This is a genomic window from Vibrio sp. R11-SG3-ISO9, from assembly GCF_059834255.1.
Genome location: NZ_JCBDGU010000009.1, coordinates 1 through 57,671, shown reverse-complemented (window position 1 = coordinate 57,671; position 57,671 = coordinate 1). Strand labels below are relative to the sequence as shown.

The window sequence follows — 57,671 nt, the reverse complement described above, 5'->3', positions numbered from 1 at the left end:
CAACTGCGTAAGTAAAGAACGCGTTCAGACCCATACCTGGTGCTTGAGCGATCGGGTAGTTGGCTACAAAGCCCATGATGAAACAGCCAATAGCCGCAGCTAGACAGGTTGCTACAAATACAGCGCCGTGATCCATACCTGCATCAGCTAAGATCATTGGGTTTACAAAAATGATGTAAGCCATAGTTAGGAAGGTCGTTAGACCGGCGATGATTTCAGTGCGCACATTGGTGCCGTTTTCACTGAGTTTGAATAGCTTTTCGAACATTATCGAATCCTATAAGGGTAGAAAGTAAACGGTTGCGTAATCGATTGGCTCAGGATTATAAAGTCATCAAATAACAAATTCCAGATAGAATTAAGACTCTAACCAATATTAATAGAGAAAACGTATGAAACAGGGCGATTAAAGTAGGCTATTCTTATTCACTAAACTCATTGAAAACAGATACTTAAAATCATCAAAAAAATGCAAAACAAGTGGTGTTTTTTTCTACCACCTTGAAAATTCACCAAGAAAAGACAGCAAAGACCGTACGATAAAAGTCATTAAAGCACCGCTTTTTTCAACAGATCTGGTAATAATAGAAGTTCTGCTCAGTTGTGGTGCAAAATTTAACCAGCTCCTATTCCCATCTGAATAGAGTAGTACCAAAAGCCCTGATATCAATAATGCATTGGAGTGTCTATGAAGCCTTGGGATAACAAATCGTGGAATTAGAAAAATGGTGGGAAAACAGCAGGCAAAAAAAACGCCACTCAAATATGAGTGGCGGTAGAATCAGTCAACCAAGAGGGTTGTAAAAAAATTCCAATATATAGGGGTGAACAAACTGTTCAAGTCACACGCTCAGATTACTTGTTGTAACCAAAGCTAGTTGGGTATGCAAAGTTGCTAGTGTAAACAGAGCTGTTAAGCCAGAACATTGCAGATGGTAAACCTTTCATAACTATCACCTTAATAAATCAATTAAAAACAATTTTGATTTCTCAGTTCCTTGGAGGCGATAAACGGACTCATCCTTTGAGCATTTACTCTTCGTCTCAGAAGTTGGTTATTAATATACCCCAACGAAAAAAGATTACAAGTATTTTTTGCACCAAATCACATTTTTAGCTTAAAAAGACTAAATAACAAACTCAACATGTAATTAAATTACAAAACAGACCAATAAAAACGTTTGCACGGCAACTTATTAAGCAACTGGGCACCTATTTTTGATCGAAGCAACAAATCTATTTTCAAACTTTGCAACAATTGCCTGTTACAACACCTACTCGTTGCCTCACTCAAATGGTATGCTGTCGGCATCAAAACAGACCCATATTTTAGATAATTGTCCTTTATACCAAGCCACTTTTACCTAAAGATATGGTTATTAAATAAAAAAGGAGTCATCCGTGTCTGAATTCCATTCTGAGATCAGTAAATTATCCCCTGCCCCACTTTGGCAGTTTTTCGATAAGATTTGCTCAATCCCACACCCATCAAAGCACGAAGAAGAGCTTGCTCAATACATTATTGCTTGGGCAACAGAACAAGGCCTAGATGTACGCCGTGACCCAACGGGTAACGTATTCATCAAGAAGCCAGCAACGCCGGGTATGGAAAACAAAAAAGGTGTGGTACTACAAGCTCACATCGATATGGTTCCACAAAAGAACGAAGATACGGTTCACGACTTCACTAAAGACCCAATCCAACCGTACATCGACGGCGAGTGGGTAACAGCGAAAGGCACAACACTTGGCGCAGACAACGGTATGGGCATGGCATCATGTCTTGCGGTTCTTGCATCAAACGAAATCAAGCACGGCCCAATCGAAGTTCTACTAACGGTAGATGAAGAAGCTGGTATGACTGGTGCGTTCGGTCTTGAAGCGGGTTGGTTAGAGGGTGACATCCTTCTTAACACCGATTCAGAGCAAGAAGGCGAAGTGTACATGGGTTGTGCTGGCGGCATCGACGGCGCAATGACATTTGACGTTGCTCGTACTGCAATCCCAGCAGATTTCGTGACTCGTAAGCTAACGCTTAAAGGTCTTAAAGGCGGCCACTCTGGTTGTGATATTCACACAGGTCGTGCAAACGCAAACAAACTGCTTGCTCGTTTCCTAGCGGGTCACGCAAAAGAGCTAGACCTACGCATCGTAGAATTCAAAGGCGGTAGCCTACGTAACGCGATTCCTCGTGAAGGTTTCGTAACAGTTGCTGTACCAGCGGCAAACCAAGAGAAACTGGCTTCGCTATACAACTACTACACGGAGCTTCTTTCAACAGAGCTAGGTAAAGTAGAAGACAGCATTGTGACTTTCAACGAAGAAGCTTCAGTTGAAATGGGCGCACTTGCAGCGGCTGACCAAGCTCGCTTCATCGCAGCACTTAACGCAGCGCCAAATGGCGTGATCCGTATGAGTGACGAGATTGAAGGCGTTGTAGAAACCTCTCTAAACGTTGGCGTTATCACAACTGAAGAGAACTCGATCACTGTACTTTGCTTGATCCGTTCTCTTATCGACTCTGGCCGTAGCCAAGTTGAAAGCATGCTTCACTCTGTAGCAGAGCTTGCGGGTGCAACTATCGAATTCTCTGGTGCTTACCCAGGTTGGAAGCCAGATGCGGACTCAGAAATCATGCACATCTTCCGCGACATGTACGAAGGCATCTACGGTCACAAGCCAAACATCATGGTTATCCATGCTGGTCTTGAGTGTGGTCTATTCAAAGAACCTTACCCGAACATGGACATGGTTTCTTTCGGCCCTACTATCAAGTTCCCTCACTCTCCAGATGAGAAAGTGAAGATTGATACGGTTGAGCTATTCTGGAACCAAATGGTTGCACTACTTGAAGCAATCCCAGAAAAAGCATAATTCGCTTTTCTAGCTGAAACAAAAACAGGTACTCATTGAGTACCTGTTTTTTTAACTAGCGAGCTTGTTATATCTTTATTTACAACAAACGTTACGCGCGCTCTGCTGCGTAAGCCGCTAACTCATCCATTGAGGTTTGAGCGACAATCTCACCATCAATAGAATACGTCACCACTTCGCCATCACGCACACCAATCAAAGTCGCTTCTTCACCATTTTGGTAAGTGATGCTCATTTGAATCGTGTTTTCATCCAACTGCATCATTTCGCCACGCTCAATCACACGATTTTGAGTTAGAGGTGCGATTGGCGCTTCAGTGAGAGACTTATCAAGCTGGTGGTTGATGTCGATGTAAGTATCAGTTTTGCTATCGAAGATATGCGGGGTACCAGTAATCGGGTTTTTACCCGTCCAAAACTCTAGAGAGTTGAAGACTAAGTAGTCCGCTGCCACAGTTAGACCGTAAACAGGTGCGAGCAACATGTTCAACCCACCACGCGCGTAACGGTTATCGACCGCTTTAAGGTTAAATTGCATTAGGTAACCAGTAACAGCATTACTGCCCACACAGCCTGAAAGAGCTACCGACGCCACTGCCAGAGCTACGATCTTAGTGATTGTTTTTTTCATAACGATCTCAGTTAATTAATATGTCGCCCAAAAAAAGGCGCTGGATAGTAGCAGTCGATTTCCTCCCAATTATCAGCGAATTGTCAGAAATAAAACGCTAAGCAATTAACTTGATTAAGATTAAATCAACGTCGATTCCATTCTCAAACACACCTCATTAAAAATTTTTGTCGTCACCGTAAAGTGATTGATTCGTACTAAAAATCAACGATTGGTACATTCCGATTTAATCCATTATCCATTCGTTGAGAAACCTAAATGGCAAGACTAAAACCTAACCAACCATTCGAACTCCTTGGTCAAACTGTACAACCAGGCCAACGAATGGAGATTGAGCTGCAAGCGGCTCAGCTATATACCCACTCGCCACTATCGATCCCTATCGAGGTGATTCATGGTCGTCAGGCGGGACCAACGTTGATGGTGAACGCAGCGATTCACGGTGACGAGCTCAATGGTGTTGAGATTGCACGTCAACTGACCAACGCTATCGAACCGAAAAAGCTAAAAGGTACCCTGATTGTCGTGCCTATCGTTAACGTGTTTGGCTTTATTCATAAATCTCGCTACCTACCTGATCGCCGCGACTTAAACCGCTGCTTCCCAGGAAGCGAGAAAGGCTCACTAACGTCTCGTATCGCGTACACCTTCTTTGAGAACGTCGCGAAGCGTTGTGACTATATTTTGGATTTGCATACAGGTGCCATTCACCGTACCAATCTGCCTCAGATTCGTGCAAACCTGTCGAATCCTGAGACATTAAGAATCGCTAACGCGTTTGCGACACCAGTGATCATCGACTCACCACTTCGCGACGGTTCACTGCGCAGTGAAGCCGAGAAGCTTGGTATTCCGGTACTGACGTACGAAGGCGGTGAAGCTCTGCGCTTTGATCACCTAGCAATCCGTGCTGGTTACTTGGGAATCCATCAGGTAATGAAAGCTATCGGGATGCTTAGACCAAACCGTAAAAAGCTACCAGAGCCTGTGATCAGTCGATCTACCAGTTGGATCCGTGCAGAGTCAGACGGCATCTTACGCAACATGGTGAGACTCGGTGAAAAGGTTGAGGCGGGACAAACTCTAGCGTATGTCAGCTCACCACTGGGTCACCAAGAGAGCCAAATCATCACCAAGAAAGGCGGTATTGTGATTGGTCAACAAACACTACCATTGGTGAATGAGGGTGACGCGGTGTTCCACATTGCTTACTTCAAACAAGATGATGAAGATGTAGAACAGTCAGTAGAGAACTACATTGAAGAAGTGGCAGAAGAAGATTGGCTGACGACTCTAAATAACTGATCGCTTGCCCAGCAGTAAAACAAACTCCACAAAAAAGGCCCCAGTCGCTCAATACGATTGGGGCCTTTCTTTAATAGGTGAGTAAACTCAACCTCGTAGAATCTTATTCAGCGTCAAGCTCAGCTGCTGCTGCACGAGCTTTTGCACGTGCTTCACGCGCTTGCTCAGCTTTTAGCTCTTTAGCGTGGCGCAGTTCATCACGCTCTTTACGCTGCTCTGCTTTACGCTCGTTACGCTCAGCTTGGTTAGCAACGAAAGAAGCCAGCTCTTTCTCTGCCCACTCTTGTGCTTGAGCTTCAGTTTCAAAACCCGTTTCACGCTTAGAAACGCGAGTTGAGCGAGAAGTTACTTGACGAGTAATCTCTGCACACCAGCCATTGCGTTTTTCTGAAAGGCGGATATCAAATTTTTTGGTCTTAGACATGTTCTGTATTTTCCTAAGGGAGATCATTAAGGGATCGGTCAACTTTGATAACTCCATCTATGTGAGCATCTTTTAACACCATCCCTTGGTAAGCGCGGTATTAGAGCACAAATCCATAAACATTGCTGCAAATATTTGCAGCGGATCACACTCCAATTGTGCAAATCGTTTGCGACTCAGTGTTCTCGATTTCATTCCTCCTTTCTTCCCCTTCATTTTGCAGAGAATAAAGCGTTCATGATGAAATGAACTATGCTCAAACATAGGCAAGTGAACCCACTAATCGACTCGATTACCCATCAATGTTCAATGTCTTAACTACTCCGCCCATAATTAAAATAGCTAAGGAGTCGCTATGGATAGCTTCATCAAAAATCTACCGAAAGTTGAGCTGCATCTACATATAGAAGGAACACTCGAACCAGAACTGATGTTTGATTTGGCAAAACGCAACAACATCAACATCCCATTCGACAATCCAGATCAAGTGCGTCAAGCGTACCAATTTCACAACCTACAATCGTTTCTCGATATCTATTATCAAGGTGCCAATGTCCTGATTCACGAGCAAGATTTCTACGACCTGACATTGGCTTACCTGCTCAAATGCCAACAAGACAATGTGATTCATACCGAGATCTTTTTTGACCCTCAAACCCACACTGAGCGAGGGATTGAATTTGAAACAGTGATCGCTGGCATCACTCGCGCCCTCAAACAGGCCGATCAAGAGCTCGGAATCAGCAGTCAACTGATCATGTGTTTCTTACGCCACCTTAATGAAGAAAGCGCCTTCGCCACTCTCAGTAAAGCCCTTCCCTACAAAGAGCACATTATTGGCGTCGGGCTCGATTCATCTGAAATGGGCCACCCACCAGAAAAGTTTCAACGTGTATTTCAAGAGGCGCTCAACCACGGCTTCCTCAGTGTGGCGCACGCGGGTGAAGAAGGGCCGGCTCAGAACATTCGAGATGCCATCGAGATGTTAGGTGTTACTCGTATCGACCACGGTGTGCGCTGCAGTGAAGATCCTGAGCTCGTAGCAGAGCTTGCCGCGCATCGTATGCCTTTAACGGTGTGCCCTTTGTCGAACACCAAACTAAAAGTGTTTGAGACTATGCAGCAGCACAACATCGTTGAGCTTTTAAGAAAAGGGGTATGTGTAACCATAAACTCGGATGACCCAGCCTACTTCGGTGGCTACATGAACGATAACTTCTTAGCCGTTGCCCACGCTCACGAGATCACCAAACAAGAGCTCGCACAATTTAGCATCAACGCCATCGAAGCGAGTTTCATCTCCCCTCATGCCAAGGAAGATATGATCACCCAAGTTCGACACTACCTCGCCAATCACTAGAATCGACTACATGGGCTAACACGAAAAAAGGAAGCACACTGCTTCCTTTTTCACTATTCATAGACCTAATCAGTTAACCCGGATGGCCATCAACTCTTGGCGTCAGCAACATCATGCCAAATTTAAGCACATACATACCAAACGCGAGTACCCATAAACCCGCACTAATATTTACGATAGGCATCATGTAAGCAGGGAACAAACTCACTCCAACACTGCGCAATAACGCGGCCAGAATTAAGGCTGTAAATGCCACAGCCATGTTCGGTCCTTTGTAGATAGCGCGTCCTGTATGCCCCATAGTGACACGAGCAATCATCGCCAAGATCAAGCCACTTAAACCACCAATTGCGAATAGGTGAATCATATTATGTCCTGCAAACGGGTTATCCAGTAAACCACGTAGCAACAGACTCAATGGAATACAAAGGTATGCTGCATGCAGTGACCACACCAACGGCTCAGATAACGTCGCCCAAGGTTTCCAGCGAATCACACGCACCAACTGAGCAATACCTGCGAACAGCATCAGAGGCTTACCGACTTCGACAAAAGTGAGTGGGAAGAAGCTCAACACAAACAGTCCGACCAAAGGCAGATTGGATAACCACTCAAGCCATAGCAAGGGTTGTGGCTTATCAAAGTTAAAGCGACGTGCGGTGAAGAATGGGATGACTCTCCCTCCCATCACAGATAGCAGCAGCGTAAACCACCACAGCATCGCATGCCAAACCGCTGAAGGAGGAAATGGCGGCATCCCCTTAATGGTTGCATAGCTGGCAAAATTCGCCACGATTGCCAAAACAAACAGCGGAACGAAGAATAGATTTTTCCACCCTTTGGCATGTACTACTCGAAAGCCAATTTCGTAAGCAGCAAAAGCCAAAAACAGCGCCTCAATCGACGAAATTAGCCACAATGGTGCTGGTGTCCAAAACAGAATTCGAGGTGCGAGCCATAAACCAACCAAAGCTGCGAGGCGATAGTGTTTAGTACCATTGACGCCCGTCCATGTCTGTACCGCGGTTAACACAAACCCGACAACAATCGCCATCGAGAAACCAAACAGCATCTCATGAACATGCCACCACAAGGCTGGCACTTGTAAGATTTCGGGTTGACCGTTTTGGAACATGTATACCCAAAGAACAATGGCGAGCACCGCATAGATGCTACCGAGGAAGAAGAAGGGTCTAAAGCCCAAGCGTAGATAAGCGGGAATCGCATCCTCGACACTTTTGTCTGTGATATTTAACAAAGTCGCTCCTAAATTAATAAGCGTATCGCCAAAATGGATTCGAGAGTGGTTCGGCGATAGATTCACATATAACTAGGTCAATGCATGAAGCATTCCAACATACTAAACCACTGTATTTATTGCCTTTAAGCAGACTCATTCGCTGATATAGTGTCAATTAAACACACCATAAGAAGTCAATATGACACAATAAAGTCTTTCAGTTATATGCTGACTTTTATTGGCATCCCCCATATAGTAGGTGAGGCTTTCAACAATAAACAGACAAGGATAGCGATGTATATTTTTGGCTACGGCAGTTTAATCAACTCCTCTTCACGACAACTCACCGGACAGACCGGAAAAGCAATCCCAGCGATAGTCGATGGTCTAGTAAGACACTGGAGTAAAATCGATGACAGCTATGTGATCTCTCCTTTGATCGTGAATCAAGGGCAAGGTCAGGTAAATGGAGTATTACTTGAGGTCGATGAAGTGGCGCTGGCCGAGTTTGATCGTCGCGAGCGCGGCTATCACCGAATTGAGTTAGATCCCGATCAGATCGAAGCGCATCAAGGCTTTGATCCTTCACAAACAATCTGGGTTTACATTAAAGATGAGATTGAAGCGCCCTGCATCAATAGCCCGATTGTTCAGACTTATGTGGATACTGTCATTGCAGGCTGCCTAGAAATATCAGAAAGTTTCGCTTCTCACTTTGTGCAACATACGCAGGGCTGGCAACACCCTATGATTAATGATCGCCACCAGCCTAAATATGGCAATTTGGCAGGCGTGTCTGAGCACCACCACAGCATCATTGATGACCTACTTCTAGTGGTGCGCAGCTCGTAAGTTACTAAACGATGCGAACCCCTGCTGGCATCACACGCTCTGGTGTCAGCAGTACACTCTCTGACTCATCGTCTGTTTCAGCACACAGCAACATGCATTCCGATGTATGCCCGCGCATCTTGGCCTTCGCCAGATTACACAGCACCACCACTTGCTTGCCCATCAACTCTTCCTTTGTGTAATACGGCACTAGACTGGTGACTGTCTGCAAGGTTTTCTCACCGACATCAATCTGAACAATATAGAGCTTGTCTGCATTCTCATGACGAGCAACCTCAATGATCTTACCTACACGCATCTCTAGCTTAGCGAAATCGCCGTACGCAATCGTATCCATATCTACTCCCTTGTTATTGATGAAATTAACTTTTACTTAATTTTAGTAAAGTGTAAACATTTACACTAGCACTAAAGCTAATAATTACAAGCGGTAAAGATCTCAATATTGGAAGTAAAAGTTAAGTTTGATTGCCATACTATCAGCGACGGTGTTAAATAGGAGCGGTACTGAGTAGAGGTTAAAAATGGCAACAATAAAAGATGTGGCAAAGGAAGCAGGCGTATCTGTCGCAACCGTTTCCCGTGTAATTAACAAGTCCCCTAAGGCAAGTGCAAGCTCTATCGAGTCGGTCACACAGGCCATGAAAAAGCTGGGTTACCGCCCTAACGCCAATGCTCGTGCATTAGTCAGCCAAAGCACCAATACTGTCGGTGTTTTGGTTGGTGATATCTCAGACCCCTTCTTCGGTACGCTGGTAAAGTCGGTAGACAATGTGGCGCGTGAAAACGGCAAACACATTCTGGTCGGTAATGGTTCTCACGATCGCGAAGAAGAGAAGCAAGCTATCGAACTCTTAATCAACAACCGTTGCGAGTCTTTAGTGATTCACTCCAAAGGTCTTACCGATGAAGAGCTGATCGCTTATGCGAAAGAAGTGAAGGGCTTGGTCGTTATCAACCGCTATATCGAAGAGATTGGCGAGCGCTGTATCTTCCTCGATAACCAAAAAGGCGCCTACCTCGCTACTGAATACCTTATCCGTCATGGTCATCGCAATATCGCCTGCATCGCCTCATCAATTAACATTGAAGATGCTGACGAACGTGTTCAGGGCTATCGAGCAGCACTGAGTGACTACAACATCGAGTTGCCAGAGAGCTACATCGAAAGCTCACAACCAAGCAGCGAAGGCGGTGAATACGCCATGACTAACCTGCTCACCAAATCGCTACCGATTACAGGCATCGTCGCTTACAACGATTATATGGCAGCTGGCGCGCTTTCAGTCCTCGATGAGAATGGTATTCAAGCACCCGATCAAATGTCGATTGTCGGCTTTGATGACGGTTTAATCGCTCGCTACGTCTCACCAAAGCTGACCACCATTCGTTACCCAATTCAGATCATGGCAGAGAAAGCAACACGTCTAGCTTTGCAGCTTGCCAAACAGGAAGTGACCAGTTCAGAAACCATGAGGTTCTCACCGACTCTGGTACGCCGAAACTCAGTATCTAAAGTGAGTTAAAAAGATAAAAAAAACCCTAGCGAAAACCGTTCGCTAGGGCTTTGTTACCATACTCTCACTAATGTATCTTTAGTCATTCCCTCGTCAGTAATCTCCCCATAACGAGGTTCACCAAATCCTTTGAGCTGAATGGTTCAGTCTGATTAATCCCCCGAAAATTCAAACTGATAGCAAGTTTGGTAGCGATACTCTTGTTCAGGTCTAAGAATACAACTCTCTTGCTTCCACTCTGGATGGTTTGGCGAGTCTGGTAAAAACTGAGTTTCCAACGCGACACCTGCGTAGTCTTGGTAGACTGTACCAGAGCGGTTTGGCGTTCCTGCTAACCAGTTTCCGGTGTAAAGCTGCATTGCAGGCTTAGTCGTAAACACTTTTAAAGTGACAAGTGCGTCAGGCGAAGTCACCGTCGCTGCACATTTTCCGGCGCGGCACTCTTCTGCTAACAAAAACGAATGGTCATAACCTTTGGCATTTTTTTGCTGTTCATCGCCCATCAAACGCTCTGAGATCATCGTAGGCCGATTGAAGTCAAAACTGGTCGACTTCACCGACTTAAGTCCGCTCAAAGGTATGCCAGATTTGTCGGTCGGTAAAAATTGAGACGCGTTAATGCTGACAATGTGCGACAAGCAGTCTTGTTCTAGCTCAGCACCTAACAGGTTAAAGTAGGCATGATTGGTGAGGTTAACCACCGTCTCTTTATCGGTCGTGGCAAAGTAGTCGATGGACACACGGTTGTCTTCCGTCAGCTGGTAACTCACCGATACCTTGAGTGTGCCCGGGAATCCTTGATCACCATCTGGAGACGTTAACGTATAGGTTACTGAGCTTTCGGTTTGCTCCTGAATCTGCCAACGCCTCTTATCAAAACCGTTAGGACCGCCATGCAGAGTATTCCCTGCTTGATTCACATCGACCTTGTGGTTGGTACCGTCGATCTTAAAGCGCCCTTTCGCAATGCGATTAGCGTAGCGACCGACAGTAGTTCCCATATAACTGGCTTGTTTGTTGAAGTTTTCCATTGAGTTAACACCCAGTAGCACTTCTCTCTTATTCCCTTTCAGTGGCAGGATACAGCTCAACCAGGTCGCGCCAATATCCATCAATGTCACTTCCATGCCGTGTTGGTTGGTCAGTGTCACCAACTTGGCAGGTTGCCCATCATAGGCTGCCGTTTGAGTCATTGACTGATGCAAACTTTGCGCTTGTGTCATCCTACATTCCTTCCTAGTGCCAGCAAAAAGCCTCTACAAAAGTGCAAAGGCTTTACTATTTGGCCTACCATGATCTTTTTACTTCTGTAGGCCTATAATCAGAGGGTTAGATTACTTCAACTAAGCCCGCACCGTCTTTCGCTTGGCACACATAAATGGATTCTTTTAGGCCCGTCGCCGCTTGATATTTCTGTTCTACCGTCGCTTTGATGTCATCAACCAAGGTTGGTGGAACTAAAGCTACGATACAGCCACCAAAGCCACCGCCTGTCATACGTACGCCGCCCTGCTCGCCAATCACCTCTTTAACCATCTCAACCAAAACGTCGATCTCTTTCACTGTGATTTCAAAGTCATCGCGCATTGAAGCATGAGATTCCGCCATCAACTCACCCATGCGTTTCATGTCGTGGTTGCGCAGTGCGACCGCCGCTTCTTCAGTACGATCGTTCTCAGTGATTACGTGGCGAGCGCGCTTAGCAACCATCTCATCCAACTCGTCGACTTTGGCATTGAATTGTTCAATGGAGACATCACGCAGTGCAGTTACGCCAAAAATACGCGCCGCTTCTTCACACTGTTCGCGACGAGTGTTGTATTCACTGTCGACCAACCCACGCTTCTTGTTGGAGTTGATGATCACTACTGCCATATCCTCTGGCATCGAAACTGGTGTCGTCTCTAGACTACGACAATCCAACAGCATCGCATGATTCGCTTGGCCTTCTGCTGAGATCATTTGGTCCATGATGCCGCAGTTACAACCAACAAACTCGTTCTCAGCTTGCTGGCCGTTCAATGCGATCTCTGCTTGGGTGATCTCTAGGTTGTAAAGCACCTTAAAGGTTTGACCAATAACCACTTCTAAAGCCGCCGAAGAGCTTAACCCTGCGCCTTGAGGTACATTACCTGTTACTGAGATGTCGGCACCATTGAACTCATAGCCACGCGCTTTCAGACATTTCACCACGCCTCGAATATAGTTCGCCCACATCTTGTCTTGTTGAAAAGTGATCTCTTGAGTCAAGTCGAACTCGTCCACTGCATCACCGTAATCAACCGATACTACTCGTACGATATTGTCGTCACGTTTTGCTGCCGCCACTACGGTTTGGTAGTTAATGGCACACGGTAGGACAAAACCATCATTGTAGTCGGTATGTTCACCAATTAGGTTTACACGACCCGGAGCTTGGATGATGTGAGTCGGAGCGTAATTGAGTACCGCATTGAAAGACGCTTTTGCGTTTTGGATTAGATCAGACATAGGAGACTCTCTGGTTAAACTTTAATTCAATTGATTGTGGCCCCTTATTGGCACCACTTTAATTCTGTTCGATTCCCTATCACGTTCGTCCCTCTCAGTTGGGAATGACAACATCAGCTCTATTCTCCACGACTTGTCGTCATTCCAGAATCGAGAGACGAGATATTTGGAATCTCTTTTTATGGATTAACTACTGCTCTTTGTAATGCACGTCACTCAAGTCACGTAGACGCTGCGCCGCTTGCTCTGCCGTCAGATCACGTTGCGATTCAGCCAGCATTTCATAACCCACCATGAACTTGCGTATCGATGCGCTACGCAATAGTGGTGGATAGAACAGTGCGTGTAGCTGCCAATGATCAATGTCGGTCCCCTCTTCGAAGAATGGCGCATAGTGCCAGCCCATCGAGTATGGGAATGAACATTGGAACAGATTGTCGTAGCGGCTTGTTAGCTTCTTAATCGCAACCGCCAAATCATCACGTTGCTCGTCAGTCAGTTCGCTCATACGACGAATGTGTGTCTTTGGCAGCAACATGGTTTCGAACGGCCACGCTGCCCAGTAAGGTACAACGGCAATCCAATGTTCCGTTTCAACCACAGTGCGAGAGCCGTCTTTCATTTCAGCTTCAACGTAGTCTACTAATAGGTTTGAACCTTGTTGTTCGAAGTACTCTTTTAGAAGCTTCTCTTTACGCTCGATCTCATTTGGCAGAAAGCTGTTCGCCCAGATCTGACCATGTGGGTGAGGCTGAGAACAGCCCATAGTCTCGCCTTTGTTTTCAAACGCTTGAACCCATAGGTAATCTTTACCTAACTCTTCAATCTGCTCATTCCAGGTATCAATCACACCACGGATTTTATTGACCGGTAACTCTGGCAGTGTTTTGCTGTGGTCTGGCGAGAAGCAGATAACACGGCTCAACCCTCGAACACCTTGAGTCTTAAATAGAGGGTTTTCAGACTCTGGAGCGTCAGGCGAATCAGGCATCAGCGCCGCGAAATCATTACTAAATACATAAGTTCCGTCGTAGTCTGGGTTTACATCACCCGAGATACGTGTGTTGGTTGGACAAAGAAAACACTCTTTGTCGTAGGCTGGCAGTTGCTCAGTGGATGGCTTTTCATCTTGGCCACTCCACGGACGTTTCGCACGGTGTGGTGATACCAAAATCCACTGACCCGTTAGTGGGTTATAACGGCGGTGCGGGTGGTCTACTGGGTTAAATTCAACTTTTGACATACTTACATTGCTCTTAATTTTTGTGTTCTTGGCACATCCACCAAGATAAATAATTCTTCCACAAGGAGATTCCCTATCACGCTCGTCCCTCGCTGTAGGGAATGACGTTTGAGTTCGTCGTTTTAATATTCAACGGCCTTTAACTCATTCGTCATTCCAGAGTCGAGGCACGAGATATCTGGAATCTCTCTTTTCTCATCTCTTACCTCTGCATTCCCCAATGAAATTGGAGTTGCAGCTAGGCAGCAAGCTTTCCAATATCCATGAGCATAGATCTTCTATGTGATTGGAATTGGTGAGCGCAGCTAACAACGCTGCGGCTTCAATTACGAAGGGGAATAACCATTAGGGTTGTTCGACTGCCAATTCCACGTATCCGCTGTCATTTCATCAACGCTGCGAGTCGCCTTCCAACCTAGATCTCGCTCGGCTTTTTCAGTACTTGCCCAGCACTCAGCAATATCACCCGGGCGACGTGGACAAATCTCATAAGGGACTGGCTTACCAGAGGCTTTTGCAAAGGCTTCTACCATCTCTAGAACACTTGAGCCTTTACCTGTGCCTAGGTTGTAGATATGCAAACCCGCTTTCTCGCCTACTGCTTTTAGTGCTGCAACGTGGCCATCGGCTAAGTCCGTTACGTGGATGTAATCACGAACGCCTGTACCATCTGGAGTTGGGTAATCGTTACCAAATACCGCTAACTTCTCACGGCGACCGACGGCCACTTGAGCGATAAATGGCATTAAGTTGTTTGGAATGCCTTGCGGGTCTTCACCCATAGTGCCTGATGGGTGTGCGCCAACCGGGTTGAAGTAGCGAAGCAGCGTTACGCTCCAATCGTTTTCGGCGTTAAACAGATCGCTCAAACACTCTTCAACCATGTATTTACTGCGCCCGTAAGGGTTAGTTGTTGCACCTGTAGGAGAATCTTCAGTAATTGGCACAACCTCTGGGTCGCCATAAACCGTAGCTGAAGAGCTGAATACGATGCTTTTTACGCCCGCTTTTTTCATGCAACGAGCCAAAACCAAAGAGCCATTTACGTTGTTGTCGTAGTATTCAAGAGGCTTAGCCACTGATTCACCCACGGCTTTTAAGCCCGCAAAATGAATCACAGCCTGAATGTTGTTTTCTGAAAACACGTTATCGAGGAAAGATTCGTCGCGAATATCGCCAAGGTAAAAGGTTGGACGTTGACCCGTTAATGCTTCGATTCTCTCAAGCACCAACTCTTTGCTGTTACACAAGTTATCAACGATGATCGGCTCCATACCTGCCTGCATCATTTGAATGCAAGTATGACTTCCGATGTACCCCATGCCGCCTGTAACCAGTACTTTCACAATCAACCTCTCTCTTAATCTTGATGACACTCAAGTGGAATATCCAAACTCAATAGCGTCGCGTTAATTAAATACTAGCAGTCAATTTGGAACTAATTCTGTGATCAAAACCACGAAGTGTAAACGTTTACACAAAGTTTCACAGATAGGTCACAGAGCGAAAGGCGTGATAAATGAATGATTGGCAACCTAATCCATTGAATTTAAATAAGATAATTATGAATAGTAAAATTTGCGATATGCACTAAGAGTTCTGAACTTATTTTACTAAAAGTTAATGCAATGACTTCCAGTTTCATTACAATAGACATTGCAGAATTAGAGAGGTGCACTGGTTTTTTCGCTCATCTATGTTTAGAGCAGCCCAGTGTTCCAATAACAGGAAGTGAGTATGGCAACGTTAAAAGATATCGCAACTGAAGCAAATGTATCATTGGCGACGGTTTCAAGGGTCCTTAATGAAGATCCAACATTGAGTGTTAAGGAAGAGACCAAAAGGCGTATCTTTGAAATTGCAGAAAAGCTGGAGTACAAAACCAGCAGCTCACGTAAAACAGTTAGCAGTAAGAAGCAGCACCATCACTTTCTTGCGCTGTACAATTACAAGCAAGAAGCTGAGGTAAACGATCCATACTACCTATCTATTCGCCACGGAATTGAAACCCAATGTGAGAAGATGGATATAGAGCTAACCAACTGTTATGAAAGTAAAATACAGTCTAGCACTAGCCCTATTACAGGTATTCTTCTTGTTGGTAGAATGTCTCCAGAAGTCATTGAGCAAGCGAAAAAACTCACTGATAACATCTGTTATGTGGACTTTACTGATCACTCAGAACCATACGACTCCGTTGATATCGACTTAGCTCGAATCAGTAAAGAGATCACCAACTTCTTTATTAACCAAGGCTACGACCGCATCGGCTTTATCGGTGGCCAAGATGACGTAAACACACCGGATATTCGTGAAGTCGCTTTCGCAGAGTACGGCCTTTTGAAACAAGTAGTGAGTGAACAAGATATCTATCGTGGAGATTTCTCAAGCTTGTCAGGCTATAAGTTAGCGAAGCAGATGTTAGAAACTGGCGACTACCCAAAAGCGATGTTTATTGCATCAGATTCCATCGCAATTGGCGTATTACGTGCTATTCATGAGCATGGATTGAACATTCCTGAAGACATCGCTCTGATCAGCGTCAATGATATCCCTACGGCTAAGTTTACTTTCCCATCTTTATCAACGGTTCGTATTCACTCTGAACTGATGGGAATTCAAGGCGTTAACCTACTGATCGAGAAAGCTCGTGATGGGCGCACCATCCCACTTCGTGTTTACGTCCCAAGCAAGCTGAAGCTAAGAGACACCACAAAATAATCTTTTAATTTCATACAGATAGATAAAGCCACCTTCTCTAGAGGTGGCTTTTTTGTATCAAGAAAACTATCTAAACCTCTTCCTAAAATCGCCTAAATTTGCCCACCTTTCCACCACACAGCATTCTTTTAAGTCGATCACACCACGTTGTAAAAAGCCCTTAAAAAATGTGATGCAGTTAAAGTAAAACGTTTTCACTAATTTCATTTAGTAAAACTTTTACTAATAATTACCTCAGTCCAAAAAATACTCGTATTCACTACGACCCAATTACGCATAAGAACGTCGGCTAGCATTCAAATAGGCCGAGAGAGAGGCAACGTGAACAACTGGGAAAACTTCCTGAACTTACATGAGAACCGTATGGCACCACGTGCTTACTTCTTCTCATACGCATCAGAAAAAACAGCTAAGACATTTCAACGTGAACTAAGCAGTCACTTCCAACTACTGAGTGGTCAATGGAATTTCAGCTACTTCACTAACCCGCTCTTGGTTCCTGAAGAGTTTTACTCTCAAGAGATGAGCGATTGGGGCCATATTACGGTACCAAACATGTGGCAAATGGAAGGCCACGGCGATCTTCAATACACAGATGAAGGTTTCCCATTCCCAATTGATGTACCTTTCGTACCGTCAGATAACCCAACGGGCGCATACCAACGCTCTTTCTTCCTTGGCGACAGCTGGAACGACAAACAGACCATCATCAAGTTTGATGGTGTAGAGACTTACTTTGAAGTTTACGTAAACGGTGACTATGTCGGTTTCAGCAAGGGCAGCCGTCTGACTGCTGAATTCGATATCTCTAGCCACGTAAAAGCGGGCAACAACCTGCTATCTATTCGCGTGATGCAGTGGGCCGACTCCACCTACATTGAAGACCAAGATATGTGGTGGACAGGCGGTATCTTCCGTGATGTTTACCTTGTTGGTAAAGAACAACTTCATGTTCAAGACTTAACGATTCGCACTGATTTTGACGACGCTTACCAAAGCGCTACTCTTTCGTGCAACGTTGCTCTAGAAAACCTAGCAGCAGCGACAAACGCAACTCTTGAGTACGCATTGCTTGATGGAAGCCAAGTTATCTCCCAAGGCTCTGTAGATAACTTAACGGTTCCTAACCAGCAGACTGGCGGCAATGCGAACACTCAATTCTCTATCGATGTCGTGAACCCTGTTCAATGGAACGCTGAAAACCCATACCTTTACCAATTGCTGCTGACGCTAAAAGATGCAGACGGCAAAGTGCTAGAAGTGATTCCACAACGCGTTGGTTTCCGTGACATTAAAGTTCTCGATGGTCTGTTCTACATCAACAACAAATACGTGATGCTGCATGGCGTAAACCGTCATGACAACGACCACCTAAAAGGTCGTGCAGTTGGCATGGATCGCGTAGAAAAAGACTTGGTGTTGATGAAACAACACAACATCAACTCAGTACGTACCGCACACTACCCGAACGACCCACGCTTCTACGAGCTATGCGATATCTACGGCCTATTTGTCATGGGCGAAACCGATGTCGAAACACACGGCTTTGCTAACGTTGGCGACCTAAGCCGCATCACTAACGATCCAGCATGGGAAGCTGTGTTTGTTGAACGTATCGAACGTCATATTCACGCTCAGAAGAACCACCCTTCTATCATCATGTGGTCGCTAGGTAACGAATCAGGCTACGGCTGCAACATCCGTGCTATGTACGATGCAGCAAAAGCGATTGATGACACACGTCTGGTTCACTACGAAGAAGACCGTGATGCTGAAGTGGTTGATGTTATCTCTACCATGTACTCACGTGCTCAACTAATGAATGCCTTCGGCGAGTACCCACACGAAAAACCACGCATTATCTGTGAATACGCACACGCAATGGGTAACGGCCCAGGCGGCTTAACTGAATACCAAAACGTGTTCTACAAGCATGATGCAATTCAAGGTCACTACGTTTGGGAATGGTGTGATCACGGCATCTTAGCTCGTGATGAAGCGGGTACCGAGTTCTACAAGTACGGCGGTGACTACGGTGACTACCCGAACAACTACAACTTCTGCATGGACGGTTTGATCTACCCAGACCAAACACCGGGCCCAGGCTTAAAAGAGTACAAGCAGGTTATCGCACCAGTGAAGATCCGCGACTTCAATTCTGAAGACGGCACCTTCACCGTTGATAACAAGCTGTGGTTCTCAAACATTGATGACTACACCATCACTGCAGAAGTTCGTGCTGAAGGCGAAACCATTGCAGTACAACACATCAAGGTTGAAGAGTTGGCTGAAAACTCTAGCCGTGAACTGGCACTTAACTTGCCAGAGCTTGATGAGCGCGAAGTGTTTGTGAACTTTACTGTGCGTAAAGATTCTCGCACGCCTTACAGCGAAGCGAACCACGACATTGCGGTGTACCAGTTCCAAGTGAAAGAGAATACAGCACAGCTAGAAGCCTTCACCAACAACAATGCAACGGCACTGAATGTTGAAGAGTCTCGTCTCGCTTATCTAATCAAAGGTCATAACTTTACACTGAACTTCTCGAAAGTGAACGGCAAGCTGACGTCATGGTTGGTCAATGGCGAAGAGATGATTAAGTCAGAACCACGAATCAACTTCTTCAAGCCAATGATCGATAACCATAAGCAAGAGCACGATGGTTACTGGGAACCTGCACACCTACAGATCATGCAAGAGCACTTCCGCACGCTTAACGTGGAAGAGAATAATGGCAAGGTTGAAATCACGACCACCAGCATCATTGCTCCACCAGTATTCGACTTCGGTATGCGTTGTGAATACCGCTACCAAGTTAATGCTGAAGGCCAATTGAACGTTGAGCTAAGCGGCGAGCGTTACGGTGAATACCCTCATGTGATTCCAGTGATTGGTTTCGATATGGGCATCAATGGCGACTTCGACCAAGTTCAATACTACGGTCGTGGCCCTGAAGAGAACTACCAAGACAGCCAGCAAGCCAACATGATTGATGTGTACCAATCAACGGTTGCAGACATGTTCGAGAACTACCCGTTCCCACAGAACAACGGCAACCGCCAACATGTTCGTTGGGCTGCGCTTTCAAGCCGCGCGGGTAATGGTATTGCAGTAAAACCACAGCAAGAAATCAACTTCAGTGCATGGTTCTACACCAATCAAAACCTGCACCAAGCACAACACACCATTGAGCTAGAGAAAAGCGGTTACATCACGCTAAACCTAGATCACCAAGTAATGGGCTTAGGATCCAACTCTTGGGGCAGCGAAGTGCTCGACTCTTACCGCGTGTATATGGATGAGTTCCGCTACGGCTTAACTCTGATTCCATTCCAAGCAGGCGATTGCGACGCGCAGCACCTAATCAATCACAACTTTGGCGATGAGTTTTTTACGGTCAATGCGCCAAAAGCTCAACCACAACTGAACGAGGCATAAACGATGATCGTTTTAGAGAACTTAGAACAATTTAAAGTCGTCTACCGTGATGGTCGTAAATGGCAACGCTGTGTAGAAGCGATTGAAAACATCGGCAACATCAAAGATGGCGTGATGTATTCAATTGGTGACTCACTGGCCTACATGATTGAAGACGGCGTGGCTCGCAGCACAGAAAACTTCACCGGTAATCGTCGTTACTTCGATGTGCACTACTACCTAGAAGGCCGTGAAACGGTTGAGTTCGCAGCGAAGTCAGAGCTAGAGCAAACCCAAGCTTACAGCGATGAGACCGACCGTGAACACTTAGTGGGCAACGGCGAAACTCGTGAGCTGGCAGAAGGCCAAGTGGCCATTTTTGACAACAACCAGGCTTACCGTTTCCACGGTGATAGCCGAGTTCGCAAAGTGGTATTGAAAGTGACCATTGAAGACGGTTACTTCCTCAACAAATAACAACAACCCTATCTATTCGCAGAGTGAGCCTTGCCGTTCAAGGCTCACTGAATAATTAACTCTCTAAGTCACCGAATAAAGACTTAGTACCATAACTACTATAATTACGTGATTCCCGGAGGACACTACTATGTCTGAATCTGTACGCGGAAAGTTAGGCAAATTTGCCCTACTCTCCATGACATTTGCAGCGGTATTTAACGTTCGCAACATCGTAAACAACAATATCGAATTGGGACTAAGTTCTGCCCCTATCTTTTTGCTTGCGACCCTTATCTACTTCATCCCGTTCGTGTTCATCATTGCCGAATTCGTTTCAGCAAATAAGAACTCTGAGTCAGGTATGTATGACTGGCTGAAAAAGCCACTCGGAACTAAAGCGGCTTACCTAGGTTCATTCCTATACTGGTTCGTAAACCTATTCTGGTTTGTATCTCTGCTACCAAACGTCATTGCTTACGCCTCTTACGCGATGCTGGGCTACGAATACGCCTTCTCTCCACTAGTGACTTCGGTGATCTCTATTGTTCTATTTGCCGCAGCAACGCACATTTCGACTAAGGGTGCGAGCTGGCTGGGTAAGATCTCTGAAATCGTGGCTTACGGTGTATTCGCACTATTCGCAATCTACGTTATCGGTGCACTAATGGCGCTAGGCGGCGACCATGTACCAGCTGAGCCAATCACGCTTCAAGCAATGTCTCCGACCATTAACTGGGCAACGTTAGGCATTATGTGTTGGATATTCCAAGCAGCTGGCGGTGCTGAAACTGCGGCAGCTTACCTAAACGATGTAAAAGGTGGCCATAAGTCATTCATCAAGGTGATCATTGGTGCAGGTATCGCTATCGGTTCAATGTACGCTGTCGGCTCACTGCTAGTAAACGTGTTCGTTGCTCGTGAAGACCTAACCTATGCGGGTGGTATGGTTGAAATCTTCACAGGCATGGCTCAGTTCTTCAACATCTCAGAATCTCTAGTAGGTCGCTTCGTTGGTATCGTTCTATTCGTTGCTATGTTTGGCTCAATGATGATGTGGACAGCAGCACCGGTGAAAATCCACTTCTCTGAAATTCCAAAAGGCGTTTACGGTGAGAAAACGACAGAGCTAAACGAACATGGTGTTCCAGTCCGTGCAGCATGGTGGCAGTTTGCGTTCGTATTCGTGATGCTTGTGGTTAACGGCTTCGGCTCGGAATCAGTACAAGACATGATGAACACTGCAATCAACCTAACAGCTGGTACCGCAATGCTACCGCCTATCTTCATCATGGTGGCGTACTTTGTGTTCCGCTTGAAGCATGACGACACACCGCGTGATTTCCGTATGGGTACTCGCACTCAAGGTATGGCTGTGGTTTCAGTTCTGATTACTATCTTCGTTGTGAGCATGACAGCGTCAGCCTTCCCAACAGGTGTAGACCTAGTTCAAGCCTTCTTCATCAACGTATTTATGACAGCGGTATTCTCTGGCATTGCATGGTGGTGGATCTCTCGCTTTGAAAAGAAGCAAGCAGGTAAAGAAGCTAAGCTAGAAACGGCTAAGCAGTCGTAACCTGAGTTAACCTTCAGTATTTATAAAAAAGCGCCTAATACGGCGCTTTTTCTATTTAAATCAACATATTAAAATCCAATCACCAATAATAAAAACGCCATTCCGTCAAGTGTAAACCTCTCATAAACACCGATAAATCGCTAAATAAAACAGCTACAAAAACCAAGGTAAAACATTAACTAAATATATTTACTCAAGCTCACATATTTGACTAATTTCAGTTAACTTATTGGCGTCTAATCTTTAATCTTCTTGTTGAAGAGATAGCCGATTCTACACAATAAAAAACGACACAAAGTCCCTACAAGCCTTTAAATAGTCGAAGTGTAGATGCTCAAGTCTTCCATCCTCTTCTTTGTTAAATATAGTCTCCACCAAGTAATAAATTTACTTAAAGAGCCATAAACGCAGAGAAGACCGATCGTAAAAATAACAACAATAATCGCTCTCCCCCTCTTTAAGAAAGGGAGTTAGCAAACCAACACAATAATAAAAACGCGGTCTAGATTTTCCTCTCTAGAACCAAGTACTAACGATCATCAACGTGATTCACCGGAGAACATCATGTCCGATAATAAACGCAGTACGATAGGCAAGTTTGCCCTACTGTCTATGACCTTCGCGGCGGTATATAGCTTCAATAACATCATTAACAACAACATCGAAATCGGCCTCTCTTCAGCTCCGATGTTCTTTTTAGCAACCATCTTTTATTTTGTTCCTTTCTGTCTGATTGTTGCTGAGTTCGTATCCCTGAATAAAGACTCAGAAGCGGGTGTTTACTCATGGGTTAAAAGCTCTCTAGGCGGCCGCTGGGCGTTTATTTCAGCTTACACATACTGGTTTGTTAACCTATTCTTTTTCACGTCCCTGCTGCCTAGAATCATCGCTTACGCGTCTTATGCGTTCTTAGGTTTCGAGTACATCTTCACGCCAATGACCACCGCGATATTGAGTACCATTTTGTTTGCGGTCGCGACGCACATCTCTAACAACGGCGCGAAACTATTAGGCCCTATCACCTCATTAACTTCGTCACTAATGCTGCTTCTGACCATGTCTTACATTTTGTTGTCAGGCGGTGCGTTGATCGGTGGTATCGAGCCAGCAGACCCAATCACCATTGAAGCAATGACGCCAAACTTTAACTGGGCATTCCTAGGTGTAATCACCTGGATCTTCATGGCCGCTGGCGGTGCAGAGTCGGTCGCGGTTTACGTAAACGACATCAAAGGCGGTCACAAGTCTTTCGTTAAAGTAATCATCATTGCGGGTATTTTTATTGGTGCGCTGTACTCGGTGGGTTCTATCCTGGCTAACGTATTCGTATCTCGCGAAGAGCTTAAATTCACTGGTGGTTCAGTACAGGTTTTTGAAGGCTTAGCACTCTACTTCGGCTTACCTGAAATTCTTATGAATCGCTTTGTGGGCATCGTTTCTTTCACTGCGATGTTAGGCTCGCTACTGATGTGGACAGCAACACCGGTTAAGATTTTCTTCTCTGAAATTCCTAAAGGTATTTTTGGTGAGAAGACAGTCGCTCTTAACAAACAAGGCGTACCGGAGCGTGCTGCTTGGGTTCAGTTCTTCATCGTGATTCCGTTGATGTTCATCCCAACACTCGCGTCTGACACGGTGCAAGATTTGATGAGCACCATCATCAACATGACTGCAGCAGCTTCTATGCTACCGCCACTGTTCATCATGATCGCGTACCTACATTTGCGCCTGAAACTCGATCACCTACCACGTGATTTCCGCATGGGTTCTCGCCCTGTTGGTATCGCTGCGGTATCGATTCTTATCAGCATCTTTACCGTGGGTTTCTTTGCATCGACCTTCCCAACGGGTGCTGACATCATGACCATCATCTTCTATAACGTCGGCGGCATCGTGATCTTCTTGGGTTACGCATGGTGGAAATACGGTCAATACGAGAAAAGCTTGTCTGCAGAAGAGAAAAAGCTAGAAGCACGACCAGAACCAGTAAACGCCTAAGCCAATCCTACATCCTTGTTAAAAATTCTAAGGCACTCCTCATTTGGTGAGTGCCTTTTTATTTCCCTTGTTCTATTCCTTAATTTTCATTCAATTATCAGATACTTCCCACACTAACTATTTGCCTATAAATTCAACTAAACCTCAAAATAAAATGCAGGTAAATATTTTACTAAAATAGATCACACTTTTAGAGTGATTTAATTTTAAACACGAAAATAATCATTAATATCGGTTTTGCGATCGTAAGTGAGCTGACCGTATACGCCTTGAAGAGCAACCCATATTAGAAGTCAGAACAACCTACGAAGCTTCATTTATCAACCCGAAACAGAAGTGAATAAAATGAAACCTAGTTTTACTAAAATTACTCTTATTACTAGTTGTATTCTTGCTGCTCTAACGGCGAATGCCCACGCTAATGAAACCGCTGCTAACCACAGCGACACTCAGCCCCCTAAAACAGAATCTGAAACACTTTTTGACTTCTATGGTGAGCTTGGCCTTGGTGGTCATGTTGCCCTAGAAGGTGATGACAAAGGCCGCTACGCAGACGGCACTTACATTGAAGCAGGCTTGGCTATCGAGCATGGCAATTGGTTTGGTCTTGCTTACATGGAAGGCTGGACAGTTCAAGCCGATGACGAAGGCAATGCATGGGCGACTGGCCACGGTTGGGGCGGCTTCGAAGGTGGTTTTAACCGCTTTTACGCAGGTTACCGCACTGATGCAAAAACAGAATTTATTGTCGGTCGTATGGACTCATCTCTTGATGACGTTCAATGGTGGGGTGACCCAACGGTAGAGTACGGCTACGCGATCTCAAACACTCGTGACGTACACGTGGGTGTGAAGATCCAAAACCTAGAAGGCAAGCTGCGCTACAGCGTTTCCTTCGCTCCAGAATCTGACTTTTCAGAAGACGATGCGTTGATTCACTTCGGTAAATACGACAACTTTGCAGACCAATGGAAAGACAAAAACGCCATGGTCAACGGTTATGTCCAATACGACCTGACTGACGACCTAACGCTAATGGGTGGCGGTGAAGTTCGTAACAACGACGGTGGCGAACTTCTACTATTAGGTGCCGAGTACAAAAACTTTGCTACTCGTGTTTGGCACGACACTGACAAAGGCAACCAAGAATCGTTTGGTAGCGAGTCTGGTATTCAAACCAGCGCTTGGTACGAAGCCGCACAAGGTGTTTACCTATCTGCTGCCTACAACTACGTCAACTTTGATGGTGATAACGGCGAAAAAGAGATCACTTCTTACATCAACGCAGGTGTTTGGTACGAATACGGAAACGGCGCGTTTGCGACTGCTTTCGATAGCCGCTTTGGCGTAGGTAGCGACACTGAAATTGGCGACGCACAAGTGTTCGCAATGCAATACTTCTACTGGTAATAACAGGAAATCACTATGAAACTGAACAAATCATTCGCAGCTATCGCTATTGGCGCAGCACTTGTTGTTACTGGTTGCGCATCAAATACAGGCTCTGAAGAGCTTCAAGCAAACCAATTTAAGAACGTTATCGACCGCACTGGCTCACCAGAATACATGCGAGACTACGACTTCGATGACCATCAACGTTTTAACCCGTTCTTCGACCTAGGAGCATGGCACGGTCATTTGCTACCAGACACAGCTGAAGGCATGGGTGGCTTCCCTGGAACGGCGCTACTTACTGAAGAATACATTAACTTCATGGCGGATAACTTTGACCGCCTAAGCGTGTTCAAAGATGGCAAAAAAGTTGAATTCACGATGGAAGCTTACAGCCTACCGGGCGCATTGATTCAGACCCTAAAATCTGACGATGTAACGGTCGAGATGACAATGCGTTTCGCTTCTAACCGTACCTCTCTACTGGAGACTAAAATCACCACTGACTCGCCAGTTGAGTTGGTGTGGGACGGTGAACTGCTTGAAAAAACACACGCGAAAGAAGGCGTCGCGCAAACCGATAAAACCATTGCCGAGACTTACCCTGATTACAATCGCCAAATCGTTGCAACCGACGACGGTCTAAAGGTCACTTTCGGTAAAGTGCGTTCAACGTGGGATCTGCTGACTTCAGGCGAGTCTGAGTACCAAGTTCATAAATCGATTCCAACCCAAACCAAGGTCGATGGCTTAACGTTTACTTCAACTGCAAGTATTGAAGAATCAACCACCATCTACACCACATACTCACACGTGTTAACGGCAGAAGAAGCAAAAGCGGAACAGCCTGAGATCAAAAAGATCATGGCAAACCCTACCGATTTCTTAGCGGCATCGGAAGCGCGCTGGGAAGGTTACCTAGAGATGGGGTTAACCAACCCGAATGCGACGCCAGAGCAAGAGCGTGTTGCGGTAAAAGCGATGGAAACCCTAAACGGTAACTGGCGTGCCGCAGCCGGTGCGATGGAGTTTGACTCTGTAACACCTTCGGTAACGGCGCGTTGGTTCTCAGGCAACCAAACATGGCCATGGGATACATGGAAACAAGCTTACGCGATGGCGCACTTCAACCCAGACGTAGCGAAAGACAACATCCGCGCAATGTTTGCCTACCAAATTCAAGCTGACGACCCTGTTCGCCCTTGGGATGAAGGTTACGTGCCAGATCTATTGGCTTACAACCTAAGCCCAGAGCGTGGCGGTGACGGTGGTAACTGGAACGAACGTAACACCAAGCCTAGCCTAGCGGCATGGGCGGTAATGGAAGTTTACAAAACCACCAGCGATGAAGCTTGGCTAGAAGAGATGTATCCAAAGCTAGTGGCTTACCACGACTGGTGGCTACGTAACCGTGATAACAATGGCAATGGCGTTCCAGAGTATGGCGCAGCGCGTGATAAAGCACACAACACACTAGAAGGCGAAATGTACTTTACTGTGGTTCGTGGCGACAAACACGAGACCGTCGTCGGTCAAGCGGCACTGGATAAAGTGATTGCAGAAGGTAACTATGACTACATCGAGAGCCCAGCTCAAACCGCGGCATCTTGGGAATCAGGTCGTGATGATGCGGCAGCCTTTGGTTTCATCGATAAAGACCAGCTAGACGCCTACGTTGCCAACGGCGGAAAACGCAGTGATTGGGATGTTGAATTCGCTCAAAACCGCGCGGAAGACGGCACCCTGTTAGGCTACTCACTGCTACAAGAGTCCGTTGACCAAGCAAGCTACATGTACAGCGATAACAAGTACCTAGCGGAAATGGCTGACATCTTAGGCAAAGAAGCGGAAGCGAAAGAGTTCCGTGAAAAGGCTGAGCACCTATCGAACTATATCAACACCTGTATGTTCGATGAAGGCACGAACTTCTACTACGACATTCGTATTGAAGATAAGCCGTTAGCCAATGGTTGTGCTGGTAAACCGATTGTAGAACGTGGCAAAGGCCCTGAAGGTTGGTCACCACTGTTCAACGGTGCAGCAACCCAAGCACACGCGGATGCGGTGGTCTCTGTGATGAAAGACACCTCAGAGTTCAACACCTACGTACCACTGGGCACTGCAGCGCTATCTAATCCAGCATTCGGCCCAGATATTTACTGGCGTGGACGCGTATGGGTAGACCAGTTTTACTTCGGCCTGAAAGGAATGGACAGCTACGGTTACCGTGATGATGCGATTGAAATGGCAGGCGCTTTCTTCGACCACGCTGATGGCTTGGTACAAGACGGTCCTATCCGCGAGAACTACAACCCATTAAACGGTGAGCAGCAAGGTGCGCCAAACTTCTCTTGGAGTGCAGCTCACTTGTACATGCTTTACAACGATTTCTTTACTGACGCAGAGTAAGTCAAAGCTTTAACATCGTTCTAAAACCACTACAAAAACAAAGGCACCCAACATGATGTTGGGTGCCTTTTTATTTGAGTCGACTTTCAGTTCATTTAGGTTACTGTAGCATTTGGCCTACCATGATCCTTTTGCTCTACAAGCAGACCATCAAGCCTCTATGCACCAAAGAATCGAACCTGATAACGGTAGTGCTCTTGTGTTAATTTGAACTCATCATGCACACTTGGCGTCCATGAATCATCTCCACCAACCCCCATATGAAAGCCATCGATGTAAACAAACAACTGGTCTTGCTCGGTGAGATCACAAGGGTGTTTGGCCTGCACAAGTTGCTGCTGTCCAAAGCGGCTGACCGAAAAATGAAAATCGCCCTGTAATTTAAATCCGCCAATAACGGCTTTACGCACATCACAACGCAACCCACAATCGGACGGGAAAATATAAGGAGTATGCATCTGCTCTATGCTCTGCTGATAGCGACCAATATGAGCCGAGCTTTTTCTGTCTGGGTAGTTTTCATGTGGCCCACGACCAAACCATGTCACCTCATTCGACGTCTCTTTTAGCGCGAAGGATAAACCAACACGTGGCAGTGATGGCAGACCTTTGGCGGCCTGAACATGCACATCGATAATCACTTCGCCATCAGAGAACAATTGATATTGCCAAGTCGACAATAGGCGTACTTGCCCTTCAACAACATGAGCAATTTTCGACATCACAAACACTTTGTTTTCATGCGTGAAGAAGGAGAAATCAATGCACTCTGGCGTCAGAGAATTTAATCCCGCGACTTGCCATCGCGCTATCCATGAGTTGGGATCAACGCGATTTGCTTCACTCACACCAATATCATTATCCAGTGGTGCACGATAGAAGTTATCACGGATGCCACTGGCAAGCTGTTCAACACCGTCTTTCAACCAACTTTCCACATAGCCCGTTATGCGGTCGAACTCAACGCGATAACGCGCACCGACAATAGCGAGTCGCTCTTCACTCTCGATGACCTGCGGTGGATGCTCAGAGATATTATCATCCAGCACCAGTTGTGATGATGTAGGTAAAGTGAGTTGCTCGGTTGCTGTAACGTGACCTTTACTTGCCCACTTAGTATCTTGATGTAATCTCACTTCTAGATTTAGGTGGTTGAGCGCATTGGCCTTTTGAGGAAGCACAATGCCATCTAACTCAATCTGAATGCTGGACTCTGGTTCTAACAACAGTTCAATGTTGCCACAACTTTGCTCTTCTCCATCTTGAGCAATCGACCAATAAAGGGTTTCTTTATCACTTGAGCAAAATAGCTTCTCGCTGCGCACTTCAATCACTAAAGGCTCAGTCGATATCAGAGCGAATTGATAAAACTGTTGCGCTTTTTTTACCTCGAACAAGCTCGGGTGCGGGGTTCGGTCTGGAAACACCAATCCATTGATACAGAACTGACGATCATTAATCTCATCACCAAAATCGCCACCATAGCCCCAATAAGGCTTACTTTGTGCTTCGGTTTTGGTGATGCCTTGATCAACCCAGTCCCAGATAAAACCACCTTGCAGCCTTGGATTATCGCGAAAGGCTTGCCAGTATTTATCAAAGCTACCCAAGCTGTTGCCCATCGCGTGTGCGTACTCACATAAAATCAGCGGACGCTGCTCATTCGGCAATGCAATCGCTTTGCGAATTCCGACACGCGGCGTCACTTCTGGTTGATGAGCGACAACAGGTAAGTCCCAATCCACGCGCGCATACATCGGGCACAGAATATCGGTAGCTGCGGTATCCGCCCCACCTCCTTCATATTGAACAGGTCGAGTTGGGTCGCTCTGTTTAACCCATTGATAGAGTGCATGATGGTTACGGCCAATCCCTGACTCATTGCCCAGTGACCAAATGATCACGCTAGGGTGATTTTTATCGCGTTCGACCAAGCGAGTCATGCGACGCATATAAGCATTTAGCCAAGAGGCATCGTCTGATAGGCGGCACATGGGTACTTGCCCGTGTGTTTCGATGTTTGCCTCATCAACCAAGTACAACCCATATTCATCACACAGTTCATACCAAAGTGGGTGATTAGGATAATGAGCGGTTCGCACCGCGTTGAAGTTGTTTTGCTTGATGAGCTTAATGTCTTGAATCATGCCCTCGCGAGTCATGGTATGCCCGAGTTCAGGGTGATGCTCGTGTCGATTCACCCCTCGAATTAGCAGCGGCTTACCATTTACTATAAGCAGCCCATCGCTGATCTCGACACTGCGAAAACCGACATCGTAGGCCTCACAATCAAGTAGTTCGCCTTGTTCATTCTCTAACGAGATAACACAGCGATAGAGATAGGGAGACTCAGCACTCCATTTTTTGGGGTTAGCAACGGAATTTTGGCTGTATGCCACTTCCTGCCAAGGCCCTTTTTCATCGACATATCGTTGGCCAAAACCGACAACATCAGGTTCAATGACTTTCTGACCTTGCGCATCATACAGTTCAATTTTTACCTGATGAGCATCACTACTCTCATCACTGTTTTTTGATATTTTCACATCAACACAGAGCTGCGCGTCGCGATAGGCAGCGTCAAATTGAGTTTCGATTTTTACGTCTTCGATCGCTGTCTTCGGCTTAGTGAGCAATGTAACGTCGCGGAATATGCCGCTCAGCCACCACATATCTTGGTCTTCAAGATACGAGCCATCTGACCAGCGTAACACCATAACTGCTAACGCGTTTTCTCCCGCTTTGACAAACGCCGATAGGTCAAACTCAGCTGGCAAACGGCTGTCTTGTGAATAGCCAACCCACTTGCCGTTACACCACAAATGAAAAGCAGAGTTGACGCCATCGAACACAATTCTGTGGGTATTCGCCAATGCTTGCTCTGTGCATTGAAAAGAGGTTCGGTATAGCCCTGTCGGGTTATCTCGAGGCACAAATGGCGGGGTATCTGCAAACGGATACTTCACATTGGTATAAATCGGTTTGTCATAGCCTTGCATCTGCCAGTTACTCGGAACCTCAATCGAGTTCCAGGTTGCATCGTCAAAATGCTCTGCAACCATGGCTTCACTAACTAACTCTGGCGCATCAAACAGCTGAAACTTCCAGACACCATTTAAAGATTTGGTATTCGAAGCTGTTCGTGTAATAGCACCTTCTCGAGAGGCATACGCCTTCAAAGGAGCATGCGCTTCCAGAACGTTATGATGTGTAATGTGTTGATTTTCCCACTCACAAGCGGAGATGATTTGAGAGAAGCTTCTCATTAACTGTTCCTTGCGATAAACCGTTCAGAGTGTGTCATTGTCAATATGACTTAACTGCCTTTAGCCAATGGCAGTGGCAACGAGATGAGTCGCACCATAAATACTATTGACGATGACACATACAGAGTGATGAAAGCCGCAGCGACAATTGCTGCGGCTTGGTCTCAATTACTTAAAGGCGCGTTTGCTTACCTTGTCTAGCTTCTTAAGAATCTTATCGATACGTTCAGGGTGAACCATAAACTCTTGGAAGCCTTTCATCCCCTCTTTTGCCATCGCTGGGTTGGTGTCGCGATCATAGAACTGTGCAGTACCATCACTCGCTGCCAACATAGCAACACCTTTGTCTAAGAACGGATCTGACTTAGCTTTCGCTTTGTTGTTGGTCGGGATCTGCAGCAGCATCTCATTGATTAGCTGTTGGTTCTCAGCACGAGCGACAAACTCTAAGAACTTACGAGCATCGGCTTTGTTCTTCGCTTTTGATGGAATGTGCAGAGTATCCATTGGCGCATCTTCTGCCATTGGCACGCTTGGGTCGATGACTGGAAATTGGAAGAAATCCATTTTGCCGTCCAGCTCCGCAGGGAAGTTTGGCGTAATGAAATTACCCATTAAGTACATCGCTGCCTTACCGTTGTATAGGAAAGGTTGCGCTTCTTGCCAAGAGTAAGATGCGTGGTTATCTAAGAAGTAGCCTGGCTCAACCAACTCAGCCCAGTTAGCGAATGTTTTCTTCACACGCTCATCGGAGTAAGGGACCTTGCCATCCATCAATTGGATATGGAAATCTAAGCCATTGGTACGCATGTTGATGTAATCGAACCAGCCAGCTGCCGTCCACAGATACTTAGTACCGATGGTAAATGGTGTCACGCCGTTTTCTTTTAGCGTTGCTGACGCCGACTTTAGCTCTTCCCAAGTTTTTGGTTCAGCAATACCGTACTGCTCAAAGATGTCTTTACGGTAGTAGATACCCCATTGGTAATACGTGTAAGGCACACCATATTGCTTGCCTTGCACCGTCATCGCAGGCGCCGCTGCTGCAAAGTCTTGCTTCATGTTGTTGTCTGCCCAGATGTCACTCACATCTTCAAACAAGCCACGATCAACAAACGCCTTCATACGGTTACCGGCATACCAGAACACCACATCCGGTGGCGAGGTCACCAACCAGTTACGAATCGTGGTTTTATACGACTCATGGTCATACAGGTTGTACTTAACCGTGATATCAGGGTTCTCTTTTTCAAAGCGACTGATGATCTCACTCCAAGCCTCTTTTGGGGCCGGATCGGAGGCGTCTGAGTTGATGACCAAGGTTCCTGCGAACGCTGTAGTCGAGACGGAGGCAGCAAGCACTGCAGTTGCAGCGATATGTTTCACGTATTTCATATGTAGGTCCTTGTTATAGAGCGGGGCTCACTAAGTCCAATTTTTATTATTGTGCTGGGTAGAGTTATTCGTGCTTTGGTTACTCTCGGTGTATCCATTTAAAGTGGATTGTTTACATAACGGCTCCTACTTTGAGGAGCCCTCATTGAATATTTAGCCTTTGGTCGCCCCCAAAGTCAGGCCGGCAATAAAGTGCTTCTGCATGGTAAAGAACAGCACAACGGGTGGAATTGCGGCGACTACTGCACCCGCTGACATGAACTGCCATGACGCCAACCACTGGCCTTGAAGTGAACTTAAACCAGCAGTCACTGGACGCACTTCATCACTTTGAACCAGAACCAACGCCCAGAAGAAATCATTCCAGATAAAGGTAAACACTAAGACCGCAAGTGCAGCTAGCGCCGGGCGAACCAGCGGCAGAACCACATGCCAGAATATTTTCCATTCACTGACCCCTTCTACACGCGCGGCTTCGATCAAAGCATCAGGAATACCGACGATAAAGTTGCGCATAAACAGAGTACAAAAGCCGGCTTGAAAGGCGATATGGAAGAAGATTAGAGCCCAGTGTGTATCGTACAGACCTAGGTTAATCGTCAGGTCACGTACCGGGATCATCAGGATCTGGAAGGGAACAAAGTTACCCGCAATGAACATCGCAAAGATCCAGAGGTTAGCTTTGAAGTTGTATTTAGCTAATGCGTACCCCGCCAATGTCGAGAGAGCAACCGCTCCCGCCACCGCTGGTAAAGTGATGATCAAGCTATTGATTAGGTACTGCCCCATCGACGTCGAGGTGAAGACCTGAGTGTAGTTTTCAATAAACTGAATCTCGCTTGGCCAGCCCCAGTAGTTACCTTTGTTGATGTCTTCCATCGAACGAATCGAGGTCATCATCACTGCAATAAGAGGAAGCAGCCACATGACAATAGAGATTGGCAGAGCCACTCGATAACTGATATTGGTAAAGCGTCCTGCTTTTTGAATCGGTTGTGGATACATTATTTTTCACTCCTCAACATACGCCACAAGAAGTAAGCGATATAGATATCCATGATCAGGAATAGAACAACGGAGACCGCAGCGCCATAACCCATTCGGTAGTTAAAGATCGACTCTTCGTACATTTGATACGCCAGTACTGTAGAGCTTCCCCAAGGACCACCTGCGGTCATGGTTGCCACTAAGTCAAATGAACGCAGTGCACCAATCACGGTGACGACCACGGCAATAAAAGTGGCTGGTCGCAATTGAGGCAGCACTACATACCACAACATTCGCCATTTCTTGGCTCCATCCAGTCGTGCTGCTTCCAGTTGCTCAGGGTCTAAGTTGTTCAACCCTGTTAAGTACAAAATCATGCAGTAAGAGATTTGTGGCCACAGGCCTGCCACGATAATCCCGTAGGTAACGTAATCTTCATTGGCGAGAATGGAGATAGGCTCAAAACCAAGTGAACCTAAGACTATATTGAACAGGCCAAAGGATGGGTCGTAAAACCAGGCAAACACTAAGCCCACAACCACTTGTGAGATAACAAATGGAAAGAAGAAGAGAGACTTAACAACACGGATGCCTTTCACTTGTTGGTTGAGAAAGAGGGCAATAGCCAGACCACAAGGTGGCGCAAGCATAAAGAAGATCAACCAAAGGAAGTTGTTAGTCAGTGAGGTGTAGAACGCATCGGAGTCAAATAGCTCACGATAGTTCTCTAGCCCGACCCACTCTTTCTCACCAAGTCCATCCCACTCGAAAAAACTCAACCAGATACTGTCCACAATCGGAAAGATCACATAGAGCGAGAAGATTGCTATTGCCGGTGTTAAAAACAGCCACGGCGACAGCTTAGAGCTGATGCGCCTTTTCTTTCTGGCTGATGGGATGCGATTTTCTGGGTATATCGTTTTCACAGATTGCACCATTTTCCCAAATTCCTTGTCTTCATAGCTTTGTTTACAATTCCATTTGTTTCAAAGTTAATCGGCGAAACATCATCAAATTGCTAAGCTTTAATCGTAACCATGCTCAAATATTAATCTCAGCAATCATATTGTGTATCGTTATGTTTAAATTGTGTAAACGATTCCACAAAAAACGGAATACTTTGTAAAATTTGTATGAGCCGGATCAATAAATCGTGCGAGGCACCTAACAAATTTCTGATGAATGCGTATGTTTTAAAGGCAAAGTGATGTAGTCCAACAAGGCAAGGAGATAGCATGGCTGATATCAGCTTAAAAAAGGTCATTAAGCGTTATGGTGATGTACAGACCATCCATGGTGTTGATCTAGAGATAACCAACGGTGAGTTCGTTGTTTTTGTTGGTCCGTCAGGTTGTGGTAAGTCGACACTGCTTCGCTTGGTGGCTGGTTTAGAAGAGATTACCGAAGGCGAAATTCATATTGGCGACGAGCTAGTCAACGATGTTGACCCAGCTGAACGCGGTGTTGCCATGGTATTCCAATCTTATGCACTCTACCCACACATGACCGTGGAAGAGAACATGGGCTTTGGTTTAAAAATGAATGGCGTCGCTAAAGAGACCATTGAAAAGCAGGTCACCAGTGCCGCTAAGACTCTACAACTCGAACACCTATTAAAGCGTAAACCAAAAGAGCTTTCAGGTGGTCAACGACAAAGGGTCGCTATTGGTCGTGCAATTGTTCGTAATCCAAAAGTGTTCCTATTTGATGAACCACTCTCAAACCTAGATGCAGAACTTCGTGTCGATATGCGTCTACAAATCGCTAAATTACATCAAGATCTACAAAACACCATGATTTATGTCACCCACGATCAGGTCGAAGCGATGACGTTGGCCGATAAAATCGTGGTGCTTAGAGACGGTAGAGTCGAACAAGTCGGCTCACCATTGGAGCTTTACCACAGCCCACAAAATGAGTTTGTGGCTGGCTTTATCGGCTCACCGAAGATGAACTTCTTACCGTGCGTAGTGGGCTCTTGCTCAGAGAGTCATGCTCAACTTTCGATTAATGGTAATAGCCAAATCACCCTACCCCTTCCAAGTCAAAAGTTAGCAGAAGGACAACAGCTAACACTCGGTATCAGACCAGAGCATTTAGAGATTAACGGCGGCTCTGATATAACGATTGAGTTTCAAAGTGAAGTGGTTGAGCGACTTGGTAATAGCACCTACATGTTTGGTCAATCTTGCGGTATTGACGGCTTTAAAGTGCATCTTCCTGGCGACCAAGAGGTTTCTCGCTATCAATCTCTAGAGCTAAACTTCTCTGCAAAAGACTGTCATCTATTCGATACACAGGGGCAGCGAATCGACTAGCTATACGCGTATACAAAGCCAGTCTGCGCACTGGCTTTGCCTTTCCAACGCCCTCCTCTCTTACCCTATCTACTCCCTCAAGCTCGCTGGATAGGGTAAACGTTACCAAAAAAGTGACATTTTCAGCTCTAAATCCGGCTCTTTTTGACCTTGTAGGTAATCCGGACATTATTTTGATAGTTGTTTTCTTAATAAGCACTACACTAAAGCCTCACCCTTCCTTTTTTTGAGAAAATCTAAATGCCTAATGCTGATTCCAACCTAAACAAACGTATGGGAATCGTTGCGCTCACTTGGCCAATATTCATCGAAGTTCTACTGCGAACTGCTCTCAACACCAGTGATGTATTCATGCTATCTGGATACTCAGACAAAGCCGTATCAGCGGTTGGTGTTATCTCGCAAATCTCATTTTTCCTGATCATTGTCTCCACCATGGTGAGCAGCGGAACAGGTATCTTGATTGCACAATACAATGGTGCGTCTCGTGACCAAGAGAGTGCGCATGTCGGCGTAGCCAGTATTGTCCTAGCCGTCATCACGGGCGTTTTATTGAGTATCCTAGCGGTGTTAGGCGCTGAATATTTCATTCCGCTCTACCAGCTTGAAGCGCAAGTGGAGCAGTACGCTCAAGAATATCTGTTTATCAGTGGTGCTCTGACTTTTAACGTCACTATAGGCGTAGTACTGACTACGATTCTTCGCAGCCACGGCTATTCAAAATCACCAATGGTCATCAATATGATTGCTGGTGTTATCAACGTTGTAGGTAACTACTGCGCGCTATATCAACCGTTTGGATTGCCCGTTTACGGTGTTCAAGGTGTGGCAGTCGCGACCGTTTTCAGCCAAGTCATTGGTATGTTTATCTTAATTGGTGTCGTTAAAAGCAAAGGGATCGACCTTCCGGTGAAACAATTTAGGTCTATCCCTAAATCTATCTACCAAAAGATCATCAAAATTGGCTCTATGAATGCGGGTGAGGTGCTATCTTACAACATGGCTCAAATCAGCATTACCTTCTTTGTGGTACAGATGGGAACATCATCACTGGCGGCGTTTACTTACGCGCAGAACATCGCTCGTCTTTCTTTTGCGTTCGCTCTCGCTATTGGTCAGGGTAGCCAGATTCAGACAGGTTACTACATTGGTAAAGGCTGGATTGATGAGATCACCACACGAGTACAGCGATACTTTGTCGTAGGTTTTATCGCATCAACCGTGATCACCTGTTTGATATACCTATTCCGATTCGAGATCTTAGACGTCTTTACTCAAGACCCTGAGATCATCGCCCTGACCGCAGGCCTGATTGCAGGCTCAATACTGCTTGAAGCGGGTCGCGTGTTTAATCTGATTTTTATCTCTTGCTTAAAAGCCGCCGGCGACATTCAGTTCCCGGTAAAAATGGGCATATTGAGCATGTGGGGCATTGGGGTTGCCATGAGCTATGTGCTTGGCGTGCACTGGGGCTATGGAGTGTTCGGCGCTTGGATGGCGATTGCGATGGATGAATGGTTCCGAGGCATCATTATGGCTCACCGTTGGCGAGCAAAGAAATGGACCAAGTACTCTTTCTAACATTCGGTGAACAGATTTAATTTTCAATAATATCTATATAAAGATTCTTTATAGCGGCCAATTATCAAAGTTGAGCTTAAGCATTATGCTTAGTTCATTCGCTAACCGATAGCGATGAACAAAACTATTGATAACAAGAGTGCGGCAAGCACAAAGTGGAGATTACATTATGTCTTACTATTCAGTACTAGAAGTTACCCCAACAACAGACGCATGGGTTGCCGATTACATCGGTCCAGCAAATAAGCTGGTTGCACAATATGGTGGAAAATACCTTGCCCGTACTTCTAGCCACGAGCGTTTAGAGGGCGATGCAGAACAACCCGCTCTACGTATCATTATCGAATGGCCTTCAAAGCAAGCCGCAATTGATTTTATGAACGATCCTGAATACGTCCCTCACCTCCAGGCTCGCACCGCTGGCTCTGTTAGCCATCACGCACTTATCGAAGGCAAAGACGATCTCGCTTAATCATACTAAGCATGAAAATTCGAACAATGAAGTAAAGCCGCTCCCTTGACCAATGCAGCGGCTTTTTGTTTGCGAGTTCAGCAATCATCAAAGAGGAGAGTGATGTTAAAAAAGAAAAAGCGCTAGGGGGAGCTAGCGCCAACCAACTAAATCCGTTTAGTGTGGGAGAGTTTTCAACTATATCAAACCGTTATAGTCGATACTAAAAACTTAGGTAAACGAAATTCTTATTCGTTACAACTGTAAAAAGCTATAATTTAAGTATAGTCAGATTCTACCAATTGGCGTGATTTTTAGAGAAAAAATACAAAATTTTGCCGTCTTCAATGCCCCACCGATACATTGAAAAGATTCCTATCTGAGCTAACTTTAAACAAGGGCATAAAAACTAACAACTTAGTGAGGGCGGCATGGAATCAGAGGGACAATCTTCCGACCCTACTCATGAAAAATCACCTTCAGACTTTTGCTACTCTTTTCGCCACGAGTTCAATAGAAACAAAATTATCTTGTACCATGTGTTTCTGACTACTCTTTTTACCCTGTCGGTTAGCCACTTGGTCGATCATAGTGTTACCTATAGCGTAACTAGCTATCTGAACTTACTATCCATTATTTGTTATATCAGTTTTATTTTGTGGCTCGTATCTTACTGCGGCTTACTCTTGTTCCGAAGAGAGCCAAGACCAATTACAAAGCTCATCCAGAAACTGAAAATACTGCTCACCCCCATTTCTAAACCTTTATTTTTCGTATTATTAGTATTTGCTCTTAATGTCGCCTTTTCTAACTACACCTTCTTTAAGGCAATTATTCCCTATATCAATCCATTTTATTTGGATCTTGATTTTTATCGGATTGATAAATGGTTGCATTTTGGCTACTCACCATGGGAAATCACACACTACCTTTTTCCAGGAGAGCTGTTTTCGCTGTGCTTGAACATCATGTACAACTGCTGGTTTTTTCTTATGTGGGGAATGCTGCTTTATTTTATTTTATATCGAAAAGACAACTTGTTACGTGCTCAATTTTTACTAACATTTCTGACTAGCTGGCTGATTATTGGCAATGTTTTAGCAGTACTATTCTCGTCAGCAGGTCCGGCGTTTCTGCATCACTTCGACAGCCAAGATCTCTATGAGCCTCTCATGCAAACTTTAGAGGTACAAAACAACCTTCTAGTAGAAAGTGGCTATATCCCTTTGTGGGCTCTATCAACGCAAGACATGCTTTGGAGCAGCTATCTAGAGCCATCAGGTGGAGTGGGTACAGGCATATCAGCAATGCCGAGTATGCATGTAACAATTGCTGTGCTTCTGGCTATCGCATCCTACAGGTTAAATAGACGCTTAGGGTATGTCGCTTGGATATACGCGATTTTTATACAAATTGGTTCGGTTCATTTGGCATGGCACTACGCAATCGATGGGTATTTAGGCGCGCTGCTTGTGCTTACCCTCTGGCATATGATTGGCTATCTATTGCAGCGTTTTCACCCTCAAATAAATGATGACTAGAATTGAAAGTTGCGTTGCGTATTATTCATTCATGATGGTTCGATCTATCGCGCTAGTGACTAATTTTCTTAAATGTTTGTTCTTATCATCACACTGTTTTCCTTTTCGATAGATCAACTGAATATCAAAATCCGGAACATCAATAGGCGGTTTAATTGCAATAAGACTATCATCCACAACTTCAGGCTCACTTCTTGCCACTAGTTTCGGCACAATACAAAGGATGTTCCGTCCCCTAATCAACCGCTTAATCGTCAGAAAATTGCTCGACGACAGGGCTACTTTTCGGTGCATACCGATCTCAGCCAGTTTGCTATCGACACCCGTTCTTAATTCGCCATTTGGAGATACTAATGCATGTTCTACAGAGACAAACTCTTCGATAGAAATTGGATCTCCGAACTTCAAACGATGTCGATCATAGAGACAAACATGTTGTTCTGTGTATAGATGTTTAGTTCGATACAGTGAGTGGATCTCTCCAAAACTACCTATTGCCAGATCCAGTTTTGCATCTTCAAAAACTTGTTGATAATTGGATCGGTTAACATTAAAGAATACGACTTGAGAATGGGGAGACTCACTTTTTATATAGTCAAAGATACTCGGCCCAAACATCTGCTCTGCGTAGTCTGTAAGACCTATTTTCCATGTACCTTGATAAGAATCGACATCAAACACTTTAGACATCAATACTTCAGACTGAATTGTGCTCAGCAACTCATCAACAGTCACTGACAGCTCTATTGCCCGCTCAGTCGCTTCCATTCGACTCCCAACTCGCTCAAACAGCGGATCATCAAATAGTTTTCGAAGCCTCTGCAAGCTATGACTCATTGCTGACTGACTCACATAACAACGCTCAGCAGCCTTACTCACACTGTTGGTTTTATACAAAGCCTGTAGGGCAATCAATAAGTTAAGGTCAATCCCTTTCCAGTTAAAATCGGCCACCTGATAATCCCATATGATTCATAACAACAATTAAAACAATTAATTTGAATCATAGTACAACTCCACCTAAATTAACCACAAACATTTATTTGGATACGATAATGCTTTCAATTTTTAAGACGTTTTTCTGGCTTGGCTGGATTAGCTTTGGTGGTCCAGCGGCACACATTGGATACTTTCGTAAAACGTTCGTAGAAAAGCTTAACTGGCTTTCTGACGAAGAGTACGGACAAATTGTAGCGCTTAGCCAGTTCTTACCTGGCCCTGGCTCAAGCCAAGTTGGCTTTGCTCTAGGCTACAAAAAAGGTGGCTTAGCCGGTGCTATTGCTGCATTTGTTGGTTTCACATCGCCATCTGTCATCTTAATGCTTGTATTGGCAATGGTTAGTGGTCAGTTCTTAGAGAGTTCCTTATTTAACTCGATCATTCATGGACTAAAACTACTGGCTGTCGTTGTGGTTGCTGACGCGACATTTGGTATGTATAAAAACTTCTGCCAATCTAAGACAGCAACAACTCTGTGTGTCATCACCGCAATCGTATTACTGCTGATGCCGGGAATTTGGCCTCAAATCTTAGTTCTGCTGTTCGCTGCATTTATCGGTAGCAAGTGCTTAGTCCCAGAACAAACTCAGACAGTTCAAAATACCAATAAGATTGCTGTCATGCCTCTGGTTATATTTGCAGCCTTATTGATCGGCCTACCACTAGCACGCTCACTTTCACAAAGTGTTGAAGTATTTGGGCTCTTCTATCAAGCTGGTAGCTTAGTATTCGGTGGCGGACATGTGGTACTTCCATTGCTACAAAATGGTATTGGTGATCAGCTGTCTCAAGATGCATTCCTAACGGGTTATGCCGCTGCACAAGCGGTTCCGGGTCCAATGTTCACCCTAGCGACCTATCTTGGCTATGTACTCATGCCTTCAGCACCTATCGCTGGCGCTTTATTGGCAACCATAGCGGTCTTCCTTCCAGGCTTTTTACTGCTACTTGGTGTGCTTAAAAACTGGCAGGCTCTAGTGAGCAAACCTAAAATCGCTGGCGCTTTAACAGGGGTTAATGCTGCAGTTGTTGGCCTACTTCTGGCAGCGCTTTATCAACCGATATTCACGAGTGCAGTAAACAACGGCTTAGACTTTGCGCTGATCATTGCAGGTGTTTGGCTACTAAAATCAGTCAAGATGCCAATCGTTGGCCTTGTAGGTATTTTCATTGCTGCGGGTGTCGTTTTAAACTTTGTTTAGCGTGCGCAGCTTATTGAAAAGAAAAGCGTCACACCAAGGTGTGACGCTTTTTATATTAGCCATATTACTTCAAGACCATATCGACTCGTCGATTTTGCTGTCTACCTTGCGAGGTATCATTGCTTGCAATTGGTACTAACTCACCTTTTGATACACCCTCGAGAGATTCTTTATCGGCCCCTTTCTGCACAAGATAATTCTCAACTGAAGTCGCTCGTCTCAAACCCAAAGAGAAGTTGTACTCCTTGGTTCCGATGCTATCAGTATGTCCCTCAACAAACAGATTAGGATTGTTACGGGTGATCTTCTTCGATAGCTCATCGAGTACGTAAATAGATTCAGGCGTTAAACGATACTTATCGAACTCAAAATACACACGCGCAACCACATCACCACTTTCAAAATCTTCAAAATTTCCTTGCGTGATTAGAAACTCAATACACTTAGGGCTTACCCCTTGTCTCAGTAATTCACGACGCAATTGATCTTGAGGGAAGACATAATCGCTCTCTTGCTCGATCATGGAAAATGGCCCTTGATTAAGCGTCATTGCACGCCCTTTATGAGCTGAAATAGAGTGTTGAAAATTCACATCATCTTGCGAGCAGTAATACTCCAACTTAGTAACTTGGTTTTCAGAGGCGTAACCTGCTTGAGAATAACTAACCAAAAGCAACAGCGGTAATCCTACCCAGTAATTTGACTTTTTCATGTTTTCTCCTTGTTATCAGCGCATTCAGACAACCACTATTTCAAATGACCGATCTCTTCACTAATGAGCTCAAGTATTTTCGCGAGAATCTCTGTCTTGTTTTCAGCTTTGAAAACATTGTCTTCACCGGCACAATCTTTTAACCCTTTATTACTATCAAGGTCATAATCGAACCCAATAACAGCGATTCTAGATAGAACATCATCGCCATCACTCGAAGTTTGGTTATTTAAATAATTACGGATTTTGTCGCACATCCCGTATTGACCGTAGAGTTTCTCAGAAATACCTTTGTGGGATTTTGTTCCCTTATTCGCGATTTTGTTGTCGCCCAAGTCGACTCCATCAGACAGAATAACGATCAAACGACGAGGGTTAGTCCCTTGCATCGCAAGTTGTGCACCACGGATCAAACCTTGGTGAGAAGCGGTATAACCATCGGGTCTAAACGTATTTACTGTATTATTAAATGCCGTGAAACCCGTCGTTGGTAATATGTCGTTAAAAATAGCATCAGGATATATATTAGTTGTTCGACAATTAGATGCGCCTTTTTCATTAAATAAATTATTCACCGTTGAGTTAAAATCAACTCTAACTTCTGTTTTTAGCTTACCATTTTTTATTTTTACTTTAGTCTTATACTTCAATTGATCTAAATAACAGTTATGCTGAGTAACTTTGGTATAGTTGTTGTACCCAGCAAAAGATATCGTGTTATCATCTAAATTAACGTTATCGTTAAATTTTTGAAGTTCGACAGTTACCGCTGCTATTACATCCCTTAAATCTTTGTATTTATCTTGGCTACCGCCGCTCCAACCATCATCCATTGAACCAGAGAAGTCTGAAACAAATACAACATCTACAGGGTTATCTTGGTATTTTCTTGAGATCCCTTGACTGCCAACAACATAATCTTTCCCTATAGTTTCATTACTAGAAAACCAACTATTATGTTCGGTCTCTGCAGTCACCTCATATTGGAAAAATTGCGAACCACCAGATGCTAATCCTGAAACACAATCGGGTATGGCTTGGCAATCAAGTTTTTTTATCGATACAGACTTTATATTTTCTTTGCCCGTAACATAAGCATTAACGTACGCCTTAACAATATTCTTATTTACAGTACTGCCATTAGTACCAATATTGTCATCATTATGTGCCGATACAGCGAGTGCTGCAGCTTCAAGAGCATCATCAAGCCTCGCTTTATCTTGCAGGCCTCTAGCACCATCAGTACTTAAACTAAACAACCCCCAAAGAGATGGAACGAGCAACGCTGTCAATATCCCCGCATGTCCCTTCTGTTTACGAATAGATTTTCTATTTTTCGATAGTAAGATATTCATATTACCTCCCTACTATCACTGACGAAGACTGTACTGTTGTAAATCCCGTATCTGTAAAGTTGGATATCAAGTTTTCAGTCTCGTAACATAGCGTAACTCTGTATAGCGTTGCTTGACGCCCCCAAGAAGTCACTACACTTAAATCCCCTTCTAGTGCTGACAATGCTTGAGCGGGTTGGCAACTCTGCCCGTCATTGTGTGTCACTAGAGCATTGGGTGTTCCATTGGTCTGATAAGTTTGCTCTTCAATCAACATCCCGAATTTGTTGCTATCAAAACCAGTTTGAGTTCGTTGAAAAGAACCTTTGACCACATCATATATTATTTGAGCATCTGAAGATGTCGTCTGATAATCATCGTCATAGAGCTGAGTTCGCTCTTTAAGTAAGTTAACAGACGAAAAAGAGAGTCTATCTAATTTCCCCTTAGTAGATATTTTTATTGCTGTATCAATAGTAAACATTAATAAAACACCTAAAAACAAGGCGACTATAGAGAACTCTAATACAAACGCTCCTTTTTGATTAGATTTCAAATTTATCGCGTTCATATTCTTGTACCACAATAATCTCACGAGACAGCAAGGTCTCGTTATCGATGATATAAGTAAATATACCATCCAGTTCATAGCTCAAATGGTAAATAGCAATACTACTATTTTCTTCGACACCACAAGTTGCACCAGGTGAAGTGTTAGTTGGTGTACAAATATCTGAAATAAGATGTAGATTGGCCATGGTATCCACGTAACGAACTGAAGATTTAACTTTGTTAGCATCAACAAAATTAGACCATACACTACCGCTTTCATTAAGAACGTCTTTAAAGGCGGTTACGTACGCTTCATTTCCTTTCTTAGCTTCACGAGAAGCGTTTGCCATTGCCAAATCAGTTACAGCAGAGACATAAGATAGAAAGCACACTTCAAGCCATGCAGCAATAAAGATCCAAAAACCAAAAAAACCCAAAGCAAACTCTATAGTCACCACTCCATTTTGGGCTCGCCGTTTTTTAAATATTAATTTTCTCACTATGTAATTAGCCATACTCACCTCCTAGTAAGTAAAGCTGATCCGTTAAAGCTGTGTTTTAACGGAATCATTCAGGGAAACATGTTTCAATCCTGTATAGATATGATGCACCTCTTCTGCAGAGTACATCCCCCCTAACAGCGCTTTAACCTGAACGAAATCACCCACCTTTGCGTACGCTAACACAAGATTAGATACGACTTGTTTATCCGCTTGTCCATTTTTATAAACTGGCTCTAAACGTGTTATTGCTCGTTGATAATCAGCCTCTAGAATGTCCATGACTGCTAAGTTATTGCTTATCACTACATCTTCATAAAGAAGCTCTCGAGCTCTTAAGAAGTGCTCTCTGGCACTTTCAAATTTTCCCAATCTAACAAAAACCAATCCCAACAAATTCTCGACTTCAGCAAAATCCGGTCTCTTCTCCAAAGAGCGTTTTCCGTAAACGAGTGCTTGTTGAGGATCGTCTTGCTCAAACTTTACTCTGGCCTTCAAGAAATCCAATTCTGCACTGCGATCCTCTGGTGCAGACATTCTCTCCAAATGGAAATCTGCAGAATCAATATCTCCTACTTCCAAATATGTATTCACCAGCTTAAGTCTTGTATCGTAATTATCATTACTCGCAAGCTCTTGCTTATAAAGTGCTATTAGTTTGTTGTTATCATTCGCATTCTTTAGTAGCGCTTCTTTTGATTTAAACTCCTGATGATTATCTATTGAGCTTATTTGACTGGAAGAGCATGCCGTCAAAACACAACACAAGGCAATTGATATCAGGCAGTTAACCTTTTTAATGATCATTGGCCCAACCCTCCTAGTAATCGCATAATCCCAGGAGCTGTAATCAAAATAACAATAGGGAACATGATGAAAAGTATTAGAGGAATAGACATCTTGGCCGACAGCTTACCGATTTTCTCTTCGAGTTCTAACATATGAACTTCCCTGATATCTTTCGCTAGGTTTGATAAAACCTCATAAATAGATGAACCGTATTGCAAGCTTTGGTTTAACGTCATAACAAAGCTGCGTACTTCGTTTGTAGGCACTCTTGCATACAGCTCTTCTAAAGCACTCTCTAGCCCAACTAATTTTGCTCTCTCATTCGTTTTGTGTAACATATGAGCAATGTCTGCATCGAAACCTTCCATCTCATGCGCTAAATAAGCGACCGATGCCTCAATAGTCATCCCTGTTCTCACGCATACTCCCATCAAATCAAGCAGGTAGGGTAAACGCTCGGAAAGTTTTCTGTGCAGCTTTCTTTTTCTTACTTCTAAGTATAGATCAGGACCGACAACAACGATGACAACCCATAGTGCAATACCAACAACTGTATTGGTTAATTCCATGTGTTGCGCTGACGTATATAAGTAAATCAACACACTACCGATAGCCAATGCTGTATATTTTACCGGCAATAACCACTTATAAAATCGACTATTGTAAAAACCAGCAGATACAAACTTGTTTTCAATATCCCGATCCGACACAGAAAATAACTGACCAAACCAACGGCTTAGAGATTCGATTTTAGATAATTGATTGATCTTGTTATCGTTAATATCAATACCCACTTTTCTCAAAGCGCTACTTCTAGAAAGGCTCTCACTACCTGAGTAAACAAGAACTCCTATTCCAAAAACAATAATCCATATAAATACGAGTATTTTCACACGGTCATCGGTGAACAAGGCTAATAATTCGTCCATCATCGAACTCCCTTCATCAATAACCAAACTATTGATATTCCGATAAACTCACTAGCGAGAACATAATAGAGAATAGGTTTTCCACGTTCATTAAACATCACGAAGTCATAGTTTTCTGGACTAATGAATTGGAGTAAAAATAGGAATAAAAATGGGATTGCTGCTACGATTTTTGCGGAAATACGAGCCTCTGAGGTCAAGGCATACTTTTTCTTATTGATGGAGCGTGCATCAAACATTAAACGGTTGATTCTCGTCATTACCTCTTTGAGTTGCCCACCTCGCTCTAAATTTGCACGTAACGTAATAATAAAAAAGTAAAATGATGGATATGGAAAACGAAGGCAAGCTTTACGGAATACATCATCTGGGCTTTCACCTATTTTCATACGTTCAGCCATTAATCTAAATTCGTTCCCCAAGTCATTGTCTTGAGACTTACCAACATACGAAATCGCATGCATTATACTCTCACCCGCAGATACGGAACTCGCAAGCATATTTAACACATCAGGAAAGGAAGCTTCGAAAAGACGCTCTTCTCTTTGTTTCAACCAAATGCACATCCAGATTGAAGCAATAATCATTATGATCAAAGCAAAGATTGGTTTTTCGACCTTAAATAGCGTTTGAATGATACTCGATGCTACTAGGTAGACGACAAATTCAAATAGGATGATCTTAGCGATAGGAAAACGTCCGACCCTCTTGGTAAAGTTATTCCAACTGGTTGCTAATTTCTGAAGGAACGTTTGCTCGGTCAGGGACTTAAGATTTACAGCTTGCTGGCTGGTCGCAGCAACATGTTCAATCATTACCGTCTGAGTTGCAGTTTTTAAGTAATCATTGGTTTTCTTTTTTTGTAATAGAGGCAAGAACAAAAGTACCAAGCCACCAAAAACTAATAATACGTAATAGATCATGCTACCTTCCCTGCATTCGCGAATAGAGCATCAAGTTGCTGATGCAAGCCGAAGAATTTAGCTTTATCTACTAAAACAGAACGTTGCATTAGACCTGTGGTGACGTAATTTCCTTGTATTTTGCTGTATTCCGGTTGTTGAAGATCGGGTTGGAAGCGGAAGATTTCCTCTAAGACAACATTATCTCCTTCCATACCGATCACTTCAGAGATGCTCATTATCTTACGACTACCGTCGTGAAGGCGGCTCACCTGCACAATGATATCTACAGCACTAACGATCGTTTTTCTGATCGCATCAAGTGGCAAATTTTTGGTTGCCATCATAACCATAGATTCAACACGCCCTAAGGCATCACGAGGGGTATTGGCGTGCAACGTTGACATAGAGCCATCGTGCCCAGTATTCATTGCTTGGAGCATCTCAAAAGCTTCTCCGCCACGACACTCCCCGACGATAATGCGATCAGGTCGCATACGAAGCGCGTTGATTACAAGTGCTCGCTGATCTATCTCACCGGTATTCTCAATACCAGCTTTACGGGTTTCTAAGCGCACTACATGAGGTTGTAGCAGGCTTAACTCTGCCGCATCCTCTATGGTTACTATCCGTTCGGATTCAGATATGTGCTGTGACAAAGCATTAAGCAGTGTGGTTTTACCTGAACCTGTACCTCCGGATATCAAAATATTCAATCGACAACGCGACGCAATCATAAGAATTTGAGCCATTTCTTGACTCATGGATCCATATTCAAGTAACCGTGAGAAATCAATAGCTTGCTTCTTAAACTTACGAATGGAAATACTCGTACCATCAAGCGCTATCGGTGGGATAACAATATTGACACGGCTGCCATCTTGTAAGCGGGCATCACATAAGGGGGAAGAATCATCAACACGGCGCCCAACACGACTTGCGATACGTTTTGCAATATCGATTAACTGGCGCTCGTCGACAAAAGTGACATTAGATTTCTCAACTAACCCATTACGTTCAATAAATATATTGTCGTAACCGTTAATCATAATATCGGTAATAGAGTCATCATCCATCAATGATTGTAATGGCCCTAAACCATGAAGTTCATCAACGAGGCTTTTTACGTACTGATGTCTAGTCACCGATGAGATCGACATTTGGTCTTTATCAATGAGCAGTTCTACAGCCTGTTTGAGCTGGGTTGCTAGCTGATCGCTAGACATAGCATTAATGGCATCGGGCTCTAATGCTTCAAATATCTGACTGCGTATTTCTTTATACGCTTCTGCTGGATTTTTCATACCATCCCCCTAGCCAAACCAACTCGAACTTGATTTCACCTCTTCACCCAATATCAGAGATCCAAGGGTTTCTAGGGCTTTAGCAGGTTTACCTCCCATAGACACCACAGACTTCCCTTCCATGAGTTTATGGTCCAATTTTTTAACGTGAGGAATAACAATATCGATTGGGGACTTTAAGTATTTTTCGGCCTCTTGCTGAGTGACTGTCGCATCACCATTCGCCAAGCTATTGTTCATAACTAAGATGACTCTAAGCGTGTTGTCTAACCCTAAGCTGTCATCAAGTTTCCGCTTAAATTGTCCTGCTTCTCTCAAAGACGAGACACTAGGTGAAAAGGTAAGAACAATACAATTAGAGACTTCAACTAACTCTTTAACGCTGTATACCAAGCTTGAAGTGCTTGATAAGTCTTCAAGCAAAAAGTTACTCGTTTGAGAAATATGACCAGATGCAGCTTTAGTGAACTGCTTTATTTCTTCAACTTCCATATCGTTGGACGTTAACGACAATACAGCAAGGGAACTCGATTGTTTCTTAAGTAAACTTTGTGAAGCAGCTTCATCAAGATTGAGAACTTGGCTACCCGCGCGGACCTCTCGCTTTTCAAATCCTTCGACACCCAACATAATGTCCATGTTGCCACCATGATAAGCATTATCTATCAGCACGCAGCTGGCATGTCTCTCTGAAGACAAATAGCGCCCAATCTCAGCACAAACAAAGGTATTACCGACCCCTCCTTTACAACCAATAAAGCTGATTTGCTTCGCTTTTCTTGTAAGACCAACACCATTGTTTGCTTCACGATTACGATAAACACCGAGTGCAAAATCAATAAATTCTTCTTTGGTAACAGGCCAAAACAAATAGTACAGGACTAACGAACGCAGACGTCTGATTGTAGATATTGAATCTTCTTTACCGACAATGATCACCGACGCGGTGTTAGGTATTAAATGACAGATTCTCTCTGCATCCACCACGAGATCAGGGCTTTCATTCAACTCTACAATAATCAGTTCAATATCTTCGCCTTTACTAAATTCAGTCACGTTTTCATCGGTCAGTGGCTGAAACTCGGGAAGGTTAAAGCCTTCAAAATTACACGCCTCTCGTATCAGTGTCTTACACTCATCAGTTTGATAGAACACGACACTGCGAATTCCTGTAGTAGAGTGTGTCTGAGACACTTTTTTGTTTAGGATGTCAATCAAATCCATTTTGGTGCCTCCTAGTTAATAATTGCTATTATCAAACATTCGCTCGGGATGAGTGATCGACTTCCATCTCATACCATCAGAAAAACAGCCGTTATCAACTTCTCCATAATTACCAATAGTTACGTACTCACATAGAGGTGTCACAACTTTATGTACTGTCGCAGAAAAATTAAAATCAAATGCCGTATTGAGTTCACTATCTTGATACAAAGTAATATTTTTAGATTCGACACCTCGGCTTCTTAGATAGTCAGCATATTTATGGACCAGTTTCTTACCTTCTTTTGTATTCCAGCTAAGTGACAAATGTTGATTTGCAAATATTCCCCAATTTTCGGAAACATATTTATCTAAATATTGCCAGGCTTGCTCTTTCTTGTTTTTTTCGATTTTGACGGCCAATTGATATTCGATAGGTACCACTTCAATTGATGGGCCTGAACGTTCAGAGATATGCTCAGCACAGCCAATAATCAAAATCAAAGGTATAAATATAAGATCTCTAATCTTCATTTCTTAAACCCTCCAGCCGCTAATATTTGATTAACAAACTCTTCAGAAGCTTTAGGGTAATCACTACTTAACCCTAGCCAGCGATTTAAATTGTAGGTTCTGTGAATAGTTGGTAATTGAACCTGGTTAGGGTGAATAGGCTGAACAAGATTGACGGTGGCAACAATAATCAGCTCAGTTTTAGTTCGCTCTGTTGTTGTTTTTCTGAACAAAGCCCCTAAAACCGGAATATCACCAATATAAGGAATGCGTCGTAGCTCTTCTCGTTCTTCCGTGCTCAATAATCCAGCTAAAACAAAACTCTGTCCGTCTCCCAACTCCACTGTCGTCCGTGCACGACGCGTTCTTAAAGCTGGGAGATCGAAGTTGTCATTTTGGTATTGGTTATCTAAAGCACTCACTTCGGGAAGCATTGAAAGCTTGATCTTATCGTCGTTCAATACTTTAGCCATCAACTCAAGACGGATACCATACTCGCGGTACTCAACATCGGTACTACCATCAATCACTGTGACTACTGGTATTTCACCACCAGCCAAAAAGCTTGCGGTCTCACCAGATATTACAGATAAGTTTGGTTCGGCAAGGACTTGTCCAACTCGATCATCACCGATCGCTGTAATCACAGAAATAATGTCATCAGCACTAAAAGAAGTCAGTTGGTCAACGAAAACACCAGGAGAAACCGTACCGATTTCGATACCGAATTCTTCCAAGAAACTGTGTGATACTTCAGCGATTGAGATTTTAACGTTTACTTGTTTGGTCGTTTTTACTTCAATATTGTCTACCACACCTGGATAGCGATAACGGCGCATGAACTCCATCTCATACTCTTCATCCCCGATCTGCCAGTTTACATTGGTTATCTCAGCTTCCTTTCCAAGCAGCTCACCTGTCAGTCGATAAATATCTTCTTTGACCTTTTCGGAAGAAACCGTACCACTCAGTACAGCCTGTTCTCCGAGGTTATATATACTGACATCAGCATCTGGATAACGTAGCGCAATTTGTTGCTCGATATGGACCAAGCTTTTATTAACAACAAGCTTGTTAGAAATGACCGTATTCCCATCCTTATCAAAGATCATGAAAGAGGCATTACCGGTTTGACGGCCAAAGAAAACCACTTTGTTTTCATCGATCACTTGATAGTCAGCAACATCTGGGTTTGAAATAAAAACAGAACCAATTTCTTGTTTAGTGGATATGCTTCGAGCATCACCTTCCGCGAGATTAATGACTCGCGCAACAGCGACTTGACACATAAACAGCATAATTAGTGCAAGTACCCATTGAGTTATATAGTTATTATTCATGGATGTACCCTCGGCGTCCTTAGCGAATTTTGGCACTGTCACCGCGATATTCGACTATCGCTCGGTATTCAGGTAACACATCTCCTGAGTTGGCTTGCAACTGCTCTGCATGTTCTGCACCGATGGATTTGTGAATCTCCAATTGGGCAATGTTTTTGGCAATAGACAGTGTTGCAACTTGACGGCGACTCAGTTCTAAAACAATCACGACGCCAGACAACTGTTCTTGTCCAACCTCTTCAGATTCAAGGTTTTCAACCTTCAGAACTTTAACCGCAAGTAAAATGGGCGAGACGGAAACGGTTTGAAAACCGTCAACTTCATTTTCAATGGCTAAATTTTGTTGTTGTGAACTCAACGCTATAACATCGACTCTAGTACCGTTATCAATCACACCACCTACAATCGATTCACGGCCTATAACGATGGGATAGGGAACCATGTCTTTAGCAACCGTGGCCTCAATATAACCATTTTGATCAGGCGTAACGAACATGTCTTGTTGCAACCATGTGTCTGCGGATATAGCTCTCTTGGCAACGGCACCATTCGGAATCTCCGGAGCTAATTTTGTTGGTGATGCTGCAAAACGTTTTTCAGAAATTTGCTTAATAGAAAACAGCTCATTAGAAAGTAACTGACCGCGCTCAATACTCTCGTTCAACACAAGAACATTGACTAGATTTAACTCTACGTTGTTTGGAGCTGGGTCGCTGACATCGTTAGGTGAATTTAGATACTGCTGAGAAACACCATATAAGCCAGCACCAATTGCAACTAAAGCAATAGGGACCAGAATCTTGATACTCATAAGTCATCCTTGCTCATCAGATTGATGCCAAAATACCTACTCCAAAACCAAGACTTATGGCTACACCGTAAGGTATAGGTTTTTGCTCTCTCTTGAATATTAGCTTACTTAAACAAACTTCAATCACGGCTAAAATCCCACCCACAGCCGTCATAACAAAAACACTCAAGAATAAATAATTAGGCTCAATCATTAATGACAGGGCCGAGCTTAGTTTTACATCCCCGGCCCCAATTATTCTCAACATCCACAAAACAAACCCAGCTATGGTTGCGATCAAGAATGATGAAAAATAAAAATTAATGTCGCTATATATATAGGCAATGATCGCTATAGAAATAACTATCAACACCGATCTGTTACTAATAACTCTATTCCTGATATCTCCGATAGAAATAGCCAATAACATTATTGGTAAACAAATCGAAATAAACATATTCTTTTAACTGCTCGCGCCTCCAAGAGCGGTAACAACAGTAGATGCTGCTGTCCCAATACCATTTTCGACTCCACCATCCCCAAAGAACGCTGCAACTAATGCAACAACCGCAACAGCAAGAACAGCATATTCAATTGCTGTTACCCCACGCTCGTCTTTTCTGAACTCTTCAAGTAGTAGTTTTGCTTTGATATAAGATGATAAAAACATAATGAACTCCATGTCACTCTTTGGTCCACACTCATATGAGTGCCTTTCTCCTAAAACGCAAATAAAACAATGCCCTAGGAGGAATATAAAATGAGTACGCTTTTTCGTGATCTTTTATTCCACCACTTACGTATCAATCTCACCTGTTCAGTTCAGTACATTTCATACCAAGCAGTTAGTATTATTTTGTCAATAATTTGACCTTTCTTACTATTCTTCTAATATTTACTTTACCAATAATAAACTGGATTCATAAGGTAAACACCTTATCAAATAGTTAGAGATATGGATAAAGGAACGTTTTTTGGCGATGATTTAATTTATTTAGATTCTTGCTTGGCAAAAATAATCCAATCTAATTTTATTATTCATCATGTCGGATGGGATATATCTGTACTTAGTGAACCAAATCAGTCATTTAACTTTCTCTACCTATATAGTAGTAAGAATAGACAGCTAGCCGATCTCGCAGAGAAAATAGCGGTTAATTTAAATAGAGACATCATCGTTATTCACAACAATATATATCAACAACCGAACAATATAAGCAACATAACTCATATTAACGAAAAAAATATTCAAGCTTCCAATCACCTTTCAACAATATTAGAAAGGTACAAACAGTTGAATAGTAAATCTGACGCTTATTGTTTATCGCATCGGTTCAATATAGAAAGCACGGTTTCTTATATCGATGAACATTTAATTGACGCTTTAACTGAGAAGGACGTTGCCGATCATTGCCATCTATCTGTTAACTATTTTTCAAAAGTCTTTCATGCCAACGTGGGGGTAAGCTTTCAAGAGTACGTGACGACTGCACGTATCGAACAAGCCAAACTGACACTGATTCAGAAAAGAGAACACACTATTGCCAACGTCGCTTATATGTTGGGCTTCAAAGATGTCTCATACTTTAGTCGTTTATTCAAAAAAAAGACCGGGCTCACACCTGGACAATTTAGGAAGTTTGGAAACCATTAATTTTACTCCCTAAAAGCTAAGTTACGTGCTATGTTTAACATAATTTTAACAATAATAACTTAGCGAAAAACATGGAGTTAGACAATGATTCAGCCTAACGAGTTTAGCCAAGACCAAAACCAAGCTCTCCCTACACCAAATGAAATGATTTTAAAATGGGCAGAGGAGCGCCCAAATGAGGTCTATCTAAAACAGATCATCAACCGTCAGTTTGTCGAGTTCACCTATAAAGAGGTCGCAGACAAAGCACTCAAATTGGTTACTGCACTTGAGGACCTAGGTGCAAAGCCTGGCGACCGAGTCGCCTTAGTGTCAAAAAACTGTGCCGAGTGGTTCATTACCGACTTAGCCATGATGCTGGGTGATTTTGTCAGTGTGCCAATCTTCCCAACGGCAGGTGCCGATACTATCGCGTACTGTATTGAACACAGTGAAAGTAAGATCGTAATAGCAGGTAAGCTAGACGATCCCGCGGCCACTCAACAAGTGATCGACGAAAATCCAGAACTTATCAGCATTGCCCTGCCTTATGACACAGCAGCAAAATGCCAATACGCATTTAATGATCTCATCGACAAAAGCGCTCCCTCTTCAAAACGTCCTGTGCATCACGACGACAAGCTTATGTCACTGGTTTATACGTCAGGGACTTCAGGTCAACCAAAGGGCGCTATGTTGACGTACGGTGCGTTTACTTGGTCGGTTCAGCGTCTAATCGACCACATTGGTATTGAGAAAAACGATCGTCTTTTCTCTTATCTACCTTTGGCTCACATCACCGAACGCGTTTACATTTTTGGTTCATCTGTCATGGGTGGTGTACCGACAGCATTCCCAGAATCACTCGATACCTTCATTGAAGATGTGAAGATGCACAGGCCAACCCTGTTCATCTCCGTGCCAAGACTCTGGACTCTGTTCCAACAGCGTATTCAAGATAAACTGCCACAGAAGAAGCTTAATATTCTTCTCAAGATTCCGTTTGTGAATTCATTGATTAAGAAGAAGCTGGCAGATGGCCTAGGACTGGATCAAGCTCGTGTTCTTGGTTGTGGTTCTGCGCCAGTATCTCCAGCTCTGCTGGATTGGTATGAGAGCGTAGGCCTGCACATCACTGAGGCATGGGGGATGACTGAGTCGTTTGCTTACAGCACCCTCAACTACCCATTCAGAGCCGATAAGATTGGTTCTGTAGGTAACGCAGGCCCAGGTGTTGAGCTTAAGATTGCTGAAGATGATGAGATCTTAGTACGCAGTAAAGGCTTGTTCTCTGGCTACTACAAAAATGACATCGCGACACAAGAATCATTTAATGCCGAGGGGTGGCTCCACACTGGTGATATTGGTGCCATTGATAGCGAGGGCTACCTAACGATTCAAGGTCGTAAGAAGGATACCTTTAAGACAGCGAAAGGTAAGTTCGTTGCTCCTGTACCTATCGAGAAAAAGCTATTTGAGTACAGTCGTGTAGAGATGATGTGTCTGATTGGTCTGGGCTTACCTGGTCCTATCCTGCTTGTTGTTCCTCATGACTTCCCTAACTTCGACCGTGAACGCTACGAGAGAACCACTAAACGCGTGATCGAGAAGATGAACTCACAATTGGCCTCTCACGAGAAGATCAAAGGCGTACTGATGATCAAAGAACCGTGGAGCATTGAAAACGGGATTCTAACGCCAACACTTAAGATCAAGCGTCATATTCTAGAGCAGAAGTACCACGAAGTTGGTCATAACTGGCCAAAAGATAAGTTGGTAGTTTGGGAGGAGTAATCCACCTTAAGCCAAGTTCTTTATAATAAAGGGCGTTTTTAAATGCATAAGCGTCACTCAGGTAATAACTTGAGTGACGCTTTTTTGTTTAAATCTAACTCCATTACTCCCAAAACGCTTTCCTCGCCTCTTGCTGTGCTTGTGTATGCGTTAGCCCAATATCATTTAAAAGGTGATCGGGTAGATCAGCTAAGTGCTTTCTTGTTTTTGCATTTTGTCTAAATTGCTGCACTTTGAAATAGAATTTCTTAATCAAAGACGTATTGGTTGAGCGCTCGTCTAGTTCAACTCTAACTGTGCCTGAATTCATAACTTACCCCTTCTATACTTTTATTCTCTATGTTTATCTGTTTACATGGCTAATATTCGACCAAAGACAGTCAGCCGACAAACGATAGATATTGGCATTCAGTTAAGGAAAACTAATGTGAGTGAACGAACACCTCCCTTTCAAGGCATCTACTACTTCTATATTGCAGCCGACAAAGGCAGCTTTAAGCTCGCTGCAGAAACCTTGTTTGTAACTGCTGCTGCGGTAAGCCAACAGATCAGGCAACTTGAAGACTGGCTCGGTGCCGAACTCTTCATCAGACAGCACCGAAAAATTGTACTCACTCATGAGGGGGAGGTTCTATATCTTCAAGCGAAGAAAGGTTTTGCCCACCTTCAAGATGGCGTGAGAAGAATCAACCAAGACCCAAATCCAAATCAGCTCTCGATTTCCACCGTTCCATCCTTTGCTCAGCACTGGTTAGTGCCAAGGATTGGTGACTTCAGAGAGAGACATCCAGACCTATCCATGCTAATTGAACCAACCAACAAGCTAATTACCTTTGAAGATTCGAGTATTGATATCTGTATACGCTACGGGCACGGTAACTACCCAAATCTAGAGTCGCGTTGGTTAATGGATGAGGTGCTATACCCTGTTTGTCATCCGCTCTATCAGGAGAAGTATGGAATATACAGTGTCGAAGACCTGCACAAAGCGGAGCTAATTGAAGACCGATGGCCTGATATGGATTGGTCAATATGGCTCAATGAAGTGGGGGTTGAGGGCGGTCATACGACATTGCAGTTTGATGGTTCTCACTTTGTACTAGAGGGAGCACTTTCTGTTCAAGGTGTTGCTTTGGTGAAACACAGCTTAGTGTATCGATACCTGCAAGAAGGCAAGCTGGTTAGAATTGGGAATACCGCGCTAAGGCCGAAATACAATTACTTCTTATGTGCACCGTCGGGATACTTTCATCGCGACAAGATTCAACGCTTCTCTAAATGGATAGAAACTCAAGTCAGTGAGTTTGGTAATAAAGGAAGAGAAGAGCTTAATATCGTCGATACTGATTTCTCATTGAAATGGTCCGGAAACTCCGATGACTAAGCTGCTATACTGACGAAAAATACCTATTGGACTTATCATGACACAAGTAAACAACCCACTGCATGGCATTACTTTGCAAAAACTACTGACTGAGCTAGTGGATCACTATGGTTGGGAAGAGTTGAGTTACATGGTTAACATTAACTGCTTCAAGAAAGACCCAAGCATCAAGTCGAGCTTAAAGTTTCTGCGAAAAACAGAATGGGCGCGAACTAAAGTTGAGCAAGTCTATATCGACCTAAAACGCTAATATCCGCTCCCTAAATCGCTCCAACTCCCCGTAGTTCCCTCGCGGGGATTATCCCCTGTGTCTACTTTTTAGGGGCCACATCATATCTCGTATCTCG

The 57,671-nt window shown here is 44.1% G+C and carries 51 protein-coding genes (1 of these 51 running past the window's edge); 21 read left to right on the top strand and 30 right to left on the bottom strand.

Features of this window, described 5'->3' with window-relative positions; all coding sequences use genetic code 11:
- Both AC6R05_RS02780 and vcdP read right to left on the bottom strand, forming a co-directional pair.
- Window positions 1-268: the beginning of an NCS2 family permease gene (locus AC6R05_RS02780; protein ID WP_032551627.1), read on the bottom strand. The gene continues 1,022 nt to the left of window position 1, outside the view; the window shows 268 of its 1,290 coding nt (coding positions 1-268); its start codon is at window positions 266-268; its stop codon lies off the left edge, out of view.
- Between the two features lie 587 nt (window positions 269-855).
- Window positions 856-948 carry a small protein VcdP gene (gene vcdP, locus AC6R05_RS02775; RefSeq protein WP_500646546.1) on the bottom strand — a complete coding sequence of 31 codons (93 nt, stop codon included), beginning with the start codon at window positions 946-948 and terminating at the stop codon, window positions 856-858.
- Between the two features lie 453 nt (window positions 949-1,401).
- Between vcdP and AC6R05_RS02770 the strand changes: the two genes are divergently transcribed.
- The gene (locus AC6R05_RS02770; RefSeq protein ID WP_152469193.1) at window positions 1,402-2,874 is read left to right on the top strand and encodes an aminoacyl-histidine dipeptidase; all 1,473 of its coding nucleotides are present in this window, start codon (window positions 1,402-1,404) and stop codon (window positions 2,872-2,874) included.
- 91 nt (window positions 2,875-2,965) lie between these two features.
- Here the strand turns inward: AC6R05_RS02770 and AC6R05_RS02765 are convergent, their stop codons facing one another.
- Window positions 2,966-3,505: a DUF3332 domain-containing protein gene (locus tag AC6R05_RS02765; protein WP_500646545.1), complete on the bottom strand. Its 540-nt coding sequence runs from the start codon at window positions 3,503-3,505 to the stop codon at window positions 2,966-2,968.
- 258 nt (window positions 3,506-3,763) lie between these two features.
- Between AC6R05_RS02765 and AC6R05_RS02760 the strand changes: the two genes are divergently transcribed.
- Window positions 3,764-4,810 (top strand): succinylglutamate desuccinylase/aspartoacylase family protein, encoded by a 1,047-nt coding sequence (locus AC6R05_RS02760; protein WP_150893639.1) that lies wholly within the window; start codon window positions 3,764-3,766, stop codon window positions 4,808-4,810.
- A gap of 103 nt (window positions 4,811-4,913) precedes the next feature.
- Here AC6R05_RS02760 and AC6R05_RS02755 read toward each other — a convergent pair whose 3' ends face one another.
- On the bottom strand, window positions 4,914-5,234 hold the full coding sequence (locus AC6R05_RS02755; protein WP_150893636.1) for a DUF3622 domain-containing protein: 321 nt from the start codon (window positions 5,232-5,234) through the stop codon (window positions 4,914-4,916).
- A 355-nt stretch (window positions 5,235-5,589) separates the two neighbouring features.
- Here AC6R05_RS02755 and AC6R05_RS02750 point away from each other — a divergent pair, with 355 nt between their 5' ends.
- The gene (locus AC6R05_RS02750) at window positions 5,590-6,594 is read left to right on the top strand and encodes an adenosine deaminase (RefSeq protein ID WP_500646544.1); all 1,005 of its coding nucleotides are present in this window, start codon (window positions 5,590-5,592) and stop codon (window positions 6,592-6,594) included.
- Window positions 6,595-6,667: 73 nt separating this feature from the next.
- Here AC6R05_RS02750 and AC6R05_RS02745 read toward each other — a convergent pair whose 3' ends face one another.
- Window positions 6,668-7,852, bottom strand: coding sequence for an NnrS family protein (locus tag AC6R05_RS02745; protein ID WP_500646543.1), 1,185 nt, complete (start codon window positions 7,850-7,852; stop codon window positions 6,668-6,670).
- Between the two features lie 276 nt (window positions 7,853-8,128).
- Between AC6R05_RS02745 and AC6R05_RS02740 the strand changes: the two genes are divergently transcribed.
- Entirely contained in the window at window positions 8,129-8,686 is a 558-nt protein-coding gene (locus tag AC6R05_RS02740) for a gamma-glutamylcyclotransferase family protein (protein ID WP_500646542.1), read from the top strand.
- Between the two features lie 4 nt (window positions 8,687-8,690).
- Here AC6R05_RS02740 and AC6R05_RS02735 read toward each other — a convergent pair whose 3' ends face one another.
- A complete protein-coding gene (locus AC6R05_RS02735) occupies window positions 8,691-9,023 on the bottom strand; it encodes a tRNA-binding protein (RefSeq protein WP_500646541.1) in 333 nt (110 codons plus the stop codon).
- A gap of 187 nt (window positions 9,024-9,210) precedes the next feature.
- On the opposite strand from AC6R05_RS02735, the gene AC6R05_RS02730 reads away from it, so the two are divergent.
- A complete protein-coding gene (locus AC6R05_RS02730) occupies window positions 9,211-10,212 on the top strand; it encodes a substrate-binding domain-containing protein (protein ID WP_150869170.1) in 1,002 nt (333 codons plus the stop codon).
- Between the two features lie 143 nt (window positions 10,213-10,355).
- Here the strand turns inward: AC6R05_RS02730 and galM are convergent, their stop codons facing one another.
- The 4 genes from galM to galE form a co-directional block, all read right to left on the bottom strand.
- Window positions 10,356-11,426, bottom strand: coding sequence for a galactose-1-epimerase (gene galM, locus AC6R05_RS02725; RefSeq protein WP_500646540.1), 1,071 nt, complete (start codon window positions 11,424-11,426; stop codon window positions 10,356-10,358).
- 106 nt (window positions 11,427-11,532) lie between these two features.
- Window positions 11,533-12,693 carry a galactokinase gene (gene galK / locus AC6R05_RS02720; protein ID WP_500646539.1) on the bottom strand — a complete coding sequence of 387 codons (1,161 nt, stop codon included), beginning with the start codon at window positions 12,691-12,693 and terminating at the stop codon, window positions 11,533-11,535.
- Window positions 12,694-12,883: 190 nt separating this feature from the next.
- Window positions 12,884-13,936 (bottom strand): UDP-glucose--hexose-1-phosphate uridylyltransferase, encoded by a 1,053-nt coding sequence (locus AC6R05_RS02715; protein ID WP_500646538.1) that lies wholly within the window; start codon window positions 13,934-13,936, stop codon window positions 12,884-12,886.
- A 326-nt stretch (window positions 13,937-14,262) separates the two neighbouring features.
- The gene (gene galE / locus AC6R05_RS02710; RefSeq protein ID WP_500646537.1) at window positions 14,263-15,282 is read right to left on the bottom strand and encodes a UDP-glucose 4-epimerase GalE; all 1,020 of its coding nucleotides are present in this window, start codon (window positions 15,280-15,282) and stop codon (window positions 14,263-14,265) included.
- Window positions 15,283-15,673: 391 nt separating this feature from the next.
- Between galE and ebgR the strand changes: the two genes are divergently transcribed.
- The 7 genes from ebgR (at window position 15,674) to ygjK (ending at window position 27,905) form a co-directional block, all read left to right on the top strand.
- Entirely contained in the window at window positions 15,674-16,657 is a 984-nt protein-coding gene (gene ebgR / locus AC6R05_RS02705; RefSeq protein WP_500646536.1) for a transcriptional regulator EbgR, read from the top strand.
- Between the two features lie 321 nt (window positions 16,658-16,978).
- The gene (ebgA, locus tag AC6R05_RS02700; protein WP_500646535.1) at window positions 16,979-20,095 is read left to right on the top strand and encodes a beta-galactosidase subunit alpha; all 3,117 of its coding nucleotides are present in this window, start codon (window positions 16,979-16,981) and stop codon (window positions 20,093-20,095) included.
- Between the two features lie 3 nt (window positions 20,096-20,098).
- Window positions 20,099-20,551, top strand: coding sequence for a beta-galactosidase subunit beta (locus AC6R05_RS02695; RefSeq protein WP_500646534.1), 453 nt, complete (start codon window positions 20,099-20,101; stop codon window positions 20,549-20,551).
- A 130-nt stretch (window positions 20,552-20,681) separates the two neighbouring features.
- Complete coding sequence (locus AC6R05_RS02690; RefSeq protein ID WP_500646533.1) at window positions 20,682-22,106, top strand: amino acid permease; 1,425 nt, start codon at window positions 20,682-20,684, stop codon at window positions 22,104-22,106.
- Window positions 22,107-22,670: 564 nt separating this feature from the next.
- Complete coding sequence (locus AC6R05_RS02685; RefSeq protein WP_500646532.1) at window positions 22,671-24,104, top strand: amino acid permease; 1,434 nt, start codon at window positions 22,671-22,673, stop codon at window positions 24,102-24,104.
- Between the two features lie 345 nt (window positions 24,105-24,449).
- A complete protein-coding gene (gene ygjJ, locus AC6R05_RS02680; RefSeq protein WP_500646531.1) occupies window positions 24,450-25,514 on the top strand; it encodes a protein YgjJ in 1,065 nt (354 codons plus the stop codon).
- 15 nt (window positions 25,515-25,529) lie between these two features.
- Complete coding sequence (gene ygjK / locus AC6R05_RS02675) at window positions 25,530-27,905, top strand: alpha-glucosidase (protein ID WP_500646530.1); 2,376 nt, start codon at window positions 25,530-25,532, stop codon at window positions 27,903-27,905.
- A gap of 158 nt (window positions 27,906-28,063) precedes the next feature.
- On the opposite strand, the gene AC6R05_RS02670 is transcribed toward ygjK, so the two are convergent.
- The 4 genes from AC6R05_RS02670 to AC6R05_RS02655 form a co-directional block, all read right to left on the bottom strand.
- Complete coding sequence (locus AC6R05_RS02670) at window positions 28,064-31,171, bottom strand: beta-galactosidase (RefSeq protein ID WP_500646529.1); 3,108 nt, start codon at window positions 31,169-31,171, stop codon at window positions 28,064-28,066.
- Window positions 31,172-31,339: 168 nt separating this feature from the next.
- The gene (locus AC6R05_RS02665) at window positions 31,340-32,566 is read right to left on the bottom strand and encodes an ABC transporter substrate-binding protein (RefSeq protein ID WP_150869181.1); all 1,227 of its coding nucleotides are present in this window, start codon (window positions 32,564-32,566) and stop codon (window positions 31,340-31,342) included.
- A 153-nt stretch (window positions 32,567-32,719) separates the two neighbouring features.
- Window positions 32,720-33,571, bottom strand: a complete 852-nt coding sequence (locus AC6R05_RS02660; RefSeq protein ID WP_032551606.1) for a carbohydrate ABC transporter permease — start codon at window positions 33,569-33,571, stop codon at window positions 32,720-32,722.
- A complete protein-coding gene (locus AC6R05_RS02655; protein ID WP_032551605.1) occupies window positions 33,571-34,491 on the bottom strand; it encodes a carbohydrate ABC transporter permease in 921 nt (306 codons plus the stop codon). The genes AC6R05_RS02660 and AC6R05_RS02655 overlap by 1 nt, the downstream gene beginning before the upstream one ends.
- Window positions 34,492-34,788: 297 nt before the next feature.
- Between AC6R05_RS02655 and AC6R05_RS02650 the strand changes: the two genes are divergently transcribed.
- The 4 genes from AC6R05_RS02650 (at window position 34,789) to AC6R05_RS02635 (ending at window position 39,444) form a co-directional block, all read left to right on the top strand.
- Window positions 34,789-35,871: an ABC transporter ATP-binding protein gene (locus AC6R05_RS02650; protein ID WP_500646528.1), complete on the top strand. Its 1,083-nt coding sequence runs from the start codon at window positions 34,789-34,791 to the stop codon at window positions 35,869-35,871.
- A gap of 240 nt (window positions 35,872-36,111) precedes the next feature.
- Window positions 36,112-37,452 carry an MATE family efflux transporter gene (locus AC6R05_RS02645; RefSeq protein WP_500646527.1) on the top strand — a complete coding sequence of 447 codons (1,341 nt, stop codon included), beginning with the start codon at window positions 36,112-36,114 and terminating at the stop codon, window positions 37,450-37,452.
- A gap of 169 nt (window positions 37,453-37,621) precedes the next feature.
- Window positions 37,622-37,924 carry a DUF1330 domain-containing protein gene (locus AC6R05_RS02640; protein ID WP_500646526.1) on the top strand — a complete coding sequence of 101 codons (303 nt, stop codon included), beginning with the start codon at window positions 37,622-37,624 and terminating at the stop codon, window positions 37,922-37,924.
- Window positions 37,925-38,334: 410 nt separating this feature from the next.
- A complete protein-coding gene (locus AC6R05_RS02635) occupies window positions 38,335-39,444 on the top strand; it encodes a phosphatase PAP2 family protein (protein ID WP_500646525.1) in 1,110 nt (369 codons plus the stop codon).
- 21 nt (window positions 39,445-39,465) lie between these two features.
- On the opposite strand, the gene AC6R05_RS02630 is transcribed toward AC6R05_RS02635, so the two are convergent.
- A complete protein-coding gene (locus tag AC6R05_RS02630) occupies window positions 39,466-40,398 on the bottom strand; it encodes a LysR family transcriptional regulator (RefSeq protein WP_500646524.1) in 933 nt (310 codons plus the stop codon).
- Between the two features lie 101 nt (window positions 40,399-40,499).
- Between AC6R05_RS02630 and chrA the strand changes: the two genes are divergently transcribed.
- Window positions 40,500-41,645 (top strand): chromate efflux transporter, encoded by a 1,146-nt coding sequence (gene chrA / locus AC6R05_RS02625; RefSeq protein ID WP_500646523.1) that lies wholly within the window; start codon window positions 40,500-40,502, stop codon window positions 41,643-41,645.
- 64 nt (window positions 41,646-41,709) lie between these two features.
- Here chrA and AC6R05_RS02620 read toward each other — a convergent pair whose 3' ends face one another.
- From AC6R05_RS02620 to AC6R05_RS02555, 14 genes are read right to left on the bottom strand one after another with little or no spacing between them, the layout of a single operon-like run.
- Entirely contained in the window at window positions 41,710-42,357 is a 648-nt protein-coding gene (locus AC6R05_RS02620) for an OmpA family protein (protein WP_500646522.1), read from the bottom strand.
- Between the two features lie 35 nt (window positions 42,358-42,392).
- Window positions 42,393-43,712, bottom strand: a complete 1,320-nt coding sequence (locus AC6R05_RS02615) for a TadE/TadG family type IV pilus assembly protein (RefSeq protein ID WP_500646521.1) — start codon at window positions 43,710-43,712, stop codon at window positions 42,393-42,395.
- Between the two features lies 1 nt (window position 43,713).
- Window positions 43,714-44,262 carry a tight adherence pilus pseudopilin TadF gene (gene tadF / locus AC6R05_RS02610; protein WP_500646520.1) on the bottom strand — a complete coding sequence of 183 codons (549 nt, stop codon included), beginning with the start codon at window positions 44,260-44,262 and terminating at the stop codon, window positions 43,714-43,716.
- The gene (locus tag AC6R05_RS02605; protein WP_500646519.1) at window positions 44,237-44,758 is read right to left on the bottom strand and encodes a TadE/TadG family type IV pilus assembly protein; all 522 of its coding nucleotides are present in this window, start codon (window positions 44,756-44,758) and stop codon (window positions 44,237-44,239) included. Before AC6R05_RS02605 ends, tadF begins: the two co-directional genes overlap by 26 nt.
- Window positions 44,759-44,788: 30 nt before the next feature.
- Window positions 44,789-45,550 (bottom strand): tetratricopeptide repeat protein, encoded by a 762-nt coding sequence (locus tag AC6R05_RS02600; RefSeq protein WP_500646518.1) that lies wholly within the window; start codon window positions 45,548-45,550, stop codon window positions 44,789-44,791.
- Window positions 45,547-46,461 carry a type II secretion system F family protein gene (locus tag AC6R05_RS02595; RefSeq protein WP_500646517.1) on the bottom strand — a complete coding sequence of 305 codons (915 nt, stop codon included), beginning with the start codon at window positions 46,459-46,461 and terminating at the stop codon, window positions 45,547-45,549. The genes AC6R05_RS02600 and AC6R05_RS02595 overlap by 4 nt, the downstream gene beginning before the upstream one ends.
- Entirely contained in the window at window positions 46,461-47,384 is a 924-nt protein-coding gene (locus AC6R05_RS02590) for a type II secretion system F family protein (RefSeq protein WP_500646516.1), read from the bottom strand. Before AC6R05_RS02590 ends, AC6R05_RS02595 begins: the two co-directional genes overlap by 1 nt.
- A complete protein-coding gene (locus AC6R05_RS02585) occupies window positions 47,381-48,667 on the bottom strand; it encodes a TadA family conjugal transfer-associated ATPase (RefSeq protein WP_500646515.1) in 1,287 nt (428 codons plus the stop codon). Before AC6R05_RS02585 ends, AC6R05_RS02590 begins: the two co-directional genes overlap by 4 nt.
- A gap of 9 nt (window positions 48,668-48,676) precedes the next feature.
- Window positions 48,677-49,891 carry a CpaE/TadZ family protein gene (locus tag AC6R05_RS02580; RefSeq protein WP_500646514.1) on the bottom strand — a complete coding sequence of 405 codons (1,215 nt, stop codon included), beginning with the start codon at window positions 49,889-49,891 and terminating at the stop codon, window positions 48,677-48,679.
- Between the two features lie 15 nt (window positions 49,892-49,906).
- The gene (locus AC6R05_RS02575; protein ID WP_500646513.1) at window positions 49,907-50,404 is read right to left on the bottom strand and encodes a hypothetical protein; all 498 of its coding nucleotides are present in this window, start codon (window positions 50,402-50,404) and stop codon (window positions 49,907-49,909) included.
- A complete protein-coding gene (locus AC6R05_RS02570) occupies window positions 50,401-51,723 on the bottom strand; it encodes a type II and III secretion system protein family protein (protein ID WP_500646512.1) in 1,323 nt (440 codons plus the stop codon). The genes AC6R05_RS02575 and AC6R05_RS02570 overlap by 4 nt, the downstream gene beginning before the upstream one ends.
- 19 nt (window positions 51,724-51,742) lie before the next feature.
- Entirely contained in the window at window positions 51,743-52,534 is a 792-nt protein-coding gene (gene cpaB, locus AC6R05_RS02565) for a Flp pilus assembly protein CpaB (RefSeq protein WP_500646511.1), read from the bottom strand.
- Window positions 52,535-52,550: 16 nt separating this feature from the next.
- Window positions 52,551-52,970: an A24 family peptidase gene (locus tag AC6R05_RS02560; protein ID WP_500646510.1), complete on the bottom strand. Its 420-nt coding sequence runs from the start codon at window positions 52,968-52,970 to the stop codon at window positions 52,551-52,553.
- Between the two features lie 6 nt (window positions 52,971-52,976).
- Window positions 52,977-53,183, bottom strand: coding sequence for a Flp family type IVb pilin (locus tag AC6R05_RS02555; protein WP_500646509.1), 207 nt, complete (start codon window positions 53,181-53,183; stop codon window positions 52,977-52,979).
- A 285-nt stretch (window positions 53,184-53,468) separates the two neighbouring features.
- Between AC6R05_RS02555 and AC6R05_RS02550 the strand changes: the two genes are divergently transcribed.
- Together AC6R05_RS02550 and AC6R05_RS02545 are read left to right on the top strand one after the other, a co-directional pair.
- A complete protein-coding gene (locus AC6R05_RS02550; RefSeq protein WP_172974241.1) occupies window positions 53,469-54,167 on the top strand; it encodes a helix-turn-helix transcriptional regulator in 699 nt (232 codons plus the stop codon).
- 84 nt (window positions 54,168-54,251) lie between these two features.
- Window positions 54,252-55,940 (top strand): AMP-binding protein, encoded by a 1,689-nt coding sequence (locus AC6R05_RS02545; protein ID WP_500646508.1) that lies wholly within the window; start codon window positions 54,252-54,254, stop codon window positions 55,938-55,940.
- Window positions 55,941-56,043: 103 nt separating this feature from the next.
- On the opposite strand, the gene AC6R05_RS02540 is transcribed toward AC6R05_RS02545, so the two are convergent.
- A complete protein-coding gene (locus AC6R05_RS02540) occupies window positions 56,044-56,250 on the bottom strand; it encodes a DUF1127 domain-containing protein (protein WP_500646507.1) in 207 nt (68 codons plus the stop codon).
- 117 nt (window positions 56,251-56,367) lie between these two features.
- Between AC6R05_RS02540 and AC6R05_RS02535 the strand changes: the two genes are divergently transcribed.
- Window positions 56,368-57,324, top strand: coding sequence for a LysR substrate-binding domain-containing protein (locus AC6R05_RS02535; RefSeq protein ID WP_500646506.1), 957 nt, complete (start codon window positions 56,368-56,370; stop codon window positions 57,322-57,324).
- Window positions 57,325-57,361: 37 nt separating this feature from the next.
- Window positions 57,362-57,574: a VF530 family protein gene (locus AC6R05_RS02530; RefSeq protein WP_500646505.1), complete on the top strand. Its 213-nt coding sequence runs from the start codon at window positions 57,362-57,364 to the stop codon at window positions 57,572-57,574.
- Window positions 57,575-57,671: the final 97 nt, after the last annotated feature.

What these genes read in the sequence shown, in the direction of transcription:
- AC6R05_RS02600 (WP_500646518.1), bottom strand. Translation starts at nt 45,550, where the DNA reads ATGATCATTAAAAAGGTTAACTGCCTGATATCAATTGCCTTGTGTTGT.
- AC6R05_RS02665 (WP_150869181.1), bottom strand. Translation starts at nt 32,566, where the DNA reads ATGAAATACGTGAAACATATCGCTGCAACTGCAGTGCTTGCTGCCTCC.
- AC6R05_RS02580 (WP_500646514.1), bottom strand. Translation starts at nt 49,891, where the DNA reads ATGGATTTGATTGACATCCTAAACAAAAAAGTGTCTCAGACACACTCT.
- chrA (WP_500646523.1), top strand. Translation starts at nt 40,500, where the DNA reads ATGCTTTCAATTTTTAAGACGTTTTTCTGGCTTGGCTGGATTAGCTTT.
- AC6R05_RS02750 (WP_500646544.1), top strand. Translation starts at nt 5,590, where the DNA reads ATGGATAGCTTCATCAAAAATCTACCGAAAGTTGAGCTGCATCTACAT.
- AC6R05_RS02735 (WP_500646541.1), bottom strand. Translation starts at nt 9,023, where the DNA reads ATGGATACGATTGCGTACGGCGATTTCGCTAAGCTAGAGATGCGTGTA.
- AC6R05_RS02640 (WP_500646526.1), top strand. Translation starts at nt 37,622, where the DNA reads ATGTCTTACTATTCAGTACTAGAAGTTACCCCAACAACAGACGCATGG.
- AC6R05_RS02570 (WP_500646512.1), bottom strand. Translation starts at nt 51,723, where the DNA reads ATGAATAATAACTATATAACTCAATGGGTACTTGCACTAATTATGCTG.
- AC6R05_RS02760 (WP_150893639.1), top strand. Translation starts at nt 3,764, where the DNA reads ATGGCAAGACTAAAACCTAACCAACCATTCGAACTCCTTGGTCAAACT.
- ebgR (WP_500646536.1), top strand. Translation starts at nt 15,674, where the DNA reads ATGGCAACGTTAAAAGATATCGCAACTGAAGCAAATGTATCATTGGCG.
- AC6R05_RS02660 (WP_032551606.1), bottom strand. Translation starts at nt 33,571, where the DNA reads ATGTATCCACAACCGATTCAAAAAGCAGGACGCTTTACCAATATCAGT.
- AC6R05_RS02615 (WP_500646521.1), bottom strand. Translation starts at nt 43,712, where the DNA reads ATGAATATCTTACTATCGAAAAATAGAAAATCTATTCGTAAACAGAAG.
- AC6R05_RS02740 (WP_500646542.1), top strand. Translation starts at nt 8,129, where the DNA reads ATGTATATTTTTGGCTACGGCAGTTTAATCAACTCCTCTTCACGACAA.
- AC6R05_RS02655 (WP_032551605.1), bottom strand. Translation starts at nt 34,491, where the DNA reads ATGGTGCAATCTGTGAAAACGATATACCCAGAAAATCGCATCCCATCA.
- AC6R05_RS02685 (WP_500646532.1), top strand. Translation starts at nt 22,671, where the DNA reads ATGTCCGATAATAAACGCAGTACGATAGGCAAGTTTGCCCTACTGTCT.
- AC6R05_RS02765 (WP_500646545.1), bottom strand. Translation starts at nt 3,505, where the DNA reads ATGAAAAAAACAATCACTAAGATCGTAGCTCTGGCAGTGGCGTCGGTA.
- AC6R05_RS02695 (WP_500646534.1), top strand. Translation starts at nt 20,099, where the DNA reads ATGATCGTTTTAGAGAACTTAGAACAATTTAAAGTCGTCTACCGTGAT.
- galM (WP_500646540.1), bottom strand. Translation starts at nt 11,426, where the DNA reads ATGACACAAGCGCAAAGTTTGCATCAGTCAATGACTCAAACGGCAGCC.
- AC6R05_RS02605 (WP_500646519.1), bottom strand. Translation starts at nt 44,758, where the DNA reads ATGGCTAATTACATAGTGAGAAAATTAATATTTAAAAAACGGCGAGCC.
- AC6R05_RS02730 (WP_150869170.1), top strand. Translation starts at nt 9,211, where the DNA reads ATGGCAACAATAAAAGATGTGGCAAAGGAAGCAGGCGTATCTGTCGCA.
- AC6R05_RS02715 (WP_500646538.1), bottom strand. Translation starts at nt 13,936, where the DNA reads ATGTCAAAAGTTGAATTTAACCCAGTAGACCACCCGCACCGCCGTTAT.
- ygjJ (WP_500646531.1), top strand. Translation starts at nt 24,450, where the DNA reads ATGAAACCTAGTTTTACTAAAATTACTCTTATTACTAGTTGTATTCTT.
- cpaB (WP_500646511.1), bottom strand. Translation starts at nt 52,534, where the DNA reads ATGAGTATCAAGATTCTGGTCCCTATTGCTTTAGTTGCAATTGGTGCT.
- AC6R05_RS02620 (WP_500646522.1), bottom strand. Translation starts at nt 42,357, where the DNA reads ATGAAAAAGTCAAATTACTGGGTAGGATTACCGCTGTTGCTTTTGGTT.
- galK (WP_500646539.1), bottom strand. Translation starts at nt 12,693, where the DNA reads ATGTCTGATCTAATCCAAAACGCAAAAGCGTCTTTCAATGCGGTACTC.
- AC6R05_RS02650 (WP_500646528.1), top strand. Translation starts at nt 34,789, where the DNA reads ATGGCTGATATCAGCTTAAAAAAGGTCATTAAGCGTTATGGTGATGTA.
- AC6R05_RS02595 (WP_500646517.1), bottom strand. Translation starts at nt 46,461, where the DNA reads ATGGACGAATTATTAGCCTTGTTCACCGATGACCGTGTGAAAATACTC.
- AC6R05_RS02690 (WP_500646533.1), top strand. Translation starts at nt 20,682, where the DNA reads ATGTCTGAATCTGTACGCGGAAAGTTAGGCAAATTTGCCCTACTCTCC.
- AC6R05_RS02670 (WP_500646529.1), bottom strand. Translation starts at nt 31,171, where the DNA reads ATGAGAAGCTTCTCTCAAATCATCTCCGCTTGTGAGTGGGAAAATCAA.
- AC6R05_RS02635 (WP_500646525.1), top strand. Translation starts at nt 38,335, where the DNA reads ATGGAATCAGAGGGACAATCTTCCGACCCTACTCATGAAAAATCACCT.
- AC6R05_RS02555 (WP_500646509.1), bottom strand. Translation starts at nt 53,183, where the DNA reads ATGTTTTTATCATCTTATATCAAAGCAAAACTACTACTTGAAGAGTTC.
- AC6R05_RS02550 (WP_172974241.1), top strand. Translation starts at nt 53,469, where the DNA reads ATGGATAAAGGAACGTTTTTTGGCGATGATTTAATTTATTTAGATTCT.
- AC6R05_RS02755 (WP_150893636.1), bottom strand. Translation starts at nt 5,234, where the DNA reads ATGTCTAAGACCAAAAAATTTGATATCCGCCTTTCAGAAAAACGCAAT.
- AC6R05_RS02645 (WP_500646527.1), top strand. Translation starts at nt 36,112, where the DNA reads ATGCCTAATGCTGATTCCAACCTAAACAAACGTATGGGAATCGTTGCG.
- AC6R05_RS02575 (WP_500646513.1), bottom strand. Translation starts at nt 50,404, where the DNA reads ATGAAGATTAGAGATCTTATATTTATACCTTTGATTTTGATTATTGGC.
- vcdP (WP_500646546.1), bottom strand. Translation starts at nt 948, where the DNA reads ATGAAAGGTTTACCATCTGCAATGTTCTGGCTTAACAGCTCTGTTTAC.
- AC6R05_RS02545 (WP_500646508.1), top strand. Translation starts at nt 54,252, where the DNA reads ATGATTCAGCCTAACGAGTTTAGCCAAGACCAAAACCAAGCTCTCCCT.
- AC6R05_RS02590 (WP_500646516.1), bottom strand. Translation starts at nt 47,384, where the DNA reads ATGATCTATTACGTATTATTAGTTTTTGGTGGCTTGGTACTTTTGTTC.
- AC6R05_RS02530 (WP_500646505.1), top strand. Translation starts at nt 57,362, where the DNA reads ATGACACAAGTAAACAACCCACTGCATGGCATTACTTTGCAAAAACTA.
- ygjK (WP_500646530.1), top strand. Translation starts at nt 25,530, where the DNA reads ATGAAACTGAACAAATCATTCGCAGCTATCGCTATTGGCGCAGCACTT.
- AC6R05_RS02560 (WP_500646510.1), bottom strand. Translation starts at nt 52,970, where the DNA reads ATGTTTATTTCGATTTGTTTACCAATAATGTTATTGGCTATTTCTATC.
- tadF (WP_500646520.1), bottom strand. Translation starts at nt 44,262, where the DNA reads ATGAACGCGATAAATTTGAAATCTAATCAAAAAGGAGCGTTTGTATTA.
- AC6R05_RS02585 (WP_500646515.1), bottom strand. Translation starts at nt 48,667, where the DNA reads ATGAAAAATCCAGCAGAAGCGTATAAAGAAATACGCAGTCAGATATTT.
- AC6R05_RS02540 (WP_500646507.1), bottom strand. Translation starts at nt 56,250, where the DNA reads ATGAATTCAGGCACAGTTAGAGTTGAACTAGACGAGCGCTCAACCAAT.